Origin of the sequence: Aromatoleum toluolicum (genome assembly GCF_012911005.2) — a bacterium.
Lineage (GTDB): Bacteria > Pseudomonadota > Gammaproteobacteria > Burkholderiales > Rhodocyclaceae > Aromatoleum > Aromatoleum toluolicum.
Map to the genome: position 1 here is coordinate 1 of NZ_WTVS01000050.1, position 43,754 is coordinate 43,754.

Here is a 43,754-nt window from a genome sequence, read left to right on the forward strand (position 1 = left end):
TCGGCTGCGCCGGCGCCATTTGCGCTTGAGCACCCCTGCCATGAACGATCCCTCCATTGTTGACCCTGGAGGCAATTGTCCACGTCGATCACGTGCCCTGGAATAACGCCGGTCAGTTACCGCTTACTGCAGGCGGATGATGCTGTCGGGAAGCGTCGCGCGCAGCGCAGGTTTGCCCGCATGCACGATGCGGGCGGGGGCCTCCAGCGCGAACTGCAGCTTCACGTTGTCGAGGCGGGTCACGCAGACGAGCTGGGCGGCGCTCCCTGCCTTCGCGTTGCGTATCTCGTCGGGGCAGGCATCGACGATCACGGCGCCGTCGTCGGTCAGCGCGAGCGCCAGTGTGACGAAGGATTCCCCGCCGTCGATGAAGGCAGTCAGGAGCGGACGTTTATCGACCAGCATCCGGAGCAACTGGATGATTTCGAGCGGGTCGCGCACCGCATAGCGGGCGAGGGCGTCAGCATCCAGCGGTCGCTGCGGCGTCGTGGTTTCGGACGGTTCGGGCATCGGCAACGAGTCCGGGCAAAGCCGGATTTATAGCACGACTGCGAAACCGCAACGAATACCGTTTGGACTGAGCTTGTCGAAGCCCTGCGATTGCCCTGCGAAAGGCTCAGGGCGAACGGAGGTATTCGATTGCTGCCTCATCAGGGGCGAGCCGGTCCGCCCGGTGCTTGCGCCTGCGCGCCCGCGCTGCCCTGCTCGACGCGGTAGATCCACGCGAGCAGCTCCGCCACCGCGACGTACAGTTCGGGCGGGATACGCGCGTCAAGGTCGACCTGCATCAGAAGACCGACCAGTTCGGGGGATTCGTGCACGAACACCCCGGCTTCCCGCGCGCGCTCGATGATCTCGCGCGCGATCAGCCCGCGCCCCTTCGCGACGACGCGCGGCGCGGCGTCGCCCTTGCTGTAGGCGAGCGCGACGGCCTCGCCGCGCGGTGTCGGATCGTGTTCAGTGTTCGCCATCACGGCGCTCCGCGACGAAGCCCGTGAGCGGGACGTTGGCTGCTTCGAGGGCGCTGTCGAGCTCCGCCCGGGCGTTGGCGAGCGCCGCGACCGTCGCGTCGTCGTCGGCCATCAGGCGCAATGCGACGCCTGCGGGTGTCAGGATCAGCAGCGCCTCGACACCGCCGAGCCGCGGCAGGCTGAGCCGCAGGGTGGTCTTCCATTCCGTCGGCGGCTCGTCCGAACCCGGTTCGCGGTCGCGCTGCGGATCCTCGATCTCCCATTCCATCGCCTGTCCCGGCCAGACCTGTCCCTGCCAGACGTAGTTCTGTGTCGCCATCGCGTCGAGTTGCTGATAAACAACCGGGACGAGCCGCTCGGGAAGGGCGGTTGTGCGCATGCCCGGAGCCTGTGCCGGATTCGTGCCGCCTGCGGCGTCGGATTCGTTCGCTGCCACCGCCGTCGCGCCCGCCCCTTGTGCCGGCGCGTTCGCCGCCATCTCGGCGCCGGCCCGCAGCGGAACTGGCGAACGAGCGAGTGCGGCGGCATCGGCCGGGCCGGCAGGCTGGGCCGCCGTCCCCCCCAAATGCTCGCCCTGAGGTTCCTGCAACAGCGCCGAGGTCGCGAGCTTGCCGGAGAGCCATTGCAGCTGGTGGGATTCGTAGAACAGGCCGCTCTGGGACAGCGCCTGCTGCAGGGCCGGGGCGAGCGTCGCGGCGGCGTTGTTGGTCGGTGGCGCCGCAAGGATGGGTTTTCCGGCCGCCAGCGACGCAGGCTGCGGAGCGGGCTGCCCCGTGAGCAGGAATCCGATCAGCCGCCCCGCGGCGCTGAGCGTCGGGCGAGCGCCTTCATTGCCCGTGAGCATCGGCTCGGCGAGCTGGGCGAACACCGCCTTGGGCGTGCTTTGAGTGACGACCAGTTCCAGCGTGTCGCCGGTATTCGCCGAGTGGTTGAGCGCGAGCGTGTAATCACGTCCGCCGACGATGGCCTTGAAGGTGCCATCGGGCAGCCGGCGGTCGATCGTCGCGACGAAGCGCTCGCCGGGCAGAAGCTCGGGAAGGCGAGCCTGGATCTCGCGCACGCGCGACGTGCCGTTGATCGGCGGCTCGCTGTCGAAGAGGCTCGCCTCCGTGATCAGACGCAGGCGGGCGGCGAGATCGGAGGGGATCATCGTGTGCGCTCCTGTGTCGTCAGACCGTCCGGAGGCCGGTCAGATCCTCAGGGGCCGAAGGCGCCGTAGGCGGCGCGCACGGCACGGTCGCGTGCGGTGCCCGACAGCAGCTTACGCACGCTGGTGAGCCAGGGTTCGACGTGTTGGCGGATTTCGACGTCGTTCTCGAGCATGGCGGCGATCAGCTCCGCCTTGCGTGCCGCCTCCGCGGCGCCGAGGGGCTCCTGTGACGCACCCGCGGCGCGCAAGATTCCGTCGCGCGACGCGGCCATCTCGCGTTCCAGCTTCACGAGGCGATCCCAGTCGTTCGCCCGTGCCGCTTCGACCATCGCCGCCGACAGGGTACTCATCGATTCGTACAGGGCGAGCGACGACATGGTGGTCTCCTCAGGCAGCCGCAGTTGCCGCTGTGGTGCCGGGTGCGATGCCGGCCCAGGCTTCGCGTAGGCTTTCGAGCAGTCCGTGGATTTCGTCCAGGGCGGGACGGCTGTTGTGCAGGTTGGCGTAGACCAGTCGCTCGCTCATGTAGTCGTACAGGGCGGACAACCGCGCGGCGAGTTCGCCGCCTGCGTTCAGATCGAGGCTCGCCTTGAGTCCGTTGAGGATGATCTCGATTGCCTTGGAGATCGCCTGGCCCTTCGCCGGGATATCCTGATTTTCCATTGCCGCGGAGGCGGTGCCGATGGAGAGCAGCGCACCGTCGAAGAGCATCAGGATAAGCTTGTGCGGGTCGGCGGTGGTTACGCCGGTTTCGACGCCCACTTGAGCGTAAGCGGCGGCCCGATTGGGAAATGAACCGAACATGCGTACTCCTAATTACCCGCCCGTTTGCGGCAGATTTGCGAGTTGTTGGGTCAGAAAATTACTTGTTTGCGTCATGCTCGCCACCATCGAGTCCAGCGCCGTGAATTGGGCGAGAAAGCGTTTCTCAATCTGTTCGAGGCGGGCTGTTAACGCCTCGCGCTGTTTCCCGATCGCCTTGATGGAGGCGTTTATCCCATCGGTGCGGCCGGCGAGCATACCTCCGCCGCTGACATAATCTTCCAGCGTGGAAGATATCGTTTCCGCAAAACCGGTTATCCCACTGCTCCCGGCAAAAAATCCCGCAACATCCTTGCCAGCATCCTTGAGCGCGGCGTCTAGTTTGGCGCTGTCGATTGAAAGAGTCCCGTCGGCCTTGAAGGAGACGCCAATATCGGAAAGTCGGCTGACACCCGTGAACCCCGGCAAGGCACCGCCTATCAGGTTCCGCAGTTGCCCTTGAATGGAGCGCGCGGTCGAGTCGCCCGTAAGGGTCGAAGCTTTGCGGGTTTCCGGGTTGTATGCAGTCAGGTCCCTGATCGCCTTGTTGGCGTCATTGTAGGCCTTCACAAACGCCTCGATTCCGCTGCGGGCGTTGCTGGGGTCTTCGGCGACCGTCAGACTCCCGGCCGTCGCGGTCTCCTTGGTCAGGTTCAGCGTCACGCCTTCGATGGCGTCACTGATCGTATTGCTCGCACGCGTGATTGCGATCCCGTCGATCGTCAGCGTCGCGTTTTCGGCTGGCTGGATCTCGTAAAGACTGGATTCGATGCCCAGTCCGGTAGCAGTGAACGCGTTGGATGTTCCGGTGTTCTTGCCAGCTAGTACGAGTTGCTTCGCGGTTCCATTGTCGATGACATTGGCTGCAACACCAAGATCGGCACCATTGATGGCGTCGCGCAATTGCTCAATCGAACCGCCGGCAAATTCAAGCGTTTTCGTCTGGCCGCCCGTCGTGACTGACAGCGTGCCGCTACCGGGCACAAAGGTCACGTCCTTGTTCGTTGCAGCGCGCTGGACGGTGGCGAGATTCGTCACTTGAACCGAGTAATTACCTGCGGCAGCAGAAGTGGTCGACGTGGCGGTAAAGCCGGCATCGGTGCCGACGGTAACCTTCGTCGCGGAAAATCTTGCAGAATCCTTAAGGCCGCCTGTCGCGCTTTGCAGGGCGGAAAGGACACTCTTGAGCTGGCCGAAGGCCGACAGCTTGGCCTGATAGCTTGCCTCCTTGGTTGCGAGCGCCGTCAGCGGACGCTGCTCGAGAGACATCAATTGGCTCACCAGTCCGTTGATGTCCAGTCCAGATCCAATCCCACTTGCGGTGAGCGCCATGTCCGTCTCCTTCAGGCCTCTTGTCTGACCAGCAATCCCCGCAGTTTATCGAGCGCTTTGGCGATTGCGAGCACTTCTTCCGACGGGATCTGCTTGATCACCTCGTCGGTACTGCTGTCAATGATCTTGACTACCGTGCGTCCGGTGTCGTCGTCTATCGAGAACCGCAAGTCCTGTGCCACGGGTGAGATGGCTTTGCGAACCTCCTCGAGCGCTTGATTGATTTGGGCAGAGTCTGTTGTGTTCGTGACTTCGGGCTTTTTCTGCAACCCCGTGGGAGGCAGCGAATCGACCGCTGCGGTCGGTGTGCGCCTGACGCCTGGAGGCAATGCCTCTGCGCGAGAGGGCTGCGGCGTGATGGTGGTGGTCGCCGGCAGGGTGGTTTGAATGGCCATGATGCTTCTCCCTCATGGGGCAACGGCGCGGAGCCCTTGCGAGCTCCGCGCCGTGTGATCGTGAGACTACCAGACCGGTTAGCCGCGGAGGAGGCTCAGCACGTTTTGCGGCAGCGAGTTCGCCTGTGCGAGCATTGCGGTCCCCGCCTGCTGCAGGATCTGCGTACGCGACAGGTTTGCGGTTTCGGAAGCAAAGTCGGCATCCAGGATGCGACCGCGCGATGCAGAGATGTTTTCACTGCTGGTTTGAAGGTTTGCCACCGTTGAACTGAAGCGATTCTGGATCGCACCGAGGTTTGCGCGTGACGTATTAACCGACTTCAGTGCGTTGTCGATCTGCGTAATCGTTTGCTGTGCATTGGTGAAGGAACTCACGGTCAATGCGTTGATACCGGTGGTCGAAGTGGAGGCACCGACAGCACCGGTAAAACCGGCGATTGCCACCGTTGCGCTTGCGCCTGCAAACGTCATCGCGCTCGCATTGGAGTTTGTGAGGGTGATGTCCCCAGTGACCGCGTCGTACGACGCCCCTACACCGGTTTGTGCCGACACGCGATTGATCGCCTCGGTGACTTGACCGGCTCGTTCCTGCGCGTTTGAGGCTGCGGCGATTGCACCGAGATTCACCGGGCCCGACCCGCCGCCGCCGTCAAGCGTGAGGGAGCCATCTGCGATTGCCGTCGCGAAGCTGGTCATTGACGAGGCATTGACGTTTGCAGTATAGCGGGTCAGCGTACCTCCCAACGATGCAGTCTGTGCGTTGGCAATAGACGAGATCGTAATCGTCTGACCTGCATCAGCACCAACTTGGAAGCTAACGCCAGAGAAGCTGCCGTCAATTAGTTTGGTGCCGTTGAAGCTTGTCTGCTCGGCCACACGCTGAATTTCTGCCTTGAGTTGGGTCACTTCCGCGTTGAGTGCATCGCGATCCTCCTGCGAATTCGTGCCGTTCGAAGCTTGAACCGCAAGTTCGCGAATCCGTTGCAGGTTATTGCCGATCTCTCCAAGGGCGCCTTCGGCGGTTTGTGCCAAGGAAATGCCATCGTTTGCATTGCGAGCAGCCTGATTCAGGCCGCGAACTTGTGCCGACATCCGCTCGGAGATCGCGAGACCGGCAGCGTCGTCCTTCGCGCTGTTGATACGCAGACCCGAGGAGAGGCGCTGCAGCGACGAGGCAAGCGAACTCTGGGAGGTGGTCAGGTTGCGTTGTGCATTGAGGGACGCAACGTTGGTGTTGATCGTCATTGCCATGATATTTCTCCTAGAGAGAGATGACTTCGGTTATCCCGGCTTCATGCCCTGTTTGCATCTGCGCGGGCGTTTTGTCTGCCGTTGAATCCATTAACGGAGGGCCCGGAAAAATCTTTAGGGAATTTGCAAGGAGATTTGTCGGGGGGCTTGTGATGGCCCCCACATGGCCCGCTCGCGCATCACTCGTGGGTGCCGGCGCCCTTGCGGGGGCACGTCCGGTTCAGACGACGGGATGTGCGACGACCTTGTTCTTGCCCGCCTGCTTCGCTCGGTACATCGCCTCGTCCGCGCGCTGCACGGTGCTTTCCACCGTGTCGTCGGGGTTCCATTCGGTGACGCCGGCGCTGAACGTTATCAGCACTTTCCGCTCGTGCGTGAGGAAGAAGTTGCGCGTGAGTTCGCGCTGCAGGCGCACCAGGGCGGCCTGCGCCTGTTCGAGCGTGGTGTCCGGGTAGAGCAGGATGAATTCCTCGCCGCCGTGGCGGGAGACGGTGTCCTGCGGGCGCAGGCTCTGCCGGATGATCGTGGCGAGGTGGACGAGGGCGTCGTCGCCGGTGCGGTGGCCGAAGGTGTCGTTGAGCTGCTTGAAGTTGTCGAGGTCGAGCAGGGCGAGGCTCAGGGGGCTGCCGTGGCGGCGGGCGCGGGCGGCTTCCTTGTCGAAGGTCTCTTCCAGCCCGCGGCGGTTGAGCACGCCGGTGAGCTGGTCGTGGCGCATCAGGCGGCTGGCTTCGTCGAGTTGGCGTTGCAGCTCGTTCATGCGTTCTTCGGCGTCGCGGGCGCGTTCGCGTGTGGCGTCCAGTTCGTCGCGGGAGCGCCGGGCGGCGTCGCGCATCGCGAGCGTTTCGCGCATCACTTCGCCGAGGACTCCGCTGATCTCGGTGATGTCGCGCGCGGTGGAGATGCGGTCGGCGCAGTTGCCGATGCGGTCGTGGTAGGCGCCGGTGGTTTCGGCGAAGCTGGCGAGGTGGTCGACGAAGCCGGCGAGCAGCTCCTTGAGCGAGCGCTGGGCTTCGGAGTGGTTGTGCTTGAGCTGGCTCTGCTTGTAGATGATCTCGCGCAGCCGGCGTTCGGCGTCGTCGATGAGGCGCACGTTTGCCGGTTTGCCGAGGACGTCGCGCAGGACCTCGATCTGGCCGCTGAGCCAGCTGTCGTCCACGACGATCTGGTCGATGTTGTCGAGCAGCAGGCGCAGCAGGTTGAGCAGTCCGGCGTTGATCTCGGCCCGGTCACCCGCGACCATCTCGAGCCGGTAGGCGAACTTGCGCATGCGCGTGGCGATGTTGCGCAGATCGTCCGCGTTGCCGGCGGTCTTGACCGATCCGGCGAGCCTGTCGGCTTCCTGCGCCAGTTCGGGCTGTTCGGTGAGCAGCGGTGGGAGCACCGTTTCGAGCGCGAGTTGCAGCAGTTCCTGGCGTGCGGCGAGCAGTTCGCCGGCTTCTCCGGGTGCGACCTGGCGCATTTCGGGTGCTGCGCCGGCAGGGGGCGTGGGGGCGCTGGCGGACGGCGCGTTCGCTGGTGCGTTTGCGGCGTCGGATGGTTCGCGGGGTGCCGGCGCTTCGGGATCGACCGGAGCCTGCGTCCACGAGCGGACGAGGGCCTGCAGACGGGCGTGCAGCGTTGCGGGATCGTTGGCCGCGAGCACGCGTTCGAGCGATTCGCGCTTGCGTGCCGTGGTCCAGCCGAGCTGGCGTGCTTCCCACTGCCTGAGCAGGTTGGCGATCAGTTCGTTCCAGGCGGGCGGCTGCTCGGTCTTCAGGCTGGCAAGGTAGTCGGTCAGCGCCTGCCGGCTGGTGTCCTGGTTGTTGTCCGCCAGAGCCTGGTCCAGCTGGCGGGCGATCCGCGCGCGTTCGGCGGTGTCGCGGGGCAATTGCCGCGCGAGGGCGCGCACGAACTTGTCGGGGAAGGCGCCTTCGGCGTCAGGCGCGCCCGCGACCTCGTAGTAGAGGGCGCGAAAGTTGTCCGGTGTCGGCGAGATGCGCCGTGCCGCGAACAGACGCAGGACTTCGCGGGCAATTTCCGATGGCTGGGTTGGGGCGGGCATCGACAGCGGCTTTCACGCGGGCAGGTTGAGCGCCGATTATAGGGAGATCGGCGCAATACCGGACATGCGGGCAGGGGCTTGCGCGTGAAATTTCTGCCGGACCATGCATGGCCCGCGCCGGAGGGCTTCGACCGGTCGGGCCGGAGTTCAGTGCTCTTCTGCGGCGCTGCGAGCCTGCATGCGCATGAACCACACTGCGAAGATCGTTGCCGCCGCGAGGGTCGTCGCCTCGACGACGTGACCGGTGCCGAGCATCAGGCCGGACGCGCCGCCGCAGCCCATCAGCAGTCGATTGATCCACTGTTCCATATTGGTCTCCGTCGGGAAGAGAGCCCTCTGCGGGGCCGTGTTGGTCGAGTGCTGTAAGTATATACAGTATTCGGCTCCGGCTGCAAGCGATGGGTGCGGCGTTCGCGCCCCGGACGGCGGCGGCGCGTGCACAAAGAAAAAGGGGCGCCGAAGCGCCCCTTGAACCTACTCTGTGCGTTGCTTATTTCTTCCGCGGTGCCGGCACGTCGGTGCAGCTGCCGTGTGCGACCTCCGCCGCCATGCCGACGGTTTCGCCCAGCGTCGGGTGCGGGTGGATGGTCTTGCCGATATCCACTGCGTCCGCGCCCATCTCGATGGCGAGGCACACTTCGCCGATCATGTCGCCGGCCGAGGGGCCGACGATCGCGCCGCCGATCACGCGGTGCGTTTCGGCGTCGAAGATCAGCTTGGTGAAGCCGTAGTCGGCGCCGTTGGCGATCGCGCGCCCCGAAGCGGCCCACGGGAACCTGGCGGTCTCGACTTTGCGGCCTTCCTTCTTCGCCTGCTCTTCGGTGTAACCGACCCATGCCACTTCCGGATGGGTGTAGGCCACGCCCGGGATCACGGTGGCGTCGAACGCGGACTTCTCACCGGCTGCGACTTCCGCCGCGACGTGCGCTTCATGCACCGCTTTGTGGGCGAGCATCGGGTTGCCGACGATGTCGCCGATGGCGAAGATGTGCGGCACGTTGGTGCGCATCTGCGCATCGACCGGAATGAAGCCGCGGTCGGTGACGACGACGCCCGCCTTGTCGGCAGCGATCTTCTTGCCGTTGGGGCTGCGGCCGGCGGCCTGCAGGATCATGTCGTAGCGCTGCGGGCCTTGCGGAGCCTTCTCGCCTTCGAAGGTGACCCACAGGCCGTCGTCCTTCGCCTCGACGGCGACGGTCTTGGTCTTCAGCATGACGCTGTCGAAGCGGTGGGCGTTCTGCTTCTCCCACACCTTGACGGCGTCGCGGTCCGGGCCTTGCATCAGGGCGTCGAGCATCTCGACGACATCGACACGGGTGCCGAGCGTCGAATACACCGTCGCCATCTCGAGGCCGATGATGCCGCCGCCGATGACGAGCATCTTCGCCGGCACCTGACGGAGTTCCAGCGCGCCGGTCGAATCGACGATGCGCGGGTCGCGCGGGATGAAGGGCAGGTGCACCGCGGCCGAACCGGCGGCGATGATGCACTGCTTGAACTTGATGACCTTCTTCTCGCCGGTCTTGTCCTGCGCGTCGCCGCTGGTGACTTCGACTTCGACGTGGTTCGGGTCGAGGAAGCTGCCGTAGCCGCGCACGACGTCGACCTTGCGGCCCTTGGCCATGCCGGCGAGACCGCCGGTGAGCTTGCCGACGACCTTGTCCTTGTGGGCGCGCAGCGCGTCGATGTCGACGGTGGGCTTGGCGAAGGTGATGCCGGCGGCGGACATGTGCTCCGCCTCGTCCATCACCGCGGCGACGTGCAGCAGCGCCTTCGACGGGATGCAGCCGACGTTCAGGCACACGCCGCCGAGCGTCGCGTAACGCTCGACGATGACGGTCTTGAGACCGAGGTCGGCGGAGCGGAATGCGGCGGAGTAGCCGCCCGGGCCGGCGCCGAGCACGAGCATGTCGCACTCGATGTCGGCACCGCCGGCGTGGCTCGACGCGGCCGGGGCCGCGACGGGCGCGGCAGCCGGTGCCGCGGGGGCGGCGGCCGGAGCCGGAGCGGCTGCGGGTGCAGCCGCGGCAGCAGCGCCCGCCGCTTCAACCTTCAGCAGCACCGCGCCTTCACCGACTTTGTCGCCGACCTTCACCAGGACTTCGGTGACGACGCCCGCGGCCGACGACGGCACGTCCATCGTCGCCTTGTCCGATTCGAGCGTGCAGATCGCGTCGTCCACCTTGATGGTGTCGCCGGCCTTCACGAACAATTCGATGATGGGGACGGACTCGAAATCGCCGATGTCCGGAACCTTGACTTCAACTTGGCTCATGGTGCGGCCTCCTTACAGCATGACCCGACGGAAGTCGGCCAGCAGTTGAGCGAGATACACGTTGAAGCGGGTCGCCAGCGCGCCGTCGATGACGCGGTGGTCGGCGGTCAGCGACATCGGCAGGGTCAGGCGCGGCACGAAAGCTTTGCCGTCCCACACCGGCTTCATCACCGACTTGTTGACGCCGAGGATCGCGACTTCCGGTGCATTGACGATCGGCGCGAAGTAGGTGCCGCCGATGCCGCCCAGCGAGGAAATCGTGAAGCAGGCACCGGACATGTCGGCCGGGCCGAGCTTGCCGTCGCGGGCCTTCTTCGCCAGTTCGCCGGTTTCGGCGGCGATCTCGAACACGCTCTTCTTGTCGGCGTTCTTCACGACCGGCACGACGAGCCCGTTCGGGGTGTCCGCGGCGAAGGCGATGTTGAAGTATTTCTTGTAGACCAGGTTGTCGCCGTCGAGCGAGGTGTTGAACTCGGGGAATTCCTGCAGCGCGCGCACCGAGGCCTTGATGATGAAGGCGAGCATCGTCAGCTTCTTGCCCGACTTCTCGTTTTCCTTGTTCATCAGGACGCGGAAGGCTTCGAGGTCGGTGATGTCGGCGTCTTCGTGATAGGTCACCGCCGGGATCATCGCCCAGTTGCGGGCGAGGTTCTGGCCGGAGATCTTCTTGATGCGCGACAGCGGCTTCGATTCGACTTCGCCGAACTTGGCGAAATCGACCTTCGGCCAGGGCAGCAGATCCAGCCCGCCACCCAGGCTGCCGACCGCGGCGGCCACGGCCTTGCCCGGCACGACGCCGGTCTGCATCGCACCCTTGACGAAGGCGGTGACGTCTTCCTTCAGGATGCGACCCTTCGGACCGGTGGCCTTGACCTGGGCGAGATCGACACCGAGTTCGCGGGAGTAGGCGCGCACCGAGGGGCTGGCGTGCACTCTGCCGCCGAGGGTGACGGCGGACGGCGCGGCCGGTACGGCGACGGCGGGGGCCGACAGCGCCGACTGGCCGAACGCGGCGGTCGACGCGGCCGGGACTGCGCCCGACGGGGTCGAGGCAGAGGCGGGCGCGGCGGCCGGCGCCGGGGCGGCGGCAGGCGCGGCGCCAGCGCCTTCGACGACGATCAGGACGGCGCCCATCGACACCTTGTCGCCGAGCTTGACCTTCACTTCCTTGACGACGCCGGCGGCCGACGACGGCACGTCCATCGTCGCCTTGTCGGATTCGAGCGTCGCGATCGCGTCATCGACCTTGATGGTGTCGCCGACTTTCACGAACAGCTCGATCACCGGCACGTCCGAGAAATCGCCGATGTCGGGGACCGTGACTTCGATCGGGCCGCTTGCAGCGACGGCTGCCGGAGCAGCAACCGGTGCCGCTGCGGCCGGGGCGGGCGCTGCAGCAGCCGGGGCGGGCGCGGGCGCCGCAGCCGGTGCGGCAACGGCGGCTGCGCCTGCCGCCTCGACGCGGATCAGCACGCTGCCCTCGGATACCTTGTCGCCGAGCTTGACCAGCACTTCCTTGACGACGCCGGCGGCCGAGGACGGCACGTCCATCGTTGCCTTGTCGGACTCCAGCGTCGCGATCGCGTCTTCGACCTTGATCGTGTCGCCGACCTTGACGAACAACTCGATGACCGGCACTTCGTCGAAATCGCCGATGTCCGGGACTTTCACTTCAATGATTTGGCTCATGTTCTTTGTCTCCCTCGCGCGCTCAGACGCTCATCGGGTTCGGCTTGCTGGGATCGAGGTTGTACTTCAGTAGTGCGGCGGCAACCTTGTCGCGCGGGATCAGGCCGTCATCGGCGAGCGCCTTCAGCGCAGCGACCGTGACCCAGTGACGATCCACCTCGAAGAAGTGGCGCAGCTTTTCGCGCGTGTCCGAACGGCCGAAACCGTCGGTTCCCAGCGTCGAGTAGGTGCGCTTGACGAAGGGACGGATCTGCTCGGAGAACATGCGGATGTAGTCGGTCGCGGCGATCACCGGGCCGGTGGTGTCCTTGAGGCACTTCTCGACGTGCGACAGGCGCGGCGCTTCCATCGGGTGCAGCATATTCCAGCGTTCCGCGTCCTGGCCGTCGCGGGCCAGTTCGTTGAAGCTCGGGCAGCCCCAGATGTCGGACTCGACGCCCCAATCGTTCTTCAGCAGGTCGGCCGCGGCGATGACTTCGCGGAAGATCGTGCCGGAACCGAGCAGCTGCACGCGCAGCTTACCTTCGCCGCCCTTCTTGAACGCGTACATGCCCTTGATGATGTCGGCCTCGGCGCCGGCAGGCATCTCGGGATGCTCGTAGTTCTCGTTCATCACCGTGATGTAGTAGTACACGTCCTGCTGTTCGGCGAACATGCGGCGCATGCCGTCCTGCACGACGACGGCGACTTCGTACTGGAAGGTCGGGTCGTAGCTGATGCAGTTCGGGATCATGTTGGCGAGCAGCAGGCTGTGGCCGTCCTCGTGCTGCAGGCCTTCGCCGTTCAGCGTCGTGCGGCCGGCGGTGCCGCCGATGAGGAAGCCGCGCGTGCGCTGGTCCGCTGCCGCCCAGCACAGGTCCATCGTGCGCTGCAGGCCGAACATCGAATAGAAGATGTAGAAGGGGATCATCTGCACGCCGTGCACCGAGTAGGCGGTGCCGGCGGCGATCCAGTCGGCCATCGCGCCGGCTTCGTTGATGCCTTCCTGCAGCACCTGGCCGGTCTTCGATTCCTTGTAGAACATCAGCTGGTCATGGTCTTCCGGCACGTAGTTCTGGCCTTGCTGGTTCCAGATGCCGTACTGGCGGAACATGCCTTCCATGCCGAAGGTGCGCGACTCGTCGGGCACGATCGGGACGATGTTCTTGCCGATCTGCTTGTCCTTGAGCAGCGTGTTCATGATGCGCACGATCGCCATCGTCGTCGACAGCTCGCGGCCTTCGCCGGAGGCCTTCAGCAGCGCGGCGAAGTTGTCGAGCGCCGGCACCGCCAGCGGGTCGGCCGTGCGGCGGCGCTGCGGCAGGAAGCCGCCCAGCGACACGCGGCGCTCCATCATGTACTTGTATTCGGGCGAATCCTCGGCGAACTTCAGGTAGGGCAGCTCGGCGAGCTTGTCGTCGGGAACCGGCAGGCCGAAGCGGTCGCGGAAGCGGCGGATCGCCTCTTCGTCGAGCTTCTTCTGCTGGTGCGAGATGTTCATCGCCTCGCCGGCCTGGCCCATGCCGAAGCCCTTGACGGTCTTGGCGAGGATCAGCGTCGGAGCGCCCTTGTGCTCGACCGCCGCTTTGTAGGCGGAGAAGATTTTGAACAGGTCATGGCCGCCGCGGTTCAGGGCCCACACCTCATCGTCGGTCCAGTCGGCGACCATCGCCTTCAGTTCCGGCGTATTGAAGAAGTGCTCGCGCACGTAGGCGCCATCCTTCGCCTTGAAGGTCTGGTACTCGCCGTCGACGCATTCCATCATGCGCTTCTTCAGCAGACCCTTGGTGTCGCGCGCCAGCAGCGAATCCCAGTGCGTGCCCCACACGAGCTTGATGACGTTCCAGCCGGCGCCGCGGAATTCGGCTTCCAGTTCCTGGATGATCTTGCCGTTGCCGCGCACCGGGCCGTCCAGACGCTGCAGGTTGCAGTTGATGACGAAGACCAGGTTGTCGAGCTTCTCGCGCCCGGCCATGCCGATCGCGCCCAGCGACTCGACTTCGTCGGTCTCGCCGTCGCCGAGGAAGGCCCAGACCTTGCGGTCCTGCGCCTTGGCCATGTCGCGGCTGTCCATGTACTTCATGAAGCGCGCGGCGTAGATCGCGCACAGGGGGCCGAGGCCCATCGACACGGTCGGGAACTGCCAGAAGTCCGGCATCAGCCAGGGGTGCGGGTAGGACGAGATGCCCTTGCCGTCGACTTCCTGACGGAAGCTGTCCATCTGCTCTTCGTTCAGGCGACCGAGCATGAAGGCGCGCGCATAGACGCCGGGGACCGAGTGGCCCTGGAAGAAGATCAGGTCGCCGCCGTGCTCGGCGGTGGGGGCGCGCCAGAAGTGCGAGAAGCCCACGTCGTAGAGGGCGGCAGCGGAGGCGAAGGAGGCGATGTGGCCGCCGACGTTGGTGTGCTTGTTCGCGCGCACGACCATCGCCATGGCGTTCCAGCGGATGTACGAGTGGAGCTTGATCTCCATGTCCGGGTTGCCCGGGTACTTCGGCTGCTGGCTGGCGGGGATGGTGTTGATGTACTGCGTCGTCGCCGAGTAGGGGATGTCGATGCCTTCCTCGCGACCGGCTTCGATCAGCTTCTCGATCAGGAAATGCGCGCGGTCCTGGCCTTCGTTGGCGACGACGGCCTGGAGGGCGTCCAGCCATTCCTTGGTTTCTACGGTGTCCGGGTCCGTCTGCAGCGTTACGTTGGGTGTCGCGGCCATGCTCTGTCTCCTTGTGTTGAGCTTCGCGGTTTGGCGAATCCGCCCTGGCTAGGTGATTCGGGTCGAATCCGTAAGGCGCCGGTCGAGGTCGTCGAACAGCATTTTTCGCATTCTAAAACGAGATTTCAGGATGTGCAATAACCTCGGGTGCTCATTTCGGGCATGGAAACGGGCACGCGGAAAGCGCGCGAAAAGCCGTGCCGCGAACGGCATCGGGTGCGTTCGCGGTGGGCTTGAGCGGGAAGGGTGCGGCGGGGAAAAGACGGTTCGCCCGGGGGGCGGCGGGAAAAAAATCGGCCGGGAGAAAGGGAGGGAGAGGAAGATCTCCCGGCCGACTCGGAAAGCGGAATGCGGAGGGGCTAGCGGCCCGATGCTCTGCGACGGTCTTCATCGTAGGCAAACACCACACGACCGTCGCGTACCTCGCCCATGAAAATATCGTGGACGCTGGTGATCGTCTCGTGGCGGTCCTTCGAAAAGGGGGTGCGATACGTCATGACCACGCCCTCGATCTTCTCGTTCAGGTTTTCCAGCGCCTCGCGGACGCGGTCGCCATCGGTGGTGCCGGCCTGGCGGATCGCTGCGGCGAGCAGAAGGAGCGAATCATACCCCTGCGCGGCGGCGGGGGGGACGGGAATGCGCCCACCGCCGGTCGATGCGCGCCACGCCTCGATGAAGGCCTTGCGTCGCGGGCTCGTCGGCTCCGGGATGAATGTCTGCGGCATGCGCGCGCCTTCGGCGTTGGGTCCGGCGTTGTCGATGAAGTTCGACATCGCCAGCGTCCAGCTGCCGATCAGCGGCACGCGCCAGTTGATGCGTGCCATGCCGTTGGCGATCTGCGCGAGTTCCGGCCCGATGCCGTAGGTCAGGATTGCCTCGGCGCCGGCCTCGCGCGCGCGGCGCAGTTGCATCGTCATGTCGGTCTGCTGGAGATTGAAGCGCTCGACGGTGACCGGTTTCAGGTTGCGCTCGGCGAGCGTGCGTTCGAGGTCCTCGCGTCCGAGCTGGCCGTAGTTGGTCGCGTCATGGAAGATCGCGACGCGCTTCAGGCCGCGCCTGTCGACCGCCTCGGTGACGATCATCGCCGCCTGTATCGTGTCGTTGGCGGAGACGCGGAAGATGAAGTTGTCGGGATGCTGCGGCGGCAGGAACTGCTGCGTGACGACCGAACCCGTCGCCACCGAGGTGATCACCGGGATGCGCGCCTCCTGGTAGAAGCGCTGGGTCGCGAGCGCTACGCCGGTGTTCGCGATGCCCAGCCCGGCGACGATGTGCTGCTTGTTGATGAGCTCCTGCACGACCTGCGCGCCGCGTTCGTTGCGCGCCTCGTCGTCGCGTTCGATCAGTTCGATCGGCCGGCCGAGCACGCCGCCCTTGGCATTGAGTTCGGCGGCTGCGATGCGGATGCCTTCGCGCATGGAGATGCCCATCGGGCTGGATCCGCCGGTGAACGGCCCGGACACCCCGATACGGATGGGATCGGCCGCCAGTGCGGGGAGGGCGAGGAGATACAGCAGTGCAAGGATCAGGCGAAGCACGCGGAGATCTCACGTCAGGTCGGCAAGGCCCACAATGTACGTTCGGTGTCGATCCGGCAGAATTGGCGAAAACCCGAAGCATCCCGCCGCGTGCAGGTTTAGGGGAAAACCCGACTGACGCAGGCGGGCCGCGACCATGACAATTGCGGCGGACCGGGCCGCGTGCGCAGGTGCGCGTGTTGGCCGTGTGTCGTCCGATCCTGCCGCCTGCTCCGCATTCCGATGCCCGACTCTGCCGAATCCGGCCGCCTTGCGCGGACCCGCCTGTACTGGACCGCTCCTTATGTGGCGGTGGGCATCTTCGCGCTCACGATGCTGGGGCTGGTGTGGCTGTTGCAGTTGCGCGACGCCGAAACGCAGCGCAATGCGGTCGCCCGCGACGTGCAGTGGGCGGAACAGACGATGCGCCTGCACATGCAGGGCACCGAGGAATTCCTGACCCAGCTCGCGCGCGACCTGGCGGTCTCGACGCTGGATCTGAACGGTTTCCAGGTCCGCGCCAATCAACACATCGCCAATAACGGCGAACTGGTGAACGTCGCCTGGGTCGGCCCGGAGGAGCTCGTCCGCTGGACGGCCCCCTTCGATACCACCGACTGGCTGGCGGGCGACGCCTTGTCCCGCGTCCAGGCGGCCACGTTCTACCGCGCCCGCGATTCGGGGCACGCAGCCTACGGCGAGGCCTACCAGACGCCAGGCAAGCGCTTCATGCTGGAAGTGTTCGTGCCGGTGCGCCACGGGCGCGAATTCCTCGGCGCGATCGTCGGCGTGTACTCGATCGACCGGGTGCTGCAGTACCTCGTGCCTAGCTGGTTCGGCGAGAAGTACCACCTCGCGCTGATCGGTGCCCAGGGCGAGACGTTGGCAGTGAACTCCAGTGTTGCGGATCTCGACCGCAGCATCTCGTATTCGATCCCGCTCGACCCGCCGGGCACCGGGCTGGTGCTGCGCGCGACGGCCTTCCGCACTGCAAGCCAGCTGCCGCAGGCGCTGCCGACGGCGATGATCGTCGGGCTGTCGGTGATCGTGCTGTGGACGCTGTGGCTGCTGCGCACCCACGTGCAGCAGCGCGTACGTGTCGAGAAGGAGCGCGACCGGCTGTTCAACCTGTCGCTCGATCTGCTGTGCATCGTCGGCCTCGACGGCGTGTTCCGGCGTGCCAACCCGGCGTTCGAGCGCATCCTCGGCTACCTGCCGGACGAGCTGCCCGGGCGGCCGCTGCTCGATCTCGTGCATGCCGACGACGTGCCCTTCGCGGTCGAGCAGATGCGCCGGCTGGCGGACGGGCAGCCGGTCAGCTTCGAGATCCGCTGCCGTTGCGCCGACGGCAGCTTCCGCTGGCTCGACTGGAGCATCAACCCCGTGCGCGAGGAAAAGCTGGTGTACGCCGTCGCGCACGACATCACCGGCCGCAAGGCGGGGGAAGAGGCGCTGCGGGCGGAGTCGGCCTTCCGCAAGGCGATGGAAGAGTCGGTGATGACCGGCATGCGCGCGATCGACCTCACGGGGCGGATCATCTATGTGAACTCCGCCTTCTGCCGCATGGTCGGCTTCGAGCAGGACGAGCTTCTCGGTGCGATGCGACCCTTCCCTTACTGGGCGCCGGAGGAACTCGAGCTGTGCAGTCAGAACCTCGACCTGACCCTGCAGGGACGCGCCCCCCCGAGCGGTTTCGAGATGCACATCCGGCGCAAGAACGGTGAGCGCATCGACGCGCGCTTCTACCTTTCGCCGTTGATCGACGCCAACGGTGTGCAGACGGGCTGGATGGCCTCGGTCACCGACATCACCGAACCGAAGCGCATCCGTGCCGCGCTCGAAGCCGCGCACGAGCGCTTCGAGGCGGTGCTGGACGGACTCGAGGCCGCGGTGTTCGTCGCCGACGCGCGCACCGACGAGATCCTGTTCGCCAATCGTGCGTTCAAGAGCATCCACGGCTTCGATGCCGTCGGACGGACCGTGCGCGGCGTCGCCGTGCCGCAGCCCGAACGCGGCGACTACCAGATCGATCCGCGCGGCCTGACGCCCACCGACCTGCCGCGCGAACTCTTCGACGGCGAACTGCAGCACCCGCTCTCGGGGCGCTGGTACCACGTGCGCGAGCACGCCACGCGCTGGGTGGACGGGCGCGTCGTGCGCATGGGCATCGCCACCGACATCACCGAACGCAAGCAGACCGCGGAGGTCTCGCGCCAGCAGGCGGAGCGGCTGCAGCGCACCTCGCGCCTGATCACGATGGGCGAGATGGCGTCCACGCTCGCGCACGAGCTCAACCAGCCGCTGTCGGCCATCGCCAACTACTGCATGGGTTGCGTCACGCGCATCCAGGGCGGCAACGCGCGCGAGGAGGACCTGCTGGCGGCGATGCAGAAGGCGAGCTTCCAGGCCGAGCGCGCGGGCAAGATCATCCGCCGCATCCGCGAATTCGTGAAGAAGAGCGAGCCGCGCCGAAGCGCCGTGCAGATTTCCGACGTGCTCGACGACGCCATCGGCTTTGCCGAGATCGACGCCCGGCGCATGAGTTCGCGCATCGTGTCGGAGGTCGCCCCCGACCTGCCGCCGGTGTTCGCGGACCGCATCATGATCGAGCAGGTCGTCCTGAACCTGATCAAGAACGGCATCGACGCGATGGCCGACCTGTCGCCCGAGCAGCGCGTGCTGACGGTGCGCGCACGCGCGCTGGGGCCGAGGGCGGTCGAAGTGGCCGTGATCGACCGCGGTCACGGCATCGGCGACGAGGAGCGCGGCCACCTGTTCACGCCCTTCTACACGACCAAGACGGAAGGCATGGGGATGGGCCTCAACATCTGCCGCTCCATCATCGAATTTCATGACGGACGGCTGATTGTGGACTCCAATCCGGAAGGGGGTACCATCTTCTCATTCACCTTGCCCACCGAGATCGCCAGTGACCGCACCGTCCGCCGCGCCTGAACAATGCATCTACATCGTCGATGACGACGAAGCCCTGCGCGACTCGCTCGTGTGGCTGCTCGAATCCAGCGGACATCACGTGCGCGCATGGGAATCGGCCGAAAGCTTCCTGCGCGACTTCCATCCGGCGATGACGGGCTGCCTCGTGCTCGACGTGCGCATGCCCGGCATGAGCGGGCTGGAACTCTTCGAGGAACTCAAGCGCCGCCACTTCACGCTGCCGGTGATTTTCATCACCGGTCATGGTGATGTGCCGATGGCAGTATCGGCGGTGAAAAAGGGAGCCGTCGATTTCATCGAGAAGCCGTTCAGCGAGCGCGACATGCTGAACCTGATCGCTGAGTGCCTCGCCGCCGAGCAGCAGAGCCGGGACAAGCGGCAGCTCGAGGCGGAGACCGCGCGGCGCTTGATGCACCTGACGCAGCGCGAGCGTGAGGTGCTCGATCTCATCATCGCGGGCAAGCTCAACAAGCAGATTGCCGACGTGCTCGGCATCAGCATCAAGACGGTGGAAGTCCACCGCGCGCGCGTGATGGAGAAGATGGACGCCAACTCGCTGGCCGAACTCGTGCAGAACGTGCTGGCGGCGCCCGGAGGTGGCGGCCGCTGACGGACGTGCCGCCTGTTGAGGAGGGGGAAACATGAGCGTCGGGAAGTGTCTGGTCGCAGTCCTCATCCTCGCGTGCGCGGCACCGGCCATCGCCGCCCCCGACCGGCCCGTGGAGCAATTGGTCCGCGAGCGCTGCCGCAAGTGCCACGGTGTGAACGGCCTCAGCGGCGAGGCCGAGTTTCCCAAGCTCGCAGGTCAGGACGTCGAGTACCTCACCCGGCAGATGGCCAACTTCAAGACGGGCGTGCGCACCAGCAAGCGCATGAAGCAGCGCGTCGAAGACCTTTCCGGCGGCGAAATGCGCGCGCTGGCCGAATATTTCAGCGCCAAGCCGATGGAGCCGGAGCAGGGCGCCGACCCGGCACAGGTCGACATCGGCCGCCACATCTACTATTCCGGCATCCCGGCAAAAGGTGTCACGGCCTGCACGACCTGCCACGGTCCGCAGGGCCGCGGGGCGATGTACCTGCCACGCCTCGCCGGACAGCACGCGCAATATCTCGCCTCGCAACTGCGTGCCTTCCGCGAACATTCGCGCACCTCGCCCAACATGGTCATGCACACGGTCGTGGAAAACATCGCCGACGCGGAGATCGAGGCGGTCGCGAAATTTCTCAGCGTGATGGAGTGACGCTGGCCAGCGTGCCGGCTCCGCCTTCGCTCTGCCCGCGCCGTGTCGAGCCGGATGCGACTTCCTTGCGCGGGCGGAGCGCTTCTCCTCAAGTTTCCGCCGAGCGATCCGTTAAGCCGACCGTTGCCCACAGGGCTTGTATATGCGTATCCCCGGAGGTGTGTAGTGCTGAATTTGTACAAGTTGAGCGTGGGTTTTCGTCTGCGCCTGATCGTGGTGTTGGCCTTGCTGATGTTTGCCGCGGTGCTGTTCGAGGCGGTCAGCTCGCTGCGCGAAGTGCTGGGGGAGGAGCGCAGCAGCCAGACAAAGCATTCCGTCGAGGTCGTGCACGGCATTCTCGATCATTTCCACAAGCGCGAGACTGCGGGCGAACTCAGCCGCGAGGATGCGCAGAAGGCGGCGATGGCGGTGATCAAGGGCCTGCGCTATGGCGATGGTGAGTACTTCTTCATCACCGACATGCATCCGCGCACCCTGATGCATCCGATCAAGCCGGAGCTCGACGGGCGGGACATGACCGACACCGCCGACCCCAAGGGCAAGCGCCTGTTCGTCGAGTTTGTCAAAGTCGTGCGCAAGGACGGCGCGGGTTTCGTCGATTACCTGTGGCCCAAGCCCGGATCGAGCGAGCCGCAGCCGAAGGTTTCCTACGTCAAGGCATTCGGTCCCTGGGGCTGGATCGTCGGCACCGGTGTGTATGTGAACGATCTGGACTCGCTCTTCTGGGTGCATGCGTCGCATTCCCTGATCCTCGGTGGGGTTGCCACGGTGCTGCTGCTTCTGCTTTCGTGGCGTATCGGGAGCGGCATCCTGCGCCAACTGGGCTGTGAGCCGTCCGCGCTTCAGGCCGCGGCAGAAAGCATCGCTGAGCGTGATCTGACGTCGTCGCTGCACGTGATCCAGGGCGATACGCGCAGCGTCAACTACGCGATGAACCAGATGCAGTCGCGGCTGGCCGAAGTCATCCGGCGCGTGCGCGACAATGCCCACGACGTCACCGACGCCGTGCGCCAGGCCGCCGATGCCGGGCAGGCGATCCACGACGCGGCGCTGCACCAGACCGAAGTCGCCGGCAGCACCGCCGCCGCCATCGAACAGATGGCCGTGAGCATCGCCCATGTGTCCGAGAACACGGACGAGGCGCGCGGCAACTCGCAGCGCACCGCGGAGGTCGCGCAACGCGGCGAGGATCTCGCCCGCGACGCCTCGGAGGGCATTGCCCAGATCTCCGAGACGGTCGCCGGTGCGGCGAAGCAGATCCAGGTGCTGCGCGACCGCTCCGGCGAGATCGGGGAGATCGCCGACGTGATCCGCGAAATCTCCGACCAGACCAATCTGCTCGCGCTCAACGCCGCGATCGAGGCCGCCCGCGCGGGCGAGCAGGGGCGCGGCTTCGCCGTCGTCGCCGACGAAGTGCGCAAGCTCGCCGAGCGTACCGGCGCGGCCACGGCGCAGATCTCACAGGTGATCCAGGCGGTGAAGGCCGAGACCGAAAGCGCGGTCGCGAGCATCGAGCAGATCGTGCCTAAGGTGGATTCCGGCGCACGCCGCTCGCAGCAGGCGGCCGATGCGCTGCGCGAGATCCGCGAGGGGGCACGCGATACGCTGGGCCGCCTCGAGGACGTCGTCTCGTCGATGAAGGAACTGACCGCTGCCAGCAACAGCGTCGCCACCAACATGCAGGAAGTCGCGCAGATGGCCGAGCGCAGCAGCAGCGAAATCCGCAGCAGCACCGAATCGACCGAGAAGCTCAGGCACAGCGCCGAAGCGCTTGAAGCTCTCACCGCAGGGTTTCGCGTCGATTGAGCGCTTAATTGCCCGCTCAAATATATATAGTCTGCTCGGGCTCCTTGTTCCTCCCCCTTCAAGGGCGAGGTTAGGAGGGGGATGGGTTTCGGCCACGTCTGGTTAACCCATCCCCACCCCAACCCTCCCCTTGAAGGGGAGGGAGCGACAGTGCAGCACTGAACCTGACTCACGTAATTGCTTGCCGGGCTAGTGCCCCGTCCAATGCGGGGCATTTTGCCCCGTTTGATCCTGGTCAATAGAGCAAAGTTGACCGATCGGTAAACTTTGCTCTCTCCGATTCATCTCATCCAGGGTCATCCCATGCCTGCCACTCAGACCGTTCCCGCGGCCGCCCGCATGTTCCTCTCCGGCAACGACGCGGTTGCGCGCGCCGTCTGGGAAGCGGGCACCCGCGTCGCCGCCGCCTATCCGGGCACCCCGTCGACCGAGATCCTCGAAATCCTGTCGCGCTATTCCGGTCTGCACACCGAATGGTCGATCAACGAGAAGGTCTCGATGGAAGTGGCCCTCGGCGCCTCGATGGTCGGCGCGCGCGCGTTCTGCGCGATGAAGCACGTGGGCCTCAATGTCGCCTCCGATGCGCTGATGACGATGACCGTCACCGGCACCGAAGGCGGACTCGTGATCGCCGTGGCCGACGATGTCGGCATGTCCTCGTCTCAGAACGAGCAGGATTCGCGCTACTGGGGGCGCTTCGCGCACGTGCCGGTGCTCGAGCCCGCCGACTCGCAGGAAGCCTACGCGATGACGCTCGCCGCCTTCGACCTGTCCGAGCGCCTGAAGAGCCCGGTGATCCTGCGCCTGACGACGCGCATCTGCCATGTGAAAGGCGTGGTGCACACCGGCGAGCGCAACGAGGTCGAACCCAAGGGCTTCGTCAAGGACCCGCGCCACTGGGTCATGGTGCCGGGCAACGCCAAGCCGCGCCTGCCCACGATGTTCGAACGCGAGGCCGCGGCGCGTGCCGAGGCCGAAGTCTCCCCGCTCAACTTTCATGTCGAGGGAAGCGACCGCCGCATCGGCTTCGTCACCTCCGGCCCCACCTTCATGCACGTGCGCGAGGCCTTCCCCGACGCGCCGGTGTTCAAGCTCGGCCTCTCCTGTCCGCCGCCGCTCGAAAGCCTGCGGCGCTTTGCCGCCACGGTCGACACCGTCCTGGTGGTCGAGGAAACCGAGCCGCTGCTCGAAACCGAGATGAAGGCCGCCGGCATCGCCTGCCACGGCAAGGACGTGCTGCCGCGCATCGGCGAGCTCGCCCCCGACGTGCTGGAACCCGCGGTCCGGCGCCTGCGCGGCGAGGTCGTGCCCGCGCCGGAGCATGTCCCGGCGCAGCAGGTCTTCCCGCGCCCGCCGACGATGTGCGTCGCCTGCCCGCACCTGGGCGTGTATTACACCCTGTCGCAGATGCGTAACGTCATCATCTCCGGCGACATCGGCTGCTACACGCTGGGCGCCGGCCACCCGTGGAACGCGCTCGACACCTGCATCTCGATGGGGGCGTCGATGGGCACCGCGCTGGGCATGGACAAGGGGCGCGGCAAGGTGGACGAGAACAAGAAGATCGTCGCGGTGATCGGCGACTCGACCTTCATGCACATGGGCATGCAGGGCCTGCTCGACATCACGTGGAACCGCGGCAACGTCACCGTGCTGCTGCTCGACAACCGCGCCGTCGGCATGACCGGCGGCCAGGACAACCCCGGCACCGGGCGCGACATCCACGGCGAGGAAACCACGCGCGTCGATTTTGCCAAGCTGTGCGAGGCGCTGGGCGTGAAGAAGGAGCGCATCCACGTCCTCGATCCCTACGAATTGCCGGTGCTGTTCAAGGCGCTGCGCGAGGAAACCAAAATCGAGGAGCCCTCGGTCATCATCACCAACCGCCCCTGCGTGCTGATCGACCACTACCAGCCGGCCAAGTCCTACACCGTCGAGGAGGACCGCTGCACCGGTTGCGGCAACTGCGTCGAGGTCGGCTGCCCGGCGATCCACGTCACGCGCCGCGACAAGGTGGTCAAGGCGTCGGGCAAGGAAGTCGACCTCTCCTTCGTGCGCATCGAAACCTCCGCGTGCACCGGTTGCGGCCTGTGCGTGCAGCCCTGCGCGCCCGAGGCCATCGTGCACGCCGATCCCGTGCAAAACGTCCAGTCCGTCCAGTTCGTCAGGAAGTGAGCGCCGCCATGTCCAAGATCACCAACATCCTCGTGTGCGGCGTCGGCGGCCAGGGCGTCATGACGGCGACCGAAATCCTCGCCGAAGCGGCCATCTCGCTCGGCTTCGATGTAAAGAAGACCGAAGTCGCCGGCATGAGCCAGCGCGGTGGGGTCGTTACCTCGCACCTGCGTTTCGGCGACGCCGTCCTGTCGCCGCAGATCGCGCCGGGCGAGGCCGATCTCCTGATCGGCTTCGAATCGGCCGAAGCGCTGCGCTGGAGTCACATGCTGCGCCCGGACGGGGTCGCGCTGGTGAACTCCGGGCGCATCGTGCCGCCGATCGTCAATCTCGGCCTGTTCGACTATCCCGAAGATCCGGTCGCACAGATGCGCGCGTTGGGGCTGACGGTGCATGCGTTCGACGCCAGCTCGCTCGCGATCCAGCTGGGCAACATCCGCCTCGGCAACACCGTGATGCTCGGCGCCTGCGCCGACAGGCTGCCCTTCCCGGCAGAAGTCCTGCGCGACGCCGTGCTGGCCCGTTTCGGCACGCGCAAGCCGCAGCTCGTGGAGGCGAACCGCGGGGCCTTCGAGGCGGGACGCAGGGCGGTCGGCGGCGAGGCGCTGGCGGCGTAGGACGCAGGGCGCGAGGAGCGCAGCGCATCCCGCCAATCCGGGAGCCGAAGCTCGCCCGACGATCGCATGGCGGGATACGCCTTCGGCTCCTCCCGCCCTACGCGCACGCCTCGCGCCGTTCGCACAAACCCCTGATCCTGCGATAAAATCGCGGGTTTTTCCATCAGGGCATCTTCCATGACTGCTCGCATCATCGACGGCAACGCCCTCTCGGCGCGCGTGCGCGGCGAAATCGCCGACCGCGCGGCAACGCTGAGTGCACAGGGGGTGCAACCCTGTCTCGCCGTGATCCTGGTCGGCGACAATCCGGCTTCCGCCGTTTATGTCCGCAACAAGGTGTCCGGCTGCGAAAAGGCCGGTATCCGGTCGCTGCGTTACGATTTCCCGGCCGATGTCGATGCCGCCGAAGTCATGGCGAAGATTGCCGCGCTCAACGCCGACCCTGCCGTGCACGGCATCCTCGTGCAACTGCCGCTGCCCAAGCAGTTCAACGAGGCGGAAGTGCTCGAGGCGATCAGCGTCGACAAGGACGTCGACGGCTTCCACGCCGAGAACGTCGGGCGCCTGTCGCAAGGCCAGGAAGCCTTCCTGCCGTGCACGCCGCATGGCGTCATGAAGATGCTCGAGGCCGAGAACGTGCCGGTGCAGGGCGCCGAGGCCGTCGTCATCGGCCGCTCGAACATCGTCGGCAAGCCGATGGCGATGCTGCTGACCAATGCCGGCGCGACCGTCACCGTGACGCACTCGAAGACGCGCGACCTCGCCTTCCACACCCGTCGCGCCGACATCCTCGTCGCCGCGATCGGCAAGCCGCGCTTCGTCACCGGCGACATGATCAAACCCGGCGCGGTCGTCATCGACGTCGGCATCAACCGCCTGACCGAAGGGCCGGATGCCGGCAAGCTGTGCGGCGACGTCGATTTCGCATCGGCGAAGGACGTCGCGTCGGCGATCACGCCGGTGCCCGGCGGCGTCGGGCCGATGACCATCACCATGCTGCTCGCGAACACCGTAGAGTCGGCCGAACGCGCGCTGCGCAGGAAAGCTTGAAATCATGAGCCCAGCAAACGATAAACCCCTGGTCGGGATCATCATGGGATCGAACTCCGACTGGCCCACCATGCAGGCCGCGGCGAAGATCCTCAAGGAATTCGGCGTCCCCTACGAGGCGCGCGTCGTCTCTGCCCACCGCACGCCGGACCTGATGTTCGCCTATGCGGACACCGCCCGCAGCCGCGGGCTGAAGGCGATCATCGCCGGCGCCGGCGGCGCTGCCCACCTGCCGGGCATGGTCGCCGCGAAGACCACCTTGCCGGTGCTGGGCGTGCCGGTGCAGTCCAAGGCGCTGTCCGGTCAGGATTCGCTGCTGTCCATCGTGCAGATGCCCAAGGGTATCCCGGTGGCGACCTTCGCGATCGGCGAGGCCGGCGCGGCGAACGCGGGCCTCTTCGCCGTCGCGCTGCTCGCCAACGAGGACGTGGCGCTGGCCAAGAAGCTCGAGGAATTCCGCACCCGCCAGACTCAAACGGTGCTCGACATGACGCTGGATGAACAATGATCCTGCCTCCCGCAACCCTGGGAATGCTCGGTGGCGGCCAACTCGGCCGCTTCTTCGTTTCTGCCGCCCATGAAATGGGCTACAAGGTCTGGGTGCTCGACCCCGATGCGAACAGCCCGGCCGGGCTGATCGCCGACCGCCACATCGTCGCCGGCTACGACGACTACACCGCGCTCGACGAACTGGCGAACGGCTGTGCGGCCGTCACGACCGAGTTCGAGAACGTTCCGGCGACGACGCTCGACTACCTCGCCAAGTTCATTCCCGTGCATCCGTCGGCGAGCGCCGTCGCCGTGTGCCAGAACCGCGTCGCCGAAAAGACCTTCCTCGCCGACAACGGCCTGCCGCACGGCCCCTTCGCGGTGATCCGCTGCGAGGAGAACCTGCGCAGCGCGGACGAGGCGCTCTTCCCGGCGGTGCTCAAGGTCGCCCGCTTCGGCTACGACGGCAAGGGCCAGGCGCGCGTCGCCAACCGCGACGAGGCGCTGCACGCCTTCCACCAGTTCGGCGGCGAATCCTGCGTGCTCGAGAAGATGCTCAAGCTCGACAGCGAAATGTCGGTCGTGCTCGCGCGCGACGAGGACGGCGTGGTGCGCTGCTTCCCGGCCGGCGAGAACAGGCACCGCCACGGTATCCTCGACGTCACGATCATGCCGGCGCGCATCGAGCCGGTGCTGGCCGAGCGCGCACGCGACGTGGCGCAGGCCATCGCCGAGCATCTCGACTACGTCGGCACGCTGGGCGTCGAGTTCTTCGTCTGCGGCGGACAGCTCTTCGTCAACGAGATGGCCCCGCGTCCGCACAACAGCGGCCACCACACCATCGACGCCTGCGTCACCAGCCAGTACGAGCAGCAGGTCAAGGCGTTGTGCGGGCTGCCGCTCGGCGAGCCGCGCGCCCACAGCGCCGCGGTGATGGTGAACCTGCTCGGCGAGCTGTGGTACGACGAGGCCGGCGACTACCGCGAACCGGACTGGTCGGTGCTGCAGGCCGTACCCAACCTGCGCGTTCATCTGTATGCCAAGCACCACGCCCGGCCCGGCCGCAAAATGGGCCACTTCACCGTGATCGGCACGGACGCGGAACAGGTTCTCGCCGCCGCGATGCAGGCTCGCGAGGCGATCGGCATCCGCGATGAAGGGCACTGATCCCGCGCTGCTGCCGGACGCCGACGACATCCGGCGCGCCGCTGACCTGCTGCGCGCCGGCGAACTCGTCGGCATGCCGACCGAGACGGTGTACGGCCTTGCGGCCGACGCCCTGAACGTCGACGCCGTCGGCAAGATCTTCAGTGCCAAGGGCCGGCCGGCCGATCACCCGCTGATCGTCCATCTGCCCGATGCCGCACACCTCACGCGCTGGGCGCGTGCCATCCCGAAGGAAGCGATCGCCCTTGCGAACGCCTTCTGGCCCGGCCCGCTGACGCTGATCCTCAAGCGCGAGGAGGGCGTGCCCGACGCCGTCACCGGCGGACAGGACACGGTCGGCCTGCGCGTGCCGGATCACCCCGTCGCGCTCGCGCTGCTGCGTGCATTCGATTCCGGCATCGCTGCGCCGTCCGCCAACCGCTTCGGCCGCATCAGCCCCACCACCGCCGCCCACGTGCGCGAGGAGCTGGGCGACAAGGTCGCGCTGGTGCTCGACGGCGGCCCCTGCCAGGTCGGCATCGAATCGACCATTCTCGACCTCTCGCGCGGCACGCCCGTGATCCTGCGCCCCGGCGCGATCTCCGCCGACGACATCGCCCGCGTCATCGGCCGCCGGCCCGCGACGCGCACAGCTCACGCGGAGGAGGGCGCCGCCGCGGCAGAGTCCAACCAGCCGCGCGTCTCCGGCTCGCTAGCCGCGCACTATGCGCCGCGCACGCCGCTGCAACTCATTCCCGCCGCCCGTCTGGTCGAGGAAGCGGCCACGCTCGCCGGCGAAGGCAGCCGCGTTGCCGTACTGGCACGAACCTGCCCGGACCCCCGGGACGCCCGCCTGATCTGGCGCAACGCCCCGGCAGATCCCGCCGGCTTCGCGCACGAGCTTTACGCCAGCCTGCGCGAACTGGACGCCTGCGGCGCGGACTTCATCGTCGTCGAAGCGCTGCCCGAAACCCCCGACTGGCAAGCCATCGCCGACCGCCTCGGCCGAGCTGCCGTGGGGTCCGGCGATGGCGAAGCAGCGCCCGACGAGCACGACGAAACCTGACCGAAAATTCGCCCTTCCAAATCGGAAAAAGCATCGCTATAATTCGCGGCTCTTGGGCCGATAGCTCAGCTGGGAGAGCGCTGCGTTCGCAATGCAGAGGTCGGGAGTTCGATCCTCCTTCGGTCCACCACGAACAAGTCCGGGATGTTCCGGAGAAAGTGTGCCGTTAAGCATAAAGTGGCCACCAGGCCAATTTATGCTTTATTTCCCGATTGGCCATATTTTGGTTTATTGGGCGCGGCATAGTAGTCTGCTCGATTTGCCTTCGCGGCCAGCGGTCGCGAAGGCGCAAGAGTCAAAAAAACGGGACCGCGAGGTCCCGTTTTTCGTTTCGGGGTGGCCCCCCGGGGATGGTCGGGGCTAGCTGAGGCGCTCGTCCCTTACCGCGGAGATGTGGCGGAAGATGCCGGAAACGGACTGCGCTTCGGTGTCGATCCGATTCCAGATGTCGCGCGCACTCATGCCTGCGTAGCCCGCCGCCAAGCGCTCGTCGAGCACTTGCCCGATTTGCGTGCGCAGGCGTGCCTGACGCTGTTCGCCGAGGGCGGCGCGGTGGCGCTGGTAGCGCTCCGCGAGGGCGCGGGCTTCAAGGTTGGCGCGCAAGTACAGGTTCTTGCGATCGACGCCGAGGCGCTCGCTCGCCTCATGCACCGACACCGGCTGCGGCGCCCGAAGCATCTCGCGCAGCTGAGCCCGGATGGCGTCCCAATCGAGCGCCCGCGACTGAATGCCAGCACGCGGCGATTCGGGGAGCGCAATGGGCATCTGGACCGGTTCGAGGGGTGGCACCCAGTCGGAAACCTCGCCCGCGAAGAGTTGATCGAGCCCGATTGCGCCGTGCAGCGCAATCGTGAGCCACGCACTCAAGGTGGGAATCCCGCCCTTGTTGAGCCAATGCGAGATGCCGCTTTTCGAGAACCCATAGCGGCTCGCGAAGGTACTCGGGCGCCCGTCGGCCATGCGCTCGATGATCGTCTCGAGCAAGGGCACGAGGCCGGTATCGGCAATCTTGGGGCGCGCCTGCAGCATCTGTCCGACCTGACGGGCCATCCACAAGCCTTCCGGCGATGCCGGCCCGGTTTCCGCGTCGCCCAGGAACCCGCCGCATGACGTGCAGTAGCCCGGCACCACGATCGACGAGCGATTGCGCACGTTGCTGCGCTGGCAGTGCGGGCAGGTCGAGGTGAGCTCCACCTTGTGACGCAGGCACGCGGTCACCGGTGCGAGGTCCCACGACAGGCGCAGGTAAGGGTCGGTACCCTTGGCCTTGTCCTCGGCCAGGCAGCATGGGCACCAGCGATCCGATTTCGGCGCCAGACCCGATTTACCCAGCACGGTGCGCCACGGTGCGAGCGTGTGGCGGTCCAGCTCCCCAACGCCGGTGAGCTCGGACAGCCAGGCGGCCCATTGCTCGCTCTCGGGCGACATGCTGGAGAGGTTGCGCTGGTGCCAGCCGTATTTCTCGCACACCTCATGGTTGAAGCGCTGGAGCACCCAGTCGGCAAGCTTCTGCGCCGTCATTCCGTGCGAGTGGGCGAGGCGGCAGAAGTAGCTGGTCAGGCTTTCGACCTCGGGGGTGCCGGCACCCATCGGAGCCAGCGCGTGCAGCGTCGAGCGGGGATTGGGCATCGTGTGCATTACGCAACCCTCCGCGGCGTGGCCGGTTGCGGCGCACTCAGCGTGCGCGTGAGGCCCGGCGCGATGCGCTCCTCGCCCTCCACGATTTCCCGCAGGATCTGCGTCACCTGAGCCTCGGTGAGGAGCGCCCGGCACAAGGTGTCCTCCGACCAACCGCACCGGCCGACCAGGAGGTCCAGGCGAACCAGCACGTCGCGCAGGATGCCGATGCAGCCGAGGGTGTTCCGGTGGAACACCTCCGCGTACCGGAGCAGATCGACCTGCTTGAGCGCAGGAAGGGTTTGCCCGAAGTGCTTGAGGCATCCCTGGAAGGCGCGGATATCCTCGGTAACGTCTTCGCGGTAGCGACTGAAGTGGATCGTGTGCGAACGACGCGCGAGCTGCCCGCTCAGCGAGATGAGCTCGAACAGATCATAGGAACCCAGCAGGATCCACTGCACGCCGCACTCGTTCGACAGCGACTTGAGCGTATCGAACTGCAGCTCGAGCAGGGTCGGGTGGCACTGACGCGCGATATGGGCCGCCTCATCGACCACGATGAAACGGGTGCCACGCTGCTTCAGCGAACGTTCCACCGCGGTTCGCAGGCCAGCCAGGCTGTTCGGGTTCGTGCCGCGCGGCCGTGCCACCCGCCCGGTGGCCGGGTCGATGCCGTAGGCCGTGCGCGGTGCGTCGAGCTCGACGTCGAGCGCATCGAGGATGCGCTTGAAGAAGAGCCGCCACGAGAATTCGCGCTCGCCGGAAGCGGGCGCTTCGACGCGGATGGCGGGGATACAGCCGGGATCGGCGGCAAGGTTCTCTGCGTGATGCTTGGTCGCGGTTTCCACGAGGAAATTGCCCAGTGTCGTCTTGCCCGCGCCCGTGGGGCCGCACAGCAGAAGGAGATTCGCGCTGTTGCCCGCTTCGAGGAGAAGGGAGCATTCCTCGATCGCCGCGGCGATGCGCGAGTGACGGATGCGGGGTCCGCCGATGCGTTGCGCGTCGGTCGAGGCGGTGTTCGAGTGAGTCGTGTTCGTCATGGTCAGCATCAATGGTCAGAAGGTGTCGAAGTCGGGAAGATCGAGGGGCTGCAGAGCCGCGGTCGGCGCGAGGGCCGGCGGCGCAACCCTCTGGGGCTTGGGAAGGTCGAGCGCCTGCGTCGGCGCGGGAAGAGCGGCGAACTGCGAGGGGCTGGCAATCGCGCCGATGCCGACCGCCCGATACAACTCGCGGTTTTCGTGCTGACGCTCGAGCGCCAGTTCGGCCGCACCCTTCGGCGTGAAGACGCGCAGGAACTCGGCAAGCTGTTGGGTCGAGAGCTCGGCGTCCTCGCGCAGGCGGTAACAGCTGCGCATCTCGGTCGAGACCAGCTCGCGCTCCTTGTCCGTGAGCTGTCCGAGCGCGATCAGCGCCTTGCAGTGCGCCGGAACCCAGCGCTTGTCGATCTGCACATAGACCGTCGCGCTGTCCCACGGGTCGTAACGCACCGGCAGCTTGCGGCCATGGAGCGTCGGGTCGCGGAACTCGGGACACCAGTAGAGGAAGTGGTTGTGGACTTTGATCCCACGCTGGCGGTCGACCTTGCGCGTGCCGACGCGACCGACGGTCGGGCAGCTCAGGACGAGGAAGTCCTGGGTCAGGGTGACGATGCGATGCGCGCGGCCGCCCGCGGAGGCGATGCTGCGATCGAAGGCCTCGCACGGGCTCACCCCGAGCGCCGAATGCGGGGCGTTGTCGTAATAGGTGAAGGCCCAGTACTCGATCCCGTAGTAGAGGTATCCCAGGGACCATTCGGCAAGCCGCGAGGGCAGGAACTTTCCGGTGGTGCGGCGCACCTCCTTGAGGGCCTTCGTGTTGCCCGCCAGGTTGTGAATGTATTCCGTGTGCAGGCGGCCGAAGATGCGCTCCATCACCGAACCGTGGCGGGGGCGGCCCGCCGGGCGGTAGCGCACGTGGATGCGCATGAGTTCGGTGAAGCGCTCGAAGTCGGCGCAGCGGAAATCCGCGCCGTTGTCGACCACGATGAACTGCGGCAGGCGCCGGTAGCGGCGCACCATGTCGCGCAGCAGCATCATGTTGGAGCGATACGAGGGCGGGTCGTACGAGAGGTAGAGGCTGACGATCCGACGCGTGTAGGCATCGATGGCGATCGACAGCCACGGCCGGCCGAGCGACTTCCCGGTGCGCAGCGACACCAGTTCGAGGTCGAGCTCGGTGTGGTCCATATGCACGTACTGAAACGCGCGACAGCCGTGCACCGGCGTGTCCGCGTAGAGCACATGGACGAACTCGGCGTTCTGGTAGGCCACGCGGTTGCCGTGCCGCGCCCGGTCTTGCTGCGGCTGCGGGCGAGCCCTGACTCGCGAAATGAACGTCGGATAGGACGGCAGCTGAATGGCCCGTTCGGCGCAGAGAATCCTCAGCTGCCGGTGGCAGTGCTTCAGGTTCGGGGCACGATTGGACTCGAACTCGCGGCGGATGATCTCGTCCATCGCGGCCTCCTGCTCGGTGCTCAGGCGCGGCGTTCGATTGCCGCGGTGGCGCAGGGCCGGGATCAATGCAACGAGTTCATCGGTGCCCGCGAGCTTCGCGATCGACAGCGCTTTCAGTTGGCGACGCTGGGTGCGATTGGGGGTGCTGACACTCTCCAATGCGCGGTGTCGTGCGAGGGCGATGCCCAGCTCGTTCTCGGTGAAATCCGAAAGCCGGATGGCCGAGCCGGGCGCCGGGGGCTGGATCATCCGCACGTCCTGCTCGAGCGCCAAGGCTTCCAGCGTCTTGAGGTGCACCTCGACAGACTTGTGGTCGTCCGAATGGAGAACGACCTTGTTCCCGCCGACCAGCGTGACCGTATAGGGCTGCCCGTCGTACGTCAGGCGGGTGCCTTCGGTGATGTCGAGGGTGCCTGGAGGGGCAAAGGGGGCGGGACGATGCCGGGCGTGCTCGAAATCGCGGACCGCCGTGTCACGAAAGACCCGGCAGCGCGTGGGCTGGCTCAGCAAGGCATGGTCGGGCTCGGTGACGATCAGCCCATCGGCAACCAGCTTGAAGAGGTCGTCCGGACGACAGTCCAGGCGTTCGTAGATTTCGGCCAGATACAGCGTCGCCTCTTCCTGCAGTGCCGCCTTGAGCCGAAGCTCGACCTCAAGCGGGCAGGGAGGCGCCGCAGGGTCGAGATAGTCCTCGAGGAAGAGCGTGTTCTCGACTCTGAGCTGGGGGATGTCGCGGTCGGAGAGTATGCGGTAGCCGATGCCGCGCTCGGCCAGCCACTGTTCGATGCCATCGGATCGCCAGCGATCGCTCGCATCGAGTTGATACCGCCACGGTAAGCGTCGTGCAAGGCGCTCGAGCTTGGACCACGGCTTCCATTCTTCGAGCCAGAGTTCGCGCTCGGTGATGACGAGGAAGTCCGGGGTGTGATCGATGGCATGAATCTCGCCATCGGCGTCGACGAATTCGAACTTCAGCCGGCACGGTTGCGGGAAGTACTCCAGAACCCTCGGATCGTGTTCGTGACCGACTGCGGCCGGGAACTCGAGATGGCGGCTTTCCGTTTCGATCGTGCGCTGCATCTTGCGGCTCTGGTACGGCGTGACGACGTTGCCGCCGCCGCGCGAGGCGACCTGCCGGATCGGCGCGTACTTGGCCGCGTCGAGGGCGAACCGCCTGCCGGCGGCCGGGAGCCCGAGGCGGTCGAGCAGCCGCTCGCGCGCAGAGTTATCAAGCATGGAGGGTTGCCCTCATTGACGTTGGGCAGGGGTATAGGGGCGAGGCGTCACCATGTGTCAAAATTGACTCTAATGGCACCGCCGCCCGGCGTGTGCGATGACTTGGGATCCCTTGATGAAGAAGCCCGGCCGACCGCTTTGCCTTGATCCGCGGGCGCGCCCCGTCGCGACCGAATCGGAGACGATGGACCGTTTGAACTTTGAGGCGGGGCTGCTGGTGAAGCGTGCGATGCGCGCGTCGGGATGGACCTACGCCGATCTCGCCACGGCCCTGCGTGCGATGGGTGTCCGCCGCAGCGCCACGGTTATCAACCGGCGTATCAACCGCGGCAATTTCAGTGCGGGGTTTCTGCTCGCTTGCCTGGCGGCGATGGGGCAGGAGCTGCGACTCAGGAGTGCCACGCCGCGCGAGACGACGGATCGGACCGACTAATTCGTTCCGCATCGCGCGGAACGTGCCGGAAAGCCCTGTCTGGCGCGGTTCTCCGCGCAAAGCGGCATTGCCGGCGGTCGTGCGTTCGGTGGTGCGCATAACCCAGCCCCATTTTGTGGTCCGTTCACAAAATGGGGCCGTGGCGCGATTCCGCGCCGCGCGCTGACTGCACCTTCCCGTTTCGACGGCCTGTTGGGCCGTCGACTAACCTTAGAACATCGATGCCGGGAATCAACCGCAGGGCGGCCGTTCGAATTGGCGCGTCGTGCGCCGGCACAAGGCTTCGGGCTCAGCGAACGGGAACCGAAGCGGCCGCCGGGACATCCTTCCGCAGACGATGGTGTCGCCCGTGCCAAACGGGCGGAATGCCGCCAGTTTGGCGCTTGGGAGGTGTCTCGATGGCCACAGAATCGCTGCTGCAACCGCTGATGAGCCACTTTGCGCAGCCGGGTCGCATAGAAGCGATCTATGTCAGACCGGGGCGCCGCGAGCCGGCGCGTTCGGTCGATAGGGTTCAGGCCGTCGCCGGCCTGGGCCTCGAAGGCGATCGTGCGAGCCTCCGGCGCAGAAATGCTCCGCCTGGCAACCGTCAGGTTACGCTGATCCAGCATGAGCACCTGGTGGCCATCGCGGCCTTCCTGGGTCGCCGTGACATCGACGCGGCGCTGTCACGCCGCAACCTGGTGGTGTCGGGCCTCAATGTGCTGGCGGCCCGCGCGCTGCTCAAAGGGCAGGACGCGATCCACTGCGTAGGGGAGGAGGTGCGGCTGGAAGTGACGGGGCTGTGCGAGCCGTGCTCGAGAATGGAGGAAGTGCTCGATTACGGACGCTACAACGCGATGCGGGGGCACGGTGGCGTGACTGCGCGCGTGTTGTCGGGTGGGAATATTCGCGTTGGCGATGCCGTTCGATGCATCGTCGAGTGAAAGCAGCGTTGGAAGGTCGTTTTGCAGCCGATCTCTTCAGGTTTGCGTCATGCGGCGGCGCTTAAAGCGAAACAGACTCGTCGATGGATCTTTACTACGAGATCAACTCGTTGCTACCGCTCGGGGTATGCAAGTGCGGCACCATCCACAGCTCAGTCGATTGCGCAACGCTGGGGCTCACCATTCCTGAGCAGATAGTGCCACTGCGTCCCTCCGGTCTGGAGGAACGACATCTGTCTTCAGTTCGTTGTGCTGATCACTAGCTTCCGGTCATCGGCCGGACCCGACACTCACGATTTGCCTCGATCCACGATCAACGGCAGCTATGCGGAAGCGGGTCCCAATAGCGGCAGCCGGCCATCACCTGCCGTTGGAGATCCCGTCAGAATTTCCCTCGTCGGATTGTCCTGGATGACCGGTTTTCGGCGACCAACTTGAACCCCGCCTTGGCTCAACTCGGCCTGGAGCTGCCCGTCATTCCTCCTGTGGACCGGTCACTTGGACGTCAGCTCCACGACGGAACCTGCCGGTCACGACAAGGTCACTCCCTCCTGCTCTTCGGCTTTTGCGGATGGCCCTCGACCGGTTCGCCGCTAAGCTGGGCAATGCGCCCATTCACCATTTTCTGTCCTCGCACATTAGCCCTCGGCTCAATGCCCTACCAGAACGGAATCCGGGTGATTGGGCCGAAGGCGGTAGCCTCGCGAGCACCTCGGAGTCCAAACCATCGCGCCCGTCGCTCCCACGCGCTACGCGGAATCTCGATCGCACAACGCCTCGCCACACCGCCGGTACTTGCTGTTGATCTCGCCGGATGCCATGGTACGGATGCGACGAGAGTTTCCGAGTTGCTCCTATTCGAATACCATGCTCCCTCCGGACAGACATTCCTTACGAGGGGACGCCCTTCTTCGCGCAACCCCGAGGCGCACTGATGATTCTCGATTCCTACAGCCTTCACTCGTTAATCGTACAATTTCGGTACCCGAACGCCTTCGAGCTGTGGGACAGAGCCGGCGCTATCGCTCGACGGGTGGCCGCAATCTGGCCCGGTTTGGAGCTCACCGACGCGGATCCTCGCCAGCAAACTCTGCGCGGCAACGGTGTCCAGCTTCAGACGAGCATTGACACGGCCACCGTAACGCTGCGTCGGCCGAAGACCCTTGATGCTCGCAAAATCCAGCAGATCAAGGAGACGTTCGACGTCTGGCGTCAGAGTCTTGAGTTGGAAAATGCCGAACGGGTAAGTACTAGAGGGGTCTATGCGAAGGACTATCGGTCGATACGTGAGGCAAACGCCGCTTTGTTCGCGATGAACCTTATTCGATGGCCTACCACGAAGGTTTTTGATCAACCATTGGACGCTGAATTGAATTCGGTAGACCTGCAATACCGGTTCGAGGATACAAACTCGTTTTCGTTCTTGCGACTAAAGTCAGAACATGTCAAATACGAAGTCGATCTCGACGCCGAGTTTGTGGATCAGACTGAGATTCGAGGCGAAAAATGCCGACTCGTGATCGATTTTGATCGAGGGCTCTTGGGGTCTGTTAGTACAGATAAATTTAGAATGGATGATTGGTTGAAGGGCTTCCAGCACTTGTTACGCAGGGATCTAGAGAAAGTCATCGGGAGTCAGTCATGACCGAGACGCTTGTCCCATTGCAAATGCGTGTCACGGCTAGCGATCCGCCAAATGCTCTTGGCGTTCGATCCGCGTTGTCGAGCGGTACGGTGCTGGTTTGGTCGGAGCAGAAAACGACAATGGTCACGGAATCCGATGCAACTACGCCGGTTGTGAAGGAGTTCCATTCGGACGGGTTGCCGCCGTCGCCAGTTGAACGCGTCTACCCGCAATTATTCGACGACGAGGGGCCTGCTGGTCAAGCGCGGACCCTGATCGTCCGAGCCCTTAATGACGCGAGACTCGCCCTAGATGCCTTTGGGGAAGCGGACCTCGATTCGATCGGAAGCCGATTAGCTGCCATCGCAGCGCTAATGGCAGAAGCCCACCGGCTTACGTATTTTAATGAGAGCCTTGGCGCGGTTGTGTCCTTCATTCGTAGGGCAACGTTGGTAGCAAACAGTGCAGATACGTCGCGCCCAGCATTGAACGCACTAATGCATGTGTTGAAATCCCTCTCCGAGAATCCCGCTATTGATCTCGAGGATGCCGGTGAATTGATTGATATTCTGTCGCATGAGGGATGGTGCGGCGAGCATGAGTTGGGCGCCATGCTGATCGCGGCTGTCTTGGGCGATGTGGATGACTTGGAGGGCGGGGACAGACAGGCTGCCCTCTTCGATGTTATCCCAACGCAGTGCGATTAGGAGACCGTATTGGCGGGTACCTTTCTTGATACGACTATCGTCGTCCAACTGGCAGAAGGCATTGAGTCGGAGCCGTCGCAAACCTTCGTTGCAGCGAATCAGCCCGCAACAATGGCTTTCTATGCGCTGCGTGAGTTATTAGCGGGTCGCGTCAGACTGATATGCGAAACACATAATCGCGTATTGAGTTCAGAAAATCACGCTGAAGCTTTGCTCGCGCTTCATAGTGTTTCGCCAGCAGAAGGACGTAAGAAAGAAGCAAGGCTCCGAGTCCTCGCCGATTCGCTGAAGGCAGTGTTCGCCGAAAATCCCGGCGGTCCTCGGAACGAGATGAAGCGGGAACTCCTCCAAGATCTCTCGATGAGAGCCGCGCAGTTGTGGCGCCGAGCACGCCGACTGACCGGTGTGAACGCGGTGCAACCGCTAGGTTGCTTCTACGGCGGCAAACTCGACCGCGGACCTGCCGGGGAGTTGCGAGGCCCGGGCGATTCTTTCAACTGCTGTAAGACGGAGCGCTGCGCGGCTGCAGCCTATCTCTATGACGACCAAGCCGCGTTGTCAAAGTTGGTTGACGCACTTCACCCTTCGAATCTGGGAGCGGCCGCCGGAAAAAACGAGAACTCACAGCGGCGCAAGGCATTGAAAGAACTGTTGAGCAACGGGCCCACCAACTTCAACAAGAGCCGTTGTCGTGCCCTAGGCGACGCGTATTTCGCAGCCATGTGTCCGCCAGGCTCCGCGGTAGCGACGAGCAATCTCGTCGATTTTCTACCCTTGTGTGAAGCGCTCGGCAAAGACGTCAAGAAACCCTAGCGTTGTTGCTGCGTCGAGTATCTTTTTGAGGGTGGCGTGGGACCACTGCCCCACTCTTGTTCGCTAGATAGAACCAGAGCAGCGACACGACATGAGCGGAACGTCGGCTAGCAACGCGTACGGCTAATCAGTGGCCGCCATGGGTTCAAGGCGCTTCCTCGGCGCTTTCGAAAATGGGGGGCATCTAAAGTCGACCTTTACCTGCCTCAACGACTGTCCCCCCAAAGGCCGACGACCCGTAGTTCGTGGATGGTTCGCAACCGGCGCCTCCTGCCATCCTGCCTGCGCGGGATCGACCGGTCTCTGTGGGTCGAAACGACTCACCAGTCAGTGGCAGCTTTCGGAAAGCGAACCTTCAACGTCGGCTTTCCGGCGATGAATCCGAAGAGTTGTCGGTCGCAACCCGACCCCTATGCGCACAACCGAACTATGGGCAGCGCCAACAGTGCAGTCGGCTGAACACGGCGTGCTTGCTTGACTTCGGAAACGAGAGCGGTCCGGAGCTGCACATAGTTTCCTATGTGCCCGCAATTCGAATTTTCACTTCGGTCACGCGTCGCGCCGCCCGACACGCCGGCTTCACGGCAGCCTGCCACGTTGATGCGCTGGCAATGGTCGCCCGGAAGCATTTCTTGTGTTCGATGAGCCAACAAAACTATGCATAGGCCAGTCGCCTCGTTAGGCGCCCCAGACCTCGATTCCGCGGGATAACTGGACATAGTGGCGATGTGCACATAGGGGTCGCTATGTAGACCTCTACATAACGACCCTGAGCAGACGGTCGCGCCCTGCGAAAGCGGACTCTCAACGTCTGAATTCACCGGTCTGCGCGGCTTTTTGCGCAGGTCCGGTGGAATGACTACAAAGGGACTTCCCACTTCCGCCCGCGGCATTGGCCGCACGGCATCGAAGTGCCAAGATTGAATTGCTGAAGTTCAATCTGAGATCGCGAAAGGGGAAGTCCAAATGAATACTACGACGGTCGGCGTGGATCTGGCAAAGAACGTGTTCGTGGCCTGCATGGCCGACGGCACCGGGCGGGTGCTCGAGACGCGCGAGCTCAACCGCGCCGGGTTTCTCGCGTGGTTGTCGACGCTGCCGCGAGGCACGCTCGTCGGCATGGAAGCCTGCGGCGGCGCGCATTGCTGGGGACGGACGATGCAGTCGCTGGGGCTGGAACCGCGGCTGATGGCAGCGGAGTTCGTGCGCCCGTACCGCAAGCGCCAGGCGGTGAAGAACGACCGGGCGGATGCGGCCGCGGTCGTCGCCGCCTTGCTCGCGCCGGGAATGCGCTTCATCCCGGTGAAGACTGAGGCGCAGCAACAGCGGCTCGCCTGGCACAGCTTGAGGCTCGGATGGATCGAGGAGCGCACCGCGCTCTTGAACCGCATCCGGGGCCTGCTCGCCGAATTCGGGATGGTGGTCGACACCGGCGCGATTCGGCTGCGGCGTAAGCTTGCCGAGCACGAATTCGACACCGCGCAGCCCGCGCCGATCCGCCACCTGATTCAAAGCGTGCGCGACCAGCTCGACGCCCTCGATCTGCGGATCGCCGAATGCGACCGGCAGATTGCCGCTCAACAAGCGGATGACGCCGCCGCCCGGCGGGTACGCGAGCTGCCCGGCGTCGGCGTGCTCACTGCTGATGCAGTGGTCGCCAGCGTTGGCGACGCCACCATGTTCCACAACGGTCGCCAGTTCGCCGCGTGGCTCGGCCTCACGCCGAGCCAGCATTCCAGTGGCGGCAAACCCAAACTCGGTCGCATTACCCGACGCGGCGACGATTACCTGCGAACGCTGCTCGTACAAGGGGCTCGCAGCGTGCTCGCCGCCGCCCTGCGCAAGGCTCGCAATACACCCGAAGCGCTCACCCGGCTGCAGCAATGGATCGTGACACTCAACGGGCGCGTCGGTTACCACAAAACCCTGGTAGCGATCGCCAACAAGCACGCCCGCCAGGTGTGGGCGGTGCTCGCCAAGGGCGAAGCCTACAACCCCGAGGCATGGCGTCAGGGGCACGACTCGGTCGCGGAACCGGCGCGCTGAGACCACCGCATCACCCGAAGGTGTTCGCATGACTGCACGCACGCGATAGACAAACAGGTCAGACCGACCGGCTGAGAGCCTGGCTAACCTGATGGCCGACCAACAGGGTGTCGCGGCTGATCCCCGTGCCCCGGCCGAGCCGACGAACGATCGAGGCCAGCCGGTGCGGTTAATCGCATGGCCCCGGCGCGGTTCGCGCCGAACGGTGCGGTTAATCGCATGGCCCCGGCGCGGTTCGCGCCGAACAAGGCCGATTAGGGAAAGGCAGTCTGCTCTGTCTTTGTCCATGGCGATGTTGGCAGTCGAAAACCAGTCACGTGTGTGCGTGATCGCGGAGGTCTGAAATTGAGTACGTGATCGAGGTCATGATCGGCCTGCGGCCGGTCTGCAAGGAAGTGGAGTTGACGGGAAGTCCCTTAGGGATTGTTAGGCCAATTTGAGCTACTCGATTACCTGGGAAAACCGAGAGTTTTTTCTGGGCATCAAAGTCTCGTGAAGCGTAAGCATTTCATGAAATATGTCCCCAAGCACTGCTACGTGATGTGCACCAGAAGCCTCATTTCCGCTCTCTGCGGCGATTCGGGCCTCCTCCATTGCCTTAAGATAGCCGTCAGATAAATTGACGGCGAAGGATAGGAAATAGTCGGACTCCAACTTAGAGCATGACCAATCTTTCCACTTTGCATTCAGCTTCCGCAGCTGCTCGACTGAAACCAATTCTTTGACTTCACCAGTAGGCTGTTTAATCCAGCTCACAGTGTCGTCGTTGGGGGGCAGCTGTGTGCCGATCAGTGTTGCTTGCCTCCACATCTCTGTATAAATAACCGCAAAGCTGACTGATGACTCATACTTTTCTGGGTTATCCAAGTTATTGAGTTCAGCGATCAAGATGGAAACAAATGCCCTGGACAGCTCATCAAGATATGAACCTTCGCGGGGCACCTTAACAGGTGCCCCTTGTACACAAGAGGCGCCCTTCAAATACGCCATCAGATTCTTGTTGACGTGGTCTCGACTATCTCGAATTGCGTTCCAATCCAAAGGAGCTACAAGCCCGCCCTTTGCTCTACACAGAGTTGCTGATCGACCCATTTTCATCTCCTCATGTGACGCTTTGCAAAATAGCCTCCTTCCGCGTCGAAGAACGAAGGCCTAACGTATGGTCGACACCACGCGTCGTGCGAAAGGTGTTATTGGACATGTCGCATAAACTTGGCAACCGCATGGATGCCTTTACGGTGCAACGTTCAATGCGTAGCGCTCACCGGGCGGTTGTGCAATAACGTGAAAGCCCGCTATCTCTGAACTGGGCGACAGTCCGCGCGGCATCTTCTACCATGTCCGCGTGTGGACAAATCCGCACTGGCTATCTTGAAGCATATTTCGAGCGCGCGTTGCAAATGACTGTTTTTTTGTCGTTTCATACATGCAGCGTGGCTAATATGTAAAGTTCAGCGACATCGATGGCGTGTCACTTATCCGGGTTGTTCACCTACGGCTTCCTCAGTTCTCCGACGTTCAATCAACCTCTTATCGCGGGTGGGCTCGCAACCTTCCCAAGCAGAACTTTCGCTGAAGGGATGCTGGGGTTCAAGGATGGATAAGTGACGGCTTTTGGGGTGATCGGGTGAATGACCGGTCGTGGCCGGGTGTGTGAGATCACGAACGGCTGCTTCCTGGCAGCGAAACTCACGAAAGGCCCCCTTGCCTGAGCGGCGGCTTCCGGGAAGTCTGTATGCCCGCTTCGGGTCGGGTCCGGCTATAGCGTGAAGTGACAAGCAGTCATTGGCCGCCACAAGCAGGCGAGCGACGGGTGACCGACGCATTGCCGCCCGACGCCGGCATCGGGCCCAAGGTCAGCATTGGCCGATTATGCAAAGTGCCCGATTATGGAAAGTGATGGGTCGGAACGCGTCCCGAACGCGGATTGGCAGCGGCAGGTAAGGATTCCGACCTTCACATAATCACAGAGACTTCAGGAAGCCGATGAGCGAGTCGGGTGCCCGGTAGCGCTGAATCGTGGTCGCCGGTTCGTGAAGCCTCGCCAAGGCACGCTCCTTCATGGTCAGGTCGGCCTCGACGTAGTGATGGGTGGTTGCAGGGCTCTCGTGTCCGAGCCAGAGTGCGATCACGCTGATGTCGATGCCGGCCTGCAACAGGTGCATTGCTGTCGTATGCCGGATGGTGTGAGGCGAGACGCGCCGCTTCGCCAAGTCAGGGAATGCATCGGTTGCCGACTGCACCGCCAACGCCAGTCTCAAGGTGACATTGGTTCGCGTCATGGTTTGGCCGTTTCGGTTTGGCAGCAAGGGTGACGCCGCGTCGAACTGCGGATTCAAGCGCATCCAGGCGCGGATTGCCTTGACCGTCGAGCGCCACAGCGGAACGCTGCGTTGCTTGCGGCCTTTGCCAAGCAGATGAACGCAGGCAGCGCCGGCGTCGAGCACGACATCGCCGACCTTGACCGCGGTGATCTCGGAAACGCGAGCGCCGATGTTGTACAGCATCAGGAACAGCAGATGATCCCGATGGCCAATCCAAGTTCCGTCTGGCGTGCCGATCACAGCGAGCATCTCATCGCGAGTCAGGTAGCCGAACATTGGTCGCTCGAAGCGCTTCACCGGAACCCCGAGCGCGCGCTCGATCACCTGCAGCGACGACACGACACGGTGGGCGGCAAAACTCAGGAATGACCGCAGTGCTGCCAAACGGGCATTGCGGCTACGCACGGAATTGTGTCGTTGGCATTCGAGATGGTCGAGGAAGGCCATGATCAGATCCGGCGTGATGTCGGCCAGTGCCATCGCGGTCGGAGCCTTGCCGAGACGAGACTCGGCAAATCCGAGGAACAGCAGGAAAGCATCGCGGTAAGCGGCGATCGTTTGCGGGCTCAAGGCCCGGTGCTGCGTCAGATGCTCGGCGAAGTAAGCTTGTACGAGCGCGGCAAATGACGGCGGCGGTTTCGGTGGCTTGACCTTACTCATCGCCGTCTCCCGCGAGATCGGCGAAGCGCTCGAACTTGCCGCCGGCCAGCGTCATCAACTCGGGAACGGCCGTCAGATACCAGTACGTGTGTAAGCGGTAACTGACCGGCGTTATTCCAGGGCACGTGATCGACGTGGACAATTGCCTCCAGGGTCAACAATGGAGGGATCGTTCATGGCAGGGGTGCTCAAGCGCAAATGGCGCCGGCGCAGCCGA

General features: G+C 64.7%; 36 protein-coding genes and 1 tRNA gene. 17 read left to right on the forward strand and 20 right to left on the reverse strand.

What is annotated here, in order from left to right; translation table 11 throughout:
- Positions 1–123 precede the first annotated feature (123 nt).
- The 14 genes from GPA27_RS20030 to GPA27_RS20095 form a co-directional block, all read right to left on the reverse strand.
- Positions 124–510, reverse strand: a complete 387-nt coding sequence (locus tag GPA27_RS20030; RefSeq protein ID WP_169142257.1) for a flagellar brake protein — start codon at positions 508–510, stop codon at positions 124–126.
- 140 nt (positions 511–650) lie between these two features.
- Positions 651–971, reverse strand: coding sequence for an EscU/YscU/HrcU family type III secretion system export apparatus switch protein (locus GPA27_RS20035; RefSeq protein ID WP_169142258.1), 321 nt, complete (start codon positions 969–971; stop codon positions 651–653).
- Entirely contained in the window at positions 958–2,121 is a 1,164-nt protein-coding gene (gene fliK, locus GPA27_RS20040) for a flagellar hook-length control protein FliK (RefSeq protein ID WP_169142259.1), read from the reverse strand. The genes GPA27_RS20035 and fliK overlap by 14 nt, the downstream gene beginning before the upstream one ends.
- A 47-nt stretch (positions 2,122–2,168) precedes the next feature.
- Entirely contained in the window at positions 2,169–2,498 is a 330-nt protein-coding gene (locus GPA27_RS20045) for a flagellar protein FliT (RefSeq protein WP_169142260.1), read from the reverse strand.
- Positions 2,499–2,508: 10 nt separating this feature from the next.
- Positions 2,509–2,925, reverse strand: coding sequence for a flagellar export chaperone FliS (fliS, locus tag GPA27_RS20050; protein ID WP_169142261.1), 417 nt, complete (start codon positions 2,923–2,925; stop codon positions 2,509–2,511).
- Between the two features lie 12 nt (positions 2,926–2,937).
- Positions 2,938–4,254, reverse strand: a complete 1,317-nt coding sequence (gene fliD / locus GPA27_RS20055) for a flagellar filament capping protein FliD (RefSeq protein WP_169142262.1) — start codon at positions 4,252–4,254, stop codon at positions 2,938–2,940.
- An 11-nt stretch (positions 4,255–4,265) separates the two neighbouring features.
- Positions 4,266–4,649, reverse strand: a complete 384-nt coding sequence (locus GPA27_RS20060) for a flagellar protein FlaG (RefSeq protein WP_169142263.1) — start codon at positions 4,647–4,649, stop codon at positions 4,266–4,268.
- Positions 4,650–4,727: 78 nt separating this feature from the next.
- Positions 4,728–5,900 carry a flagellin gene (locus GPA27_RS20065; protein ID WP_169142264.1) on the reverse strand — a complete coding sequence of 391 codons (1,173 nt, stop codon included), beginning with the start codon at positions 5,898–5,900 and terminating at the stop codon, positions 4,728–4,730.
- Between the two features lie 220 nt (positions 5,901–6,120).
- A complete protein-coding gene (locus GPA27_RS20070; RefSeq protein ID WP_169142265.1) occupies positions 6,121–7,941 on the reverse strand; it encodes a GGDEF domain-containing protein in 1,821 nt (606 codons plus the stop codon).
- A gap of 147 nt (positions 7,942–8,088) precedes the next feature.
- Complete coding sequence (locus GPA27_RS20075) at positions 8,089–8,250, reverse strand: hypothetical protein (protein WP_169142266.1); 162 nt, start codon at positions 8,248–8,250, stop codon at positions 8,089–8,091.
- Between the two features lie 181 nt (positions 8,251–8,431).
- Positions 8,432–10,216: a dihydrolipoyl dehydrogenase gene (gene lpdA, locus GPA27_RS20080; protein WP_169142267.1), complete on the reverse strand. Its 1,785-nt coding sequence runs from the start codon at positions 10,214–10,216 to the stop codon at positions 8,432–8,434.
- Between the two features lie 12 nt (positions 10,217–10,228).
- Positions 10,229–11,905, reverse strand: coding sequence for a dihydrolipoyllysine-residue acetyltransferase (gene aceF, locus GPA27_RS20085; RefSeq protein ID WP_169142268.1), 1,677 nt, complete (start codon positions 11,903–11,905; stop codon positions 10,229–10,231).
- A 22-nt stretch (positions 11,906–11,927) separates the two neighbouring features.
- Positions 11,928–14,597: a pyruvate dehydrogenase (acetyl-transferring), homodimeric type gene (gene aceE / locus GPA27_RS20090; RefSeq protein ID WP_169142269.1), complete on the reverse strand. Its 2,670-nt coding sequence runs from the start codon at positions 14,595–14,597 to the stop codon at positions 11,928–11,930.
- Between the two features lie 359 nt (positions 14,598–14,956).
- Positions 14,957–16,135, reverse strand: coding sequence for an ABC transporter substrate-binding protein (locus GPA27_RS20095; protein WP_169142270.1), 1,179 nt, complete (start codon positions 16,133–16,135; stop codon positions 14,957–14,959).
- 222 nt (positions 16,136–16,357) lie between these two features.
- On the opposite strand from GPA27_RS20095, the gene GPA27_RS20100 reads away from it, so the two are divergent.
- From GPA27_RS20100 to GPA27_RS20150, 11 genes are all read left to right on the forward strand, one after another.
- Complete coding sequence (locus GPA27_RS20100) at positions 16,358–19,069, forward strand: PAS domain-containing sensor histidine kinase (RefSeq protein WP_169142271.1); 2,712 nt, start codon at positions 16,358–16,360, stop codon at positions 19,067–19,069.
- Positions 19,044–19,679, forward strand: coding sequence for a response regulator transcription factor (locus tag GPA27_RS20105; protein WP_169142272.1), 636 nt, complete (start codon positions 19,044–19,046; stop codon positions 19,677–19,679). Before GPA27_RS20100 ends, GPA27_RS20105 begins: the two co-directional genes overlap by 26 nt.
- 31 nt (positions 19,680–19,710) lie before the next feature.
- Positions 19,711–20,310 (forward strand): c-type cytochrome, encoded by a 600-nt coding sequence (locus GPA27_RS20110; protein ID WP_169142273.1) that lies wholly within the window; start codon positions 19,711–19,713, stop codon positions 20,308–20,310.
- A 165-nt stretch (positions 20,311–20,475) separates the two neighbouring features.
- Entirely contained in the window at positions 20,476–22,116 is a 1,641-nt protein-coding gene (locus GPA27_RS20115; RefSeq protein WP_256223052.1) for a methyl-accepting chemotaxis protein, read from the forward strand.
- Between the two features lie 303 nt (positions 22,117–22,419).
- Positions 22,420–24,291, forward strand: coding sequence for a thiamine pyrophosphate-dependent enzyme (locus GPA27_RS20120; RefSeq protein WP_169142274.1), 1,872 nt, complete (start codon positions 22,420–22,422; stop codon positions 24,289–24,291).
- A gap of 8 nt (positions 24,292–24,299) precedes the next feature.
- Positions 24,300–24,908, forward strand: coding sequence for an indolepyruvate oxidoreductase subunit beta (locus tag GPA27_RS20125; protein ID WP_169142275.1), 609 nt, complete (start codon positions 24,300–24,302; stop codon positions 24,906–24,908).
- A gap of 177 nt (positions 24,909–25,085) precedes the next feature.
- Positions 25,086–25,958: a bifunctional methylenetetrahydrofolate dehydrogenase/methenyltetrahydrofolate cyclohydrolase FolD gene (gene folD, locus GPA27_RS20130; protein WP_169142276.1), complete on the forward strand. Its 873-nt coding sequence runs from the start codon at positions 25,086–25,088 to the stop codon at positions 25,956–25,958.
- A gap of 4 nt (positions 25,959–25,962) precedes the next feature.
- Complete coding sequence (gene purE / locus GPA27_RS20135; RefSeq protein WP_169142277.1) at positions 25,963–26,466, forward strand: 5-(carboxyamino)imidazole ribonucleotide mutase; 504 nt, start codon at positions 25,963–25,965, stop codon at positions 26,464–26,466.
- Entirely contained in the window at positions 26,463–27,614 is a 1,152-nt protein-coding gene (locus GPA27_RS20140; RefSeq protein WP_169142278.1) for a 5-(carboxyamino)imidazole ribonucleotide synthase, read from the forward strand. The genes purE and GPA27_RS20140 overlap by 4 nt, the downstream gene beginning before the upstream one ends.
- Positions 27,601–28,659: an L-threonylcarbamoyladenylate synthase gene (locus tag GPA27_RS20145; RefSeq protein ID WP_169142279.1), complete on the forward strand. Its 1,059-nt coding sequence runs from the start codon at positions 27,601–27,603 to the stop codon at positions 28,657–28,659. Before GPA27_RS20140 ends, GPA27_RS20145 begins: the two co-directional genes overlap by 14 nt.
- Positions 28,660–28,713: 54 nt before the next feature.
- Positions 28,714–28,789, forward strand: a tRNA-Ala gene (locus tag GPA27_RS20150).
- 230 nt (positions 28,790–29,019) lie between these two features.
- Here GPA27_RS20150 and GPA27_RS20155 read toward each other — a convergent pair.
- The 3 genes from GPA27_RS20155 to GPA27_RS20165 are packed head-to-tail and all read right to left on the reverse strand — an operon-like array spanning position 29,020 to position 34,004.
- Entirely contained in the window at positions 29,020–30,297 is a 1,278-nt protein-coding gene (locus GPA27_RS20155; RefSeq protein WP_169142280.1) for a TniQ family protein, read from the reverse strand.
- Positions 30,297–31,316, reverse strand: coding sequence for an ATP-binding protein (locus GPA27_RS20160; protein WP_169142281.1), 1,020 nt, complete (start codon positions 31,314–31,316; stop codon positions 30,297–30,299). Before GPA27_RS20160 ends, GPA27_RS20155 begins: the two co-directional genes overlap by 1 nt.
- A gap of 15 nt (positions 31,317–31,331) precedes the next feature.
- Positions 31,332–34,004 (reverse strand): TnsB C-terminal domain-containing protein, encoded by a 2,673-nt coding sequence (locus GPA27_RS20165; RefSeq protein WP_169142282.1) that lies wholly within the window; start codon positions 34,002–34,004, stop codon positions 31,332–31,334.
- A 115-nt stretch (positions 34,005–34,119) separates the two neighbouring features.
- On the opposite strand from GPA27_RS20165, the gene GPA27_RS20170 reads away from it, so the two are divergent.
- From GPA27_RS20170 to GPA27_RS20195, 6 genes are all read left to right on the forward strand, one after another.
- Positions 34,120–34,437 carry a DUF6471 domain-containing protein gene (locus GPA27_RS20170; protein WP_169142283.1) on the forward strand — a complete coding sequence of 106 codons (318 nt, stop codon included), beginning with the start codon at positions 34,120–34,122 and terminating at the stop codon, positions 34,435–34,437.
- Between the two features lie 398 nt (positions 34,438–34,835).
- Positions 34,836–35,363: an MOSC domain-containing protein gene (locus GPA27_RS20175; RefSeq protein WP_169142284.1), complete on the forward strand. Its 528-nt coding sequence runs from the start codon at positions 34,836–34,838 to the stop codon at positions 35,361–35,363.
- Between the two features lie 934 nt (positions 35,364–36,297).
- Positions 36,298–37,008 carry a hypothetical protein gene (locus GPA27_RS20180; protein WP_169142285.1) on the forward strand — a complete coding sequence of 237 codons (711 nt, stop codon included), beginning with the start codon at positions 36,298–36,300 and terminating at the stop codon, positions 37,006–37,008.
- The gene (locus tag GPA27_RS20185; protein WP_169142286.1) at positions 37,005–37,694 is read left to right on the forward strand and encodes a hypothetical protein; all 690 of its coding nucleotides are present in this window, start codon (positions 37,005–37,007) and stop codon (positions 37,692–37,694) included. Before GPA27_RS20180 ends, GPA27_RS20185 begins: the two co-directional genes overlap by 4 nt.
- A gap of 9 nt (positions 37,695–37,703) precedes the next feature.
- Positions 37,704–38,507: a hypothetical protein gene (locus GPA27_RS20190; protein ID WP_169142287.1), complete on the forward strand. Its 804-nt coding sequence runs from the start codon at positions 37,704–37,706 to the stop codon at positions 38,505–38,507.
- Between the two features lie 966 nt (positions 38,508–39,473).
- Positions 39,474–40,553, forward strand: coding sequence for an IS110 family RNA-guided transposase (locus GPA27_RS20195; RefSeq protein WP_169142288.1), 1,080 nt, complete (start codon positions 39,474–39,476; stop codon positions 40,551–40,553).
- Positions 40,554–40,994: 441 nt separating this feature from the next.
- Here GPA27_RS20195 and GPA27_RS20200 read toward each other — a convergent pair whose 3' ends face one another.
- The 3 genes from GPA27_RS20200 to GPA27_RS20210 all read right to left on the reverse strand — a co-directional run bounded on the left by GPA27_RS20200 (position 40,995) and on the right by GPA27_RS20210 (position 43,679).
- Complete coding sequence (locus GPA27_RS20200) at positions 40,995–41,645, reverse strand: hypothetical protein (protein ID WP_169142289.1); 651 nt, start codon at positions 41,643–41,645, stop codon at positions 40,995–40,997.
- An 872-nt stretch (positions 41,646–42,517) separates the two neighbouring features.
- A complete protein-coding gene (locus tag GPA27_RS20205; RefSeq protein ID WP_169142290.1) occupies positions 42,518–43,537 on the reverse strand; it encodes a tyrosine-type recombinase/integrase in 1,020 nt (339 codons plus the stop codon).
- Positions 43,530–43,679 carry a hypothetical protein gene (locus tag GPA27_RS20210; RefSeq protein WP_169142256.1) on the reverse strand — a complete coding sequence of 50 codons (150 nt, stop codon included), beginning with the start codon at positions 43,677–43,679 and terminating at the stop codon, positions 43,530–43,532. The genes GPA27_RS20205 and GPA27_RS20210 overlap by 8 nt, the downstream gene beginning before the upstream one ends.
- Positions 43,680–43,754 lie beyond the last annotated feature (75 nt).

Coding starts and splice junctions, on each gene's coding strand:
- GPA27_RS20145 (WP_169142279.1), top strand. CDS start 27,601: ATGAAGGGCACTGATCCCGCGCTGCTGCCGGACGCCGACGACATCCGG.
- GPA27_RS20175 (WP_169142284.1), top strand. CDS start 34,836: ATGGCCACAGAATCGCTGCTGCAACCGCTGATGAGCCACTTTGCGCAG.
- fliS (WP_169142261.1), bottom strand. CDS start 2,925: ATGTTCGGTTCATTTCCCAATCGGGCCGCCGCTTACGCTCAAGTGGGC.
- GPA27_RS20045 (WP_169142260.1), bottom strand. CDS start 2,498: ATGTCGTCGCTCGCCCTGTACGAATCGATGAGTACCCTGTCGGCGGCG.
- folD (WP_169142276.1), top strand. CDS start 25,086: ATGACTGCTCGCATCATCGACGGCAACGCCCTCTCGGCGCGCGTGCGC.
- GPA27_RS20205 (WP_169142290.1), bottom strand. CDS start 43,537: ATGAGTAAGGTCAAGCCACCGAAACCGCCGCCGTCATTTGCCGCGCTC.
- GPA27_RS20035 (WP_169142258.1), bottom strand. CDS start 971: ATGGCGAACACTGAACACGATCCGACACCGCGCGGCGAGGCCGTCGCG.
- fliD (WP_169142262.1), bottom strand. CDS start 4,254: ATGGCGCTCACCGCAAGTGGGATTGGATCTGGACTGGACATCAACGGA.
- GPA27_RS20160 (WP_169142281.1), bottom strand. CDS start 31,316: ATGACGAACACGACTCACTCGAACACCGCCTCGACCGACGCGCAACGC.
- GPA27_RS20110 (WP_169142273.1), top strand. CDS start 19,711: ATGAGCGTCGGGAAGTGTCTGGTCGCAGTCCTCATCCTCGCGTGCGCG.
- GPA27_RS20065 (WP_169142264.1), bottom strand. CDS start 5,900: ATGGCAATGACGATCAACACCAACGTTGCGTCCCTCAATGCACAACGC.
- GPA27_RS20075 (WP_169142266.1), bottom strand. CDS start 8,250: ATGGAACAGTGGATCAATCGACTGCTGATGGGCTGCGGCGGCGCGTCC.
- GPA27_RS20125 (WP_169142275.1), top strand. CDS start 24,300: ATGTCCAAGATCACCAACATCCTCGTGTGCGGCGTCGGCGGCCAGGGC.
- GPA27_RS20070 (WP_169142265.1), bottom strand. CDS start 7,941: ATGCCCGCCCCAACCCAGCCATCGGAAATTGCCCGCGAAGTCCTGCGT.
- GPA27_RS20170 (WP_169142283.1), top strand. CDS start 34,120: ATGAAGAAGCCCGGCCGACCGCTTTGCCTTGATCCGCGGGCGCGCCCC.
- GPA27_RS20120 (WP_169142274.1), top strand. CDS start 22,420: ATGCCTGCCACTCAGACCGTTCCCGCGGCCGCCCGCATGTTCCTCTCC.
- fliK (WP_169142259.1), bottom strand. CDS start 2,121: ATGATCCCCTCCGATCTCGCCGCCCGCCTGCGTCTGATCACGGAGGCG.
- purE (WP_169142277.1), top strand. CDS start 25,963: ATGAGCCCAGCAAACGATAAACCCCTGGTCGGGATCATCATGGGATCG.
- GPA27_RS20100 (WP_169142271.1), top strand. CDS start 16,358: ATGCCCGACTCTGCCGAATCCGGCCGCCTTGCGCGGACCCGCCTGTAC.
- GPA27_RS20165 (WP_169142282.1), bottom strand. CDS start 34,004: ATGCTTGATAACTCTGCGCGCGAGCGGCTGCTCGACCGCCTCGGGCTC.
- GPA27_RS20180 (WP_169142285.1), top strand. CDS start 36,298: ATGATTCTCGATTCCTACAGCCTTCACTCGTTAATCGTACAATTTCGG.
- GPA27_RS20060 (WP_169142263.1), bottom strand. CDS start 4,649: ATGGCCATTCAAACCACCCTGCCGGCGACCACCACCATCACGCCGCAG.
- GPA27_RS20030 (WP_169142257.1), bottom strand. CDS start 510: ATGCCCGAACCGTCCGAAACCACGACGCCGCAGCGACCGCTGGATGCT.
- aceE (WP_169142269.1), bottom strand. CDS start 14,597: ATGGCCGCGACACCCAACGTAACGCTGCAGACGGACCCGGACACCGTA.
- GPA27_RS20195 (WP_169142288.1), top strand. CDS start 39,474: ATGAATACTACGACGGTCGGCGTGGATCTGGCAAAGAACGTGTTCGTG.
- GPA27_RS20140 (WP_169142278.1), top strand. CDS start 26,463: ATGATCCTGCCTCCCGCAACCCTGGGAATGCTCGGTGGCGGCCAACTC.
- GPA27_RS20155 (WP_169142280.1), bottom strand. CDS start 30,297: ATGCACACGATGCCCAATCCCCGCTCGACGCTGCACGCGCTGGCTCCG.
- GPA27_RS20200 (WP_169142289.1), bottom strand. CDS start 41,645: ATGGGTCGATCAGCAACTCTGTGTAGAGCAAAGGGCGGGCTTGTAGCT.
- aceF (WP_169142268.1), bottom strand. CDS start 11,905: ATGAGCCAAATCATTGAAGTGAAAGTCCCGGACATCGGCGATTTCGAC.
- GPA27_RS20185 (WP_169142286.1), top strand. CDS start 37,005: ATGACCGAGACGCTTGTCCCATTGCAAATGCGTGTCACGGCTAGCGAT.
- lpdA (WP_169142267.1), bottom strand. CDS start 10,216: ATGAGCCAAGTTGAAGTCAAGGTTCCGGACATCGGCGATTTCGAGTCC.